Origin of the sequence: Xanthomonas arboricola pv. juglandis, assembly GCF_905367715.1 — a bacterium.
In the GTDB taxonomy this organism is placed as follows: domain Bacteria; phylum Pseudomonadota; class Gammaproteobacteria; order Xanthomonadales; family Xanthomonadaceae; genus Xanthomonas; species Xanthomonas arboricola.
The window spans coordinates 2,346,087-2,403,757 of sequence record NZ_HG999362.1 but is presented as its reverse complement, the minus strand read 5'-3'; the positions used below and the strand labels follow the sequence as shown (position 1 = coordinate 2,403,757).

Here is a 57,671-nt window from a genome sequence, read left to right as displayed (position 1 = left end):
CGCTATTTCGCGCAGGCGCTGGATAGCGTTTTGGCGCAAACCTAAGCAGCGTTGCAGCTGGTGATCTGTGACGCCGATGCCCCTGCCGCCATTGAGGCGGTGGTAGCGTCCAAGTTGCTGGTAGCGCCCTCCCCCCGTTCGCTACCAGCAACCAGATAAGCATTAAAGAGTAAGGTCATACCGATTTCCGGCAGCGCGTAGACAAGCTGGGCTAGCAGCGCACCAGCTTGGAAAATCGCCCCTCTGAATGAGGAATGCTGGTCTTCACAAACTAACAGCCTTTACAAATTCTGACGTCAGTAATAAGTACCACCGGCAGTAACGAATCCCGCTGCATTTCCCGGAAAGACATTTGGACCTTTTCCGTTAATCCAAATCACTCCATTTGTGTATATTTGATATCGCTGACCCGTGGCCGCCCCGGAGAATGTAAATACGTTGTCACCGCCATTTATGCTGCCAACGCGACCAACGTTAGTAAAGGCAGTAAAAGCCGGCGTACCTGTCAGTGCAACGGTAATGCTACCAATAATTAGCTGACCACCATCATACACCCCATAGTGGTAAATACCACCTCCAGTGATACTGTAGTTACCGTTGACGTAGCAGACGCCATTGGAAATTGCGACGATTTGGAAACCGGTCATTGCTGCAAACACGTGACCACCTAGGAAACTGCACAACGCTCTATTACTAATCAATATGCCATTTACTGTACCTCCGCCGCCAAAAGTGAAACCGGACACCGAAACCCTGCTACCCTCACTAACCGTGAGGAGGTATCCTGCTGTGTTACGCCAAATAGCAGATGTGCTACCTACAAGTCTTACGATGCCACCTGCCACACTGCCCATCACAACATTTTCCACGTAATTTCCGTCTGCAACATTGATAATTGCTGCATATCCACACAATGAGTAGCGCGTTCGAACCACATTCACAGCACGCTGGATGGTCTGAAACGCAGTCGCAGCGCTTAATCCATCGTTTGAATCACTACCGGTGGTGGAGACATACAAAGACAAATCCTGAGTCAAGGCAATGGCGTAAGTGGCATAGCTGTTTGCACTAGTACCCATCGCGAACCGACCTTCATCAATGATGAAATACGGCTCGCTGGCAGCGAGTTCACCAGCTGTGGCAGCAGCATCAAATTGCGCACGCGTTCCGCGTTTCACATAAATATTGGCACCTGATATTGAATCAGACATGGTGTTAAATTCCGTGGATTTATAGTTCAAAATAAATGATATTAAAAATTTTTGGCACTATCGCTCTAATTGAAGTGTGAGATTTTTTCATGCCAATACCCCGTTAGTGGACATTATATATAAATGGAAAAATTCAACGGAAAATTGTTCCTTCTTCAATTTATCATTGACCTAATTCTATTATTGGGAACCAGTCCTCAGTTGAAGATTCGCCTCGACACAGCATCCGTGCATATGCGCATTACAGGCTTTGCTGAACTCAGCACCTCGCGCAGGCGATCAAAGCACGAGTACTTCAAGCAACGGACCGCTCTGGCTCCGCTGCCTGTATACGCTTAGTTGCCGAATCCTCGACAATGCGATGAGTCCCAAACCTCCAATCCTCCAATCCTCGAACACGGTCCGCTCTGCATGACTTCTACCACTCTGGTCAGCATCGTCATGCCGACCTACAAGCCACGCTATTTCGCGCAGGCGCTGGACAGCGTGCTGGCGCAGACTTATACGGCGCTGGAGCTGGTGATCTGCGACGACAACGGCGATGGCGCCATCGAGGCCGTGCTGGCGTCGAGGCTGGCTGACGCCCCATTTCCGATCCGCTACCACCGCAATACCCCCCGCCTCGGCGAACTCGGCAGCACGGTCAAGGGGATCGGCCTGGCGCAGGGCGAGTACGTCAAGTTCCTGCACGACGACGACGTGCTGCAGCCGGACTGCGTCGCGCAGCTGGTCGGCGCAATGGAGCGCAACCCCGGCACCGCGCTGGCGTCCTCGCGCCGGCTGCGGATCGACGACGACGGCGCCCCATTGCCGGACATCCTGGCCACCAGCCTCCCGTTTGCCGAGGATGTGCTGATCGATGGGCCGGAGCTGGTGTCGTTCCTGGCCGACCATGCCATCAACTTCATCGGCGAGCCGAGTTGCGTGCTTGCACGGCGCGACGACCTGGTGGCGCTGGGTGGCGAGCTGATGATGTTGAACGGCAAAGCCATCCATTGGGTTGGCGACCTGGCGATCTATGTCAAGCTGCTGCGTCACGGCAACCTGGCCCTGCTGTCCAGCCCGCTCACGCAGTTTCGTGTCTCCAGCGCGCAGTTCAGTCAGGCCGGCCGCGATCAGCCCGGCATCGGCGACCAGGGGCATGAGGACTTTCGCGAGGGCATCCGCCAACTCGGCTGGCGACGCGAGAGCGGCGACAATCGCCAGGTGCGTGTCGCCCCGCTCAGCCCGCACAAGGCGCGGGTGTTCAAGTCGGTGGATCTGGTCAACGCCTTGATGCAGAGCGCAGGAATGGCCGAGCGCGTGTCGCCGGCCACCTGGTTGGGGGTGCGTCATCCCAGCACCGTGCAGCGCGCCTTGATCGATGCGCGCCTGCAGGCGCATGCGGGCGGCCCGCGGATCGCAGTAACCGTGGTCGACAGCGACGGCGATGCGGCGGCGGTAGCCGCAACCCAGGCCAGCCTGGCGGCGGTGGCGTGTTATCGGAACCAGCAGACCTGGGTGATCAGCAGCTCGCCGGAGCAAGCTGCCAACCACGGCGAGCGCGGCGTGTTGATCGGCCCGCAAGGCCTGGCAGCGACACTCAACCAAGCCATCGCCGCACAGCAGTCCATCGACTGGGTGCTGCTGGTCCAGGCCGGCAGCCTGTTCACCGCCAGCGGCCTGCTGATGCTGGCGCTGGAGATGCTCGCGCTGCCGGACACGTGTCAGGCCATCTACGCCGATGAAGTGGTCGCGCTGGACGGCGGTCAGCTGGGGCTGGCGATGCGGCCGGCGCTGTATCTGGACATGTTGCTGAGTTCACCGTCGACGATGTCGCGGCATTGGCTGTTCCGGCACCAGACGCTGGTGGCCGATGGCGGCTTTGCAACAGAAACGAGCGACGCCTTCGAACTGGATTACCAGCTTGGGCTGGTCGAGCGTTATGGCCTGGCCTGCATCCAGCACATCGCCGAACCCTTGCTGGTGGCATCGGCCACCACGCGGCATGGCGACCAAGACGAGCAGCGCGCCATCAGCCGCCATCTTGCCGCGCGCGGGTACGTGGACGCGGTGGTGAGTAGCAACGGGCCCGGCCGGCACGCGGTGGATTACCGGCACGCACAGCAACCATTGGTCAGCATCCTGGTGCTGGTGGATGGACGCCTGGCGCAGGTGCAGCGCTGCCTGGAAAGCGTGCTCGCCAACACCGGTTATCCGCACTACGAGCTGCTGTTGCTGGATCGCGGCGACAGCGCCGAGCCGGGGTTGCGCGACTGGCTGGCGGGCATCGACAACCTCGGCCTGCAGCAGATCCGCGTGCTGCGCTTCGACGGTGCGCCCTCGCGCGAGGCGGCCTGCAATGCGGCGGCCGAGCAGGCACGTGGGGAGGTGTTGCTGTGGTTGGCGGCCGGCGCCGCAGCGATCAAGGCCGATTGGCTGGCGCAGCTGCTCAACCACGCGCTGCGCCCGGAGGTCGGCGCGGTGGCCGGCAAGCTGCTGCGCGGCGACGGCACCGTGCATCACGCCGGCCTGCTGCTGGGCCTGGGGGCACCAGCGGCGCGCGCCTTTGCAGGTGCGGCGTTCGACGAATCGGGCTATCTGCAGCGCCTGCAACTGGATCAGAACTACAGCGCGCTCAGTGGCGAATGCCTGATGCTGCCGCGCCAGCTGTTTCTGGACGCCGGCGGCTTTGCGCAGGAACCGGCATTGGCGCAATGGAGCGATGTCGATCTATGTCTGCGCCTGCAGCAGGCCGGCTATCTCAACGTCTACGCCGCGCGCGCGCAGTTGCTGATCGACCCGCCCGACGCGACGCCCGCCACTGCACTCGACGAAGAAGCGATGTATGCGCGTTGGCTGCCGTTGATGGCCAACGACCCGGCCTACAACCCGGGCTTCTCGCTGGATCCCGGCGCCGGCTTCCAGCTGGCCGACCCGCGCGCCAGTTGGCGGCCGCTGCAGTCGTGGCGACCGCTGCCGACGATGATCGCCCTGCCCGCCGATATCGAAGGCTGCGGCCACTACCGGGTAATCCAGCCGCTGCGCGCCCTGCGCGAAGCCGGCATGGTCGAAGGCGTGCTGTTCAACGGCTATCTGGAGATCAGCGAGCTGGCACGCCAGGATCCCGACGTGGTGATCCTGCAACGCCAGGTCGGCGAGCCGCGACTGGAAGCGATGCGGCGCATGCAGGCGCTGTCGCGCGCGTTCAAGGTCTACGAGCTGGACGACTACCTGCCCAACCTGCCGCTGAAGAACGCGCATCGCGAGCACATGCCCAAGGACATCCTCAAGACCGTGCGGCGCGGGCTGGGCATGGTGGATCGCTTCGTGGTGTCCACCCCTGCCCTGGCCGAGACGTTCGCCGGGTTGCATGGCGATATCCGCGTGGCCGAAAACCGCCTGCCACCGCATTGGTGGGAGCACCTGCCCGCACGCAGCGAACGCAGGCAACGCCAGGGTGGCAAGCCACGCATCGGCTGGGCCGGCGGCGTCAGTCACACCGGCGACCTGGAACTGATCGCCGATGTGGTGCGCGAGCTGGCCGACGAGGTCGAATGGGTATTCATGGGGATGTACCCGTTCGCGTTGCGCCAGCACATCCATCAGTTCCAGCCTGGCGTGCCGATCGATCATTACCCGGCCGCACTGGCGGCGCTGGATCTGGATCTGGCGCTGGCGCCGGTGGAACAGAACCTGTTCAACGAGTGCAAGAGCAATCTGCGCCTGCTCGAATACGGCGCCTGCGGCTATCCGGTGATCGCCAGCGATGTGCGCTGCTACCAGGGCAACCTGCCGGTGACCCTGGTGAAAAACCGCTACCGTGACTGGATCGGCGCGATCCGCGAGCATCTGGCCGACCCGGCCGCTTCGGCGGCAAAGGGCGCGGCCTTGCGTGACGTGGTGCGCCGCGACTGGATGCTGACCGGAAGCAATCTTGATCGCTGGCGCGAGGCGTGGTTGCCGGATTAGTGGATCGAGGCCGCGGCGCGGGCTCCGGCTCCGGGCATGGTGTCATCAGGCCAAGCAAAGCCGGCCCGATTCAATCGGCTTGCAGCGACACTGATGTGGAGTCGTAGCGTCGTTTGGCCCCTTCAAACGCTGAGTCGGTCGAGGGCGCGGTGCCCTCACCCTTCGCGGGAGACGCCGTGAATCCGTCCGTGGAGGCTCGGTGGCGGCATCCATGCCGCCACACGGTCCCGCAATTGGCGAGGACACCGCACCGGGAAGTTGGTCGGTGGCCAGGTAGAAAAACACGCTTATTGCGAGGCATTGAGACGCCGAGAGGTCAATCGATTGCTTGTTGGACGTCCGGCCGTTGCTCAGCTTGTGACGGGAAAATTGTCGGACACAAGGTGATCCGGACGATGCACGTCATGGCCTGCTTGCAACCACACACCGACCCTCTCGATGGGCCCTTGCCCGCCCAGCGCCGGACCCATCCGCAGCTGACTTAAAGCCCCTCCCCGTCCCCAGCGCCGGAATCCCGGCGCAGTTTCGGCACGCCGCTTGCATTGGTGTGGATGCCTCCCTGGCTGACCGCACCCATGAGCGACTCCGTTACCTCCATCCTCTCGCAGATCCGCAGCTACCAAACGCAGATGGGCCAAGGCCCGATGGGCGCGGTGGGCGATGCGGCGCGCGGCAATCAGATCCAGGGGCTGGCCGGCACACAGGGAACACCGGCCACCCAGGCACCGAGCTTCAGCGAGACCTTGCGCGGCGCCATCGGCGGCGTCAACGAGGCCCAGCAGAAGTCCGGCGCGCTGGCCAAGGCCTTCGAAATGGGCGACCCCAGTGCCGATCTGGCACGGGTCATGGTCGCCTCCCAGCAGTCCCAGGTGGCCTTCCGCGCCACCGTGGAAGTCCGCAACCGTCTCGTCCAGGCTTATCAGGACGTCATGAACATGCCGCTGTAAGGGTTGACGACACATGGCTCTCGCGATCACCAAAGAAAACATGAACCAGAACGCCGAAAAGGCGGGGCAATGGTTCGACCGTGTCCGCAGCCTGCAGATCACCCGCAAGCTGACCATGATGGCGATGATCGCCGTGGCGGTGGCGGCCGGTCTGGCAGTGTTCTTCTGGTCGCAGAAGCCCGGTTACCAGTCGCTGTACACCGGCCTGGACGACAAGGGCAATGCCGAAGCGGCCGACCTGCTGCGCACCGCGCAGATTCCGTTCAAGATCGATCAGGACACCGGCGCCATCTCGGTGCCGCAGGACCGTCTGTACGACGCCCGCCTGAAGCTGGCCGGCTCCGGCCTGACCGGCAAGGAAACCGGCGGCGGCTTCGAGCTGATGGAAAAGGATCCCGGCTTCGGCGTCAGCCAGTTCGTCGAAAACGCCCGCTACCAGCACGCCCTGGAAACCGAGCTGTCGCGCACCATCGGCACCCTGCGCCCGGTGCGCGAGGCCCGTGTGCATCTGGCCATTCCCAAGCCCAGCGCCTTCACCCGCCAGCGTGACGTGGCCAGCGCCTCGGTGGTGCTGGAGCTGCGCGGCGGCCAGGGCCTGGAGCGCAACCAGGTCGATGCCATCGTCAACCTGGTCGCCTCCAGCATCCCGGACATGACCCCCGAGCGCGTCACCGTGGTCGACCAGAGCGGCCGCATGCTCTCCATCGCCGATCCCAACAGCGACGCCGCCCAGCATGCCGCCCAGTTCGAACAGGTGCGTCGCCAGGAAAGCTCCTACAACCAGCGTATCCGCGAGCTGCTCGAGCCGATGACCGGCCCGGGCCGGGTCAACCCGGAAGTCAGCGTGGACATGGACTTTTCGGTGGTCGAGGAAGCCCGCGAACTCTACAACGGCGAACCGGCCAAGCTGCGCAGCGAACAGGTCAGCGACACCAGCACCAGCGCCACCGGCCCGCAGGGCCCCCCGGGCGCCACCAGCAACAGCCCCGGCCAACCGCCGGCGCCGGCCGCAAACGCCACTGCCGGCGCACCGGGCACCCCGGCCGCTGCCAATGGCCAGGCCGCCGCACCGGCCGCGCCGACCGAAAGTTCCAAGAGCGCCACCCGCAATTACGAATTGGACCGGACCTTGCAACACACCCGCCAGCCGGCCGGCCGCATCAAGCGGGTGTCGGTGGCGGTGCTGCTGGACAACGTCCCGCGCCCCGGTGCCAAGGGCAAGATGGTCGAGCAGCCGCTGACGGCCGCCGAGCTGACCCGCATCGAGGGCCTGGTCAAGCAGGCGGTAGGCTTCGACGCGGCCCGTGGCGACACGGTGTCGGTGATGAACGCCCCGTTCGTGCGCGAAGCGGTGGCTGGCGAGGAAGGCCCGAAGTGGTGGGAAGACCCGCGCGTGCAGAACGGTCTGCGCCTGCTGGTCGGTGCGGTGGTGGTGCTGGCGCTGCTGTTCGGCGTGGTGCGCCCCACCCTGCGCCAGCTCACCGGCGTGACCGCAATCAAGGAAAAGCAGGCCAAGGGCGGCAACGATGGCACTCCGCAGAGCGCCGACGTGCGGATGGTCGATGATGACGACCTGATGCCGCGCCTGGAAGAGGACACCGCCCAGCTCGGTCAGGACCGCAAGAACCCGATCGCGCTGCCGGACGCCTACGAAGAACGCATGCGTCTTGCACGCGAAGCAGTCAAAGCCGATTCAAAACGTGTCGCACAAGTCGTGAAGGGATGGGTCGCCAGTGAAGCCTGATACACCACCGATGACCGGCGTACAGCGCGCCGCCGTGCTGCTGCTGTCGCTTGGGGAAAGCGACGCCGCCGAAGTGCTCAAGCACATGGACCCCAAGGAGGTGCAGAAGATCGGCATCGCCATGGCCACCATGACCGGCATCTCGCGCGATCAGGTCGAGAAGGTGATGGACGAGTTCAACGGCGAACTGGCCGGCAAGACCTCGCTGGGCGTGGGCGCCGACGACTACATCCGCAACGTGCTGATCCAGGCGCTGGGCGCCGACAAGGCCGGTGGCCTGATCGACCGCATCCTGCTCGGCCGCAACACCACCGGCCTGGACACCCTGAAGTGGATGGACCCGCGCGCGGTGGCCGACCTGGTGCGCAACGAGCACCCGCAGATCATCGCCATCGTCATGGCGCATCTGGACAGCGACCAGGCCGCCGAGGCCCTGAAGCTGCTGCCCGAGCGCACCCGCGCCGACGTGCTGCTGCGCATCGCCACCCTGGACGGCATCCCGCCCAATGCGCTGAGCGAGCTCAACGACATCATGGAGCGCCAGTTTTCCGGCAACCAGAACCTCAAGTCGTCCAATGTGGGCGGCATCAAGGTGGCCGCCAACATCCTCAACTTCCTGGACACCGGCGCTGACCAGGGCGTGCTGGGCGAGATCGGCAAGATCGACGCCGACCTGGCCGGCAAGATCCAGGACCTGATGTTCGTGTTCGACAACCTGGTGGACCTGGACGACCGCGGCCTGCAGACGCTGCTGCGCGAGGTCTCCGGCGAGCGCCTGGGCCTGGCCCTGCGCGGTGCCGACGTCAAGGTGCGCGAGAAGATCACCCGCAACATGTCCCAGCGTGCCGCCGAGATCCTGCTCGAGGACATGGAAGCGCGCGGCCCGGTGCGCCTGGCCGACGTGGAAGCGGCGCAGAAGGAAATCCTCACCATCGTCCGCCGCCTGGCTGACGAAGGCGCCATCAGCCTCGGCGGCGCCGGTGCGGAGGCGATGGTATGAACGACATCGTCACCCGCTGGCTGGCCCCCGACCTGCACCTGGAGCCGGCCCCGCCGGCGCCGGAGTACGACGAGCCGGCCGTGCTCGAGCCGGTGCTGCGTCCGCCGACCCTGGAAGAGATCCAGGCGATCGAGGACGCCGCCCAGCAGGAAGGCTACGCCCGCGGCCATGCCGAAGGCTTTGCCCAGGGCCAGTCCGAAGTGCGCCGCCTGACCGCGCAGATCGACGGCATCCTGGACAACTTCACCCGCCCGCTGGCGCGGCTGGAGAACGAAGTGGTCGGCGCGCTCGGCGAGCTGGCCGTGCGCATCGCCGGCTCGCTGGTCGGGCGTGCCTATCAGGCCGACCCGCAGCTGCTGGCCGAGCTGGTGCAGGAGGCCGTCGATGCGGTCGGCGGTGCCGGCCGCGAGGTCGAAGTGCGCCTGCATCCCGATGACATCACCGCGCTGCTGCCGCATCTGGCGCCCAGCAGCACCACCCGCGTGGCCCCGGACCTGAGCCTGAGCCGCGGCGACCTGCGCGTGCACGCCGAGAGCGTGCGCGTGGACGGCACCTTGGACGCGCGCCTGCGGGCCGCGCTGGAGACAGTCATGCGCAAATCCGGAGCGGGCCTGTGAGCGCCCTGCTGGGTGCCACCCCGGCCGACTGGCTGGATGCACGCAACCTGCGCCTGGCCACCCGCCTGAGCGGACTCGGGCTGGAACCGAGCGCCGGGCGCACCCTGATCCGCGAAGGCATCCTGCGCCGCGCGGTCGGCCTGACCCTGGAAGCCACCGGTTGCGAGGCGCCGATGGGCGCCACCTGCAAGGTCGAAGTCGATGGCGGCTGGGTCGATGCAGAAGTAGTCGGCTTTGCCGGCGAACGCACCTATCTGATGCCCAGCGCCGAGCTGCATGGCCTGCTGCCCAACGCCCGCGTGGTGCCCTCGCGGCGCCGCGGCGGCGTGGAAGTGGGCGAAGGCCTGCTCGGCCGCGTCATCGACAGCGACGGCACCCCGCTCGACGGCAAGGGCCCGATCCGCGGCGAAGGCAGCGTCAGCATGGCCGGCGTGTCGATCAACCCGCTGGCGCGCGAGCCCATCACCACCTCGCTGGATGTCGGCGTGCGCGCGATCAACGCGCTGCTGCCGATCGGCCGCGGCCAGCGCGTCGGCCTGTTCGCCGGCTCCGGCGTCGGTAAATCGACACTGCTCGGCATGATGACCCGCTTCACCTCGGCCGACGTGATCGTGGTCGGGCTGATCGGCGAACGTGGCCGCGAAGTGCGCGACTTCGTCGAAACCACGCTGGGCGAGGAAGGCCTGCGCCGCGCCGTGGTGGTGGCCGCCCCGGCCGACCGACCGCCGTTGGCGCGCCTGCATGGCGCCTACCGCGCCACCGCCATCGCCGAATGGTTCCGCGACCAGGGCCTGAACGTGCTGCTGCTGATGGATTCGCTGACCCGCTTCGCCCAGGCGCAGCGCGAGATCGGCCTGTCGGTCGGCGAGCCGCCGACCACCCGCGGCTATCCGCCGTCGGTGTTCGCCAAATTGCCGGCGCTGGTCGAACGCGCCGGCAACGGCGCCAAGGGGCGCGGCTCGATCACCGCCTTCTACACCGTGCTGACCGAAGGCGACGACCCGCAGGATCCGATCGCCGACGCCGCGCGCGCCATTCTCGACGGCCACATCCTGCTGTCGCGCCGGGTTGCCGACAGCGGCCTGTACCCGGCCATCGACGTCGAATCCTCGGTCAGCCGCGTGGTGCAGGACATCGCCGACGACACCTGGCGCCTGCGCATCCGCAAGCTCAAGCGCCTGCTGTCGGCCTACACCGCCAACCGCGACCTGATCGCCATCGGCGCCTACCAGCGCGGCAGCGACCCGGCCACCGACGAAGCATTGGCGCGCTGGCCGGAGATCGTCGAATTCCTCGGCCAGGACGTCCACCGGGCCGCCGACCTGCCCGACAGCCTGTCCGCGTTGCAGCGGCTGGTCGAACCCGAGAACTAATCCATGATGCAGTCCAAACGGATCGACCCCCTGCTGCGCCGCGCCCAGGAACAGGAAGACAAGGTCGCGCGCGACCTGGCCGAGCGTCAGCGCGCCCTGGATACCCACCAGTCGCGCCTGGAAGAGCTGCGCCGCTACGCCGAGGAATACGCCAACAGCCACATGGCCGGCACCAGCGCCGCTGCACTGACCAACCGCCGCGCCTTCCTGGACCGGCTCGACAGCGCCGTGCTGCAACAGGCGCAGACCGTGGAAAACAACCGCAACAAGGTGGAAGCCGAGCGCACCCGGCTGCTGCTGGCCAGCCGCGAGAAGCAGGTGCTGGAGCAACTGGCGGCCAGCTACCGCGCGCAGGAGAACAAGGTGATCGAACGCCGCGACCAGCGTGAGATGGACGACCTCGGCGCGCGTCGTTCGCGCCTGGCCCGCAGCGAAGACACCCACGGAGAATCCGCATGAACCCCTTGTCCGCTTTTGCCGCCGGCCTCGGCGCACTCGCCGGCACCGGCAAGAAATCCAGCTACAGCGATCCCTCGTCCGAGCCGGACGCCGGCCAGGACCAGTTCGCGCGCATGCTCAACCCGGCCAACACGCCGAATCAGGCCCCGCCGCAGGCGCCCGAGCGCGTGCCGGCCAAGCAGGCTGCGCCCAAGCCCAGCCAGTCCGACAAGCAGCGCAGCGACGACGACCACGGCGACGACGCGCCGGGCGACGCCACCGCACGCCCGCGCGCGCAGGACGGCGATGCCAAGGCTGCCAAGTCTGGCACCGCCAAGGAGTCGTCTGCCGCCGACGGTAGTAGTGCTGCCACCACCGCAAAGGCCGGCAAGGGCAGCAAGACCGCGAGCAACGGCGAAGACGCACCGGCCGACGCAGCCACCGCCACCGACACCGGCTGGCCACCGCCGGGCCTGGGCGGCTTCGGCATGGGCCTGCTGGCGCAGGCACTGCCGGGCGGCGATGTGCTGGCGGCCGCGGCTGCGGCACTGGCGGCCGGGGTGACCGCTGCCGCCGGCGCCACGCCGGCGGCAACCGCGCTGCCGACCGACGCGGCCGCACCCACCGCACCCGCGACCGCCGGCACCGCCCTGCCCTCGTTGGGCGCGTTGGCACCGGCTGCCGCCGCAGGCGCCAAGCCCACCTCCGTCACCGCCCTGAGCGGCGACGCCCAGGCGGCCGCGCTGATGAGCATGGCGACCAAGGCGCTGGACCCGGGCACCGACGACAGCGCCGGCCCGGCCGCGCCGGACGCCCCGGCGTTCGTGCTGCCGACCACCACGGCGGCCGCGCTTGGCCGCCTGCAGGACCCGGCGCCGGTGTTCAGCGCCTCGCCCACCCCGACCCCGGAAATGGGCAGCGACACCTTTGACGACGCCATCGGCGCGCGCATGAGCTGGCTGGCCGACCAGAAGATCGGCCATGCCCATATCAAGGTGACCCCGAACGAGATGGGCCCGGTCGAGGTGCGGCTGCATCTGGAGGGCGACAAGGTCAATGCCAGCTTCAGCTCCGCCAATGCCGACGTGCGCCAGGCGCTGGAGCAGAGCCTGCCGCGCCTGCGCGAAATGCTCGGCCAGAATGGCTTCCAGCTCGGCCAGGCCGATGTCGGCCAGCAACAGCAGAGCCAGTCCGGCAACCGCAACGGCGGCGGCAGCGATGGCACTGGCCTCAGCCTGGACGACAGCCCGCCCGTCGGAATTCCGTCGGTGGTGTTACGCCAGCGTGGATTGTTGGACGCCTACGCCTGAGCGCGCGCGCCGGGCACGCCCCGGCGCGGCTGAAACCTGGATGCCGGCAAGCTCCGGCACCGCCCCACGCCCCTCGCAGCGCAAGGCCTGCGGGGGTTTTGCCGTTGAACCTGCACGCGCGCCAGGAAACCGTCGCCGGATTGGCACGCCAATTGCATCCACTGGGTGAGCATTCCCCCTGGAGCAGACTGTGGCAGCCGCGGAAAAACCCAAGAAGACCGAAGACAAAGACGACAAGGGCGACAAGAAGAAGGGCGGCAAGAAACTTCTGCTGATCGCCGTCGGGGTCGTGGTGCTGGCCGCTGCCGGTGGCGGCGCCTGGTTCTTCTTCGGCCACAAGGGCGAGGAGAAAGACGGCAAGCACGCCGCGCCCAAGGTGGCCGAGGTGCCCAAGCCGGCGCAGTACTTCCCGATGGACCCGGCGATCGTGGTCAACCTGGCCGATCCCGGCGACGGCCCGCAGTACCTGCAGGTCGAAGTGCAGCTGGTCACCCGCGACCCGGAAGACCTCAAGCTGATCACCGAAAACGCCCCGGCCATCCGCGCGCATCTGCTGATGCTGCTGTCGCAGGTCAAGGCCACCGATGTGGCCGACCTGGTCGGCAAGCAGAAGCTGCAGAAGGCCGCCCTGGCCGAAGCGCAGAAGGTCATGACCAGCGAGACCGGTAAGAAGTGCGTCGAAGAACTGCTGTTCACCAGTTTCGTCACCCAGTAAGGCCTGCCCCATGAGCGTCAGCGATCTGCTTTCCCAGGACGAAATCGATGCCCTGCTGCATGGCGTGGATTCGGGTGCGGTCAACACCGAGCCGGAGCCGCTGCCCGGCGAGGCGCGCCAGTACGACCTGTCCAGCCAGGACCGCATCATCCGTGGCCGCATGCCGACCCTGGAGATGGTCAATGAGCGCTTCGCGCGGCTGTGGCGCATCGGCCTGTTCAACCTGATCCGGCGCTCGGCCGACCTGTCGGTGCGCGGCATCGACCTGGTCAAGTTCAACGAGTACATGCACTCGCTGTATGTGCCCACCAACCTCAACCTGATCCGTTTCAAGCCGCTGCGCGGCACCGGCCTGATCGTGTTCGAACCCACGCTGGTGTTCACCGTGGTGGACAACTTCTTCGGTGGCGACGGCCGTTACCACACCCGTATCGAAGGGCGCGAATTCACCGCCACCGAGATGCGCGTGGTGCAGCTGATGCTCAAGCAGACCTTCGCCGACCTCAAGGAAGCCTGGGCGCCGGTGATGGAAGTGGATTTCGAGTACATCAACTCGGAGATCAACCCGCACTTCGCCAACATCGTCACCCCGCGCGAGTACGTGGTGGTGTGCCGCTTCCATGTGGAGCTGGAAGGCGGCGGCGGCGAGATCCACATCACCCTGCCGTATTCGATGCTGGAGCCGATCCGCGAACTGCTCGATGCCGGCATCCAGAGCGACCGCAACGACCGCGACGACTCCTGGAACGTGATGCTGCGCGAGCAGCTGGACACCGCCGAGGTGACCCTGTCCAGCGTGCTGGCCAGCAAGCGCATGAGCCTGCGCCAGCTCACCGGCCTGAAGATCGGCGACATCCTGCCGATCGACCTGCCCGCACAGGTGCCGCTGTGCGTGGAAGACATTCCGTTGTTCACCGGCGAATTCGGCGTTTCCAATGGCAACAACGCCGTCAAGATTACCGCCGTACGCCCGCCCGGCGTGCAAGCCCCACGCGCCGTTCCCTCCCAGGACTCCAGCAAATGATCAACTCCGACATCCTCGACGCCGCGCCTGCCACCTTCGACAGCCTGCAGGCCGAGCACGACCAGAATGCCACCGACCTCAACCTGGACGTCATCCTGGACGTGCCGGTGACGCTGTCGCTGGAAGTGGGCCGCGCGCGCATCCCGATCCGCAACCTGCTGCAGCTCAACCAGGGCTCGGTGGTGGAACTGGAGCGCGGCGCCGGCGAGCCGCTGGACGTGTACGTCAACGGCACCTTGATCGCGCATGGCGAAGTGGTCGTCATCAACGACCGCTTCGGCATCCGCCTGACCGACGTGGTCAGCCCCAGCGAACGGATCCGGAGGCTGCGGTGATCGGCCTGCTGGCCGCTGCCGCGCCGGTCGCGGCCAAGGCCACCCAGGTCGGCGCGCAGGCGCCGTCCTCGCCCAGCCTGTTTGGCGCGGTGTTTGCATTGCTGCTGGTGCTGGCGCTGATCGTCGGCCTGGGCTGGTTGCTCAAGCGCATGCCCGGCAGCGGTTTCCGTAGTACCGAGGGCCTGCGGGTGGTGACCAGCCTGGCGGTGGGTGCCAAGGAACGCGTGGTGGTGGTGGAGGTCAACGGCCAGCAGTTGTTGCTCGGCGTCACCGCCGGCGGCATCAACACCTTGCACACCCTGTCCGAACCGCTGCCGTCCGCGCCCGCCCCCACCCTGCCCAACTTCAAGCAACTTCCCAATTTCGCCCAGCTGCTGGCACAGAAGCTGCGCAAGGACCCGTGACATGTTGAGTCGTTGGAATCGCTGGGGGCGCAGCCTCCGCCTGGTGCTGATCCTGCTGGTGATGAGCTGCCCGCTGCTGGCCGCTGCCACGCCCGCCGCATTGCCGGCCATGGCCCAGGCCGCCGCTCCTGCCGCCGCTCCTGCCGCCGCTCCTGCCGCCGCGCCTGCGGCCGCTCCGGCCGGCGCCAATCAGCTGCCGTCGTTGCCCAATGTCAGCGTCGGCCGCATCGGCGACCAGCCAGTGAGCCTGCCGCTGCAGACCTTGCTGCTGATGACGGCGATCACCCTGCTGCCGTCGATGCTGCTGGTGCTGACCGCCTTCACCCGCATCACCATCGTGCTGGGCCTGCTGCGCCAGGCGCTGGGTACCGGCCAGACCCCGTCCAACCAGGTGCTGCTGGGGCTGTCGATGTTCCTGACCGCGCTGGTGATGATGCCGGTATGGCAGAAGATGTGGGGCGCGGGCCTGTCGCCGTACCTCAACAACCAGATCGATTTCCAGACCGCCTGGACGCTGACCACCCAGCCGCTGCGCGCCTTCATGCTGGCGCAGATCCGCGAGACCGACCTGATGACCTTCGCTGGCATGGCCGGCGACGGCAAGTACGCCGGCCCGGACGCGGTGCCGTTCCCGGTGCTGGTGGCCTCGTTCGTGACCAGCGAGCTGAAGACGGCGTTCGAGATCGGCTTTCTGATCTTCATCCCGTTCGTGATCATCGATCTGGTGGTCGCCAGCGTGCTGATGTCGATGGGCATGATGATGCTGTCGCCGATGTTGATCTCGGCGCCGTTCAAGATCCTGCTGTTCATCCTGGTGGATGGCTGGGTGCTGGTGGTGGGCACATTGGCGGCGAGCTTCAACGCGTCGTAGCCGCAAGGTCTGCATGCGCGCCGCCCTGCCGGCGTGTCGACCCAGCCTGCCGCTTCGGCATGGGGTCCCGAAGTCGCGCAGCAAACGCAGGGCAGACAGCAAGCGCGCCAGCCAGTGCAGCCGATAGCGGCCGAAGCGCCCAGCTGAGCGACGCCCCAGCGGAACCACCCAACACGCGTGGTTTCGCCTCGCACCCTCACCCCAACCCCTCTCCCGCTGGAGAGGGGCGAGCCTCTGCAGACCGCACCTCGGTCAGCCCACACACTGTCGCACCAGCTTCAGCCCCCCCTATTCAGCCTCCCGATTCCCGATTCCCGATTCCCGATTCCCGATTCCCGATTCCCGATTCCCGATTCCCGATTCCCGATTCCCCAATCCCGTCCTTTGGCACCCCACTTGCATAACCACACCCATGAGCCCTGAAATCGCCCTGACCGAATTGCGTGGTGGCCTGGTCACCGTCCTGTGGATTGCCGGACCGATGTTGCTGGCGGTGCTGGTCGTCGGTGTCGTGATCGGTGTGGTGCAGGCTGCCACCCAGTTGAACGAGCCGACCATCGCCTTCGTGGCCAAGGCGGTGGCGTTGACGGCCACCCTGTTTGCCACTGGCAGCATGCTGCTGGGGCATCTGGTGGAGTTCACCATTGCGCTGTTCCAGCGCATACCTCACCTGATCGGCTAGCGGACCCGCCCGGATGGATGCTGCCACCCAGATGGTGATCGACGGCCAGCGCGCGTTTGCGATGGTCGGGGCGATCATGTGGACCATGCTGCGCACCGGTGCGCTGCTGACCGCGATGCCGTTGATCGGCACGCGCGCGGTGCCGGGACGGGTGCGGGTGATGCTGGCCGGGACCTTGTCGATGGTGCTGGCGCCGCTGCTGCCGCCGGTGCCGGACTGGGACGGTTTCACCGCGCAGGCGGTGCTCAGCGTCGCCCGCGAGCTGGCGGTGGGCGCCAGCATGGGCTTCATGCTCAAGCTGATCTTCGAGGCCGGCGCGATGGCCGGCGAGCTGGTGTCGCAGTCCACCGGCCTGTCGTTCGCGCAGATGTCCGACCCGCTGCGCGGAGTCACCTCCGGGGTGATCGCGCAGTGGTTCTATCTCGGGTTCGGCTTGCTGTTCTTCGCGGCCAACGGACACCTGGCGGTGATCGCATTGCTGGTGGACAGCTACAAGGCCCTGCCGATCGGCACCGCGCTTCCCGATGCCGCCGCCTTCGCCGAGGTGGCGCCGACCCTGTTTCTGCAGATCCTGCGCGGCGGGCTCACCCTCGCATTGCCGATGATGGTGGCGATGCTGGCGGTCAACCTGGCCTTCGGCGCGCTGGCCAAGGCCGCGCCGGCGCTGAATCCGATGCAGCTGGGCCTGCCGCTGACGGTGTTGCTGGGGCTGTTCCTGCTGTCCAGCTTCGCCAGCGAATTCGCGCCGCCCGTGCAACGCATGTTCGATACCGCCTTCGACGCCGCCAGGGAATTGACTGCCTAGCGGGCACATCCATAAGTGTGAACTGCCTCAAGTTTTTCGCCGGTCAGCCGTCAACGCCACAGGACGATTGATACCGCCAATCGCCATCACTCACCCACGCCAAAGCCCGCGGGAACCGATGCCCAACCTGTCTGCGCTGTTCGCTCCGATTGCGTCACGAGGCGGCCACTGGTGGGCCTGGGCCTGCCTGTGGATTGCCGGGCTGCTGGTGTGCGGCCCCCTGCAGGCGCAGACCTACAGCTTCCGCGACTACGCCCAGGCCGATGGCCTGCAGGGCATGACCGTCAACAGCCTGCTCGAAGACCGCCAGGGCGTGGTCTGGGTGGGCACCGAGCTGGCCCTGCACCGCTTCGAGCGCGAGAGTTTCATACCGGTCGGCCAGGAAAGCGGCCTGGATGCGCGCTATATCCGCGCCCTGGCGCTGGATGCGGCAGGACGGCTATGGGTGGCCAGTGCCAACGGCGTGTTCGTGCGCGACGGCGGTACGTTCGTGCAGCTGCTGCGCGACGGCAAACCGATCCGTGCCGACAGCGGCAATGTGCTAGCCGCCTACGCCGACGGCATGGTGGTGGTCAGCGAGAACGCCTTGCTGCGCCTGTCGCCGGATCACACGGGCGGCTGGTCGGTGCACCCGCTGCCGTTGCAGCTGGCCGATGGCACCAGCCTGCCGGCCGGCAAGGCGTTACTTGCCGATGGCACGGCACTCTGGAGCAGCTGCGGGCCGCACATCTGCCGGATCGACGAGAACGGACGCACCGAGTTGCTTGGCGAAGCCGAGGGAGTGCCGGAGCGGCAGTGGCGGGCGATCTTTCGCGACCACCAGAACACCCTGTGGCTGCGCGGCGGTGGCCTGGTGCTGTCGCGCGCGACTGGCGAGCGTGTATTCCGCAACCATGCGGCGCCGGCAGGCACCAGCTTCGACACGCTCTCGGCCGCCACCACCCTGTCCGAAGATGCACAGGGCCGCCTGCTGACACGCTCCGATCGCGGCCTGGTGCGCTGGGAAGGCGATCACTGGCGCTATTTCGGCCACGACCAAGGGCTGCCGATCAGCCCGATGGTCGGCCCGTTGCTGATGCAGCGCACCGGCCAGCTGTGGATCGGTACCCGTGGCCTGGGCGTGCAGCGCTGGTTGGGCTACGGCAACATCGAACACTGGGACGAAAGCCAGGGCCTGGCGGAAGCGCCGACCTGGATGATCCAGCGCCTGCCCAGCGGGGAACTGCTGGTCGGCAGCGATGCCGGCTCCAATGTGCTGGATCCGCGCAGCGGGCGCATGCAGCCGTGGACGCTGGACGACGGCCAGCCGCTGCTGCAGTCGATCTCCCTGGCGCTCTCGCCGACAGACGGCGCCGCCTGGGTGGCACGCTCGTCCGGCGCGCTGGCGCGGCGCGATCCGCGCAGCGGCCGGACCGTCGACGTGCTGCAGCTGGGCCTGCCGATCAACAAGCTGCTGTTCGACGCCGCCGGCACCTTGTGGATCACCACCCCGCGCGGCCTGTATCGCATGCCGCCGGGCGCGCCATACCAGGCCATCCGCGATCCGGGCGTGCCGGCCGCGTTCGTGGGCGATGTCGATCTCGACCCCCAGGGCCGGCTCTGGGCCAGCACCCGCGAGGGGCTGTACAAGCGGCAGGCAGACGGTGCCTGGCAGCGCGTGCAGGTGCGTGGCGCGCTGCCCAGCCAGGATTTCTTCCTGATCGATTTTGCTCCCGATGGCGAGCTGTGGATCTCGCTGCGCGATACCGGGCTGTGGCATGGCCGCCTGCAGGCCGATGGCGTGCTGGCGCTGCGCGCGGTGGACGATCCGCTGGTGGCGCGGGTAATGCCGTTCATCCTGCGCCACGACCGCGAGGGCCGGCTGTGGCTGGGCAGCAGCCAGGGCCTGGACATGCTGGAAAACGGCCATTGGTCGCGGGCCACGCGCACCGAGGGCCTGTTGTGGGACGACATGTCGGCCAATGCGTTCTTCGAGGATGTGGACGGCAGCATCTGGCTCGGCAGCAGCCGCGGCGCCACCCATCTGATCGACCCGTTGCGCGTGTTCGCCGCGCCGCCATTGCGCGTGGACATCCTGCGCGTGCGGCGCGGCAACCAGGCGATCACGCCGGGAGCGCAGGTCGATTGGTCGCAGGTGCCGCTGGATGTGGACATCAGCGCACCCGGTGCCGAAGGCGGCCCGGACCGCATCAGCTTCCGTTACCGGGTGGAGGGCCACCAGGCACGCTGGACCCAGACCTCGCTCAGTCACCTCACCTACCCGCTGTTGCCGCCCGGCACCTATACGCTGGAAGTCCAGGCGCTGGATGCCTACCAGCGCAGCGCCAGCCCGGTCGCGCGGCTGCATTTCGTGCTGCGCCCGCCGTGGTGGCGCGGCGCGCCGGCAGTGGCCGGCTACGTGCTGCTGGGCATTGCCGCGGTGATCGCGCTGCTACGCTGGCGCACGCGCAAACTGCTGCGGCGCAAACGCGAGCTGGAGCAACTGGTGGCCGAGCGCACTGCCGAGCTGGAACAGGACAAGCGCGAGCTGGAGGCGGCACGCGCTGAACTGGCGCTCAAGGCCACCCACGACGAGCTGACCGGGCTGCTCAACCGCGCCGGCATCCTGCACGCGCTGCGCGGCATGCTGGCGCGTGCCGATACCAGCGCGCGGTCGCTGGCGGTGGTGTTGATCGATCTGGACCACTTCAAGCTGGTCAACGATCAGCACGGCCACCTGGCCGGGGACGCGGTGCTGGCCGAGGTCGGCCGGCGCCTGGATACGTTGGTACGCGGCGACGACCGCATCGGTCGCTACGGCGGCGAGGAATTGCTGGCGCTGCTGCCGGGGCTCAGTGCCGAAGCCGCCCATCGCCTGCAGGCACTGCATCGCGGGATCTGCGGCAACTACCCGATCGATGGCGGCGTGCTGCCGGTGACCTGTTCGGTCGGGGTGGCCTGGTTCCAGCCGGGCGAAACCCTGGAACAGCTGCTGGCGCGCGCCGATGCCGCGCTCTATCGCGCCAAGCGCAATGGACGCAACCGCATCGACTACGACCATGTGCGCTACGACGCCGCGGCCAGCGGCTGAACCTGCACTCGTGCGCGAGCAGCACGCAGCCGTTTTGAACCGGCATCAAGCCATCTGCGTGATCGCGCCTGCAGCAACAGCGTGCAGCTCGGGAACAACATGCACTGGCAACGGCCGTGCGCGCTGCACAATCACGCCGCCATGCCTGCTTAAGCATTAAAGAAACACGCGTGAACAGCCGCTAGTCGGTTTACTGCGGCCTGCTATGGGGGCCGCCCATGGCAAGCGTGAGACACCCGCGCGAGGGGCGCGGACCACACGCGCCGATGCGTGGGAGAGTGCAACGCTCGTGGGGGTTGAGTACCGCCAATGCAGGTCGTCAGGCCGGCGTGCACCGTTCTTGGCGGTGCTGCTGCTGGCCTTGCTGTCGCTGGCCGATCTGGCCGGCGCGCAGAGCGCGAGCATTCGTCGCTACGCCCACGACCAGGGCTTGCTCGGGCTGGCCGGCACCTGCCTGCTGCAGACCCGCGCCACGCTGCTGTGGGTGTGTACCGAAAGCGGCCTGTATCGCTACAACGGGCGTAGCTTCCAGCAGGTGATGCTGGATGGCCTGCGCAACGAACCGATCACCTCGATGGCCGAAGCCGCCGACGGGCGGCTGTGGGTGGCCGGCTTCCAGGCCCTGTTCGTCGGCGACGAGCACGGCTTCCGCAAACTGGCCCCCGACGAGGCCGAACACCTGCAGGAAGACATGCTGCTGGCCAGTCCCTCCTGGGGCACGGTGCTGGCCAATGGCGGCACGCTGGAACGATTGAGCGCACGCGGCAACGGCCACTGGCATAGCGAGCCGCTGCTGGACACCGCCACCCGGGTGCGCGTGCCCGAGCTGTCCAAGGTGCTGAGCCTGTCGGTGGACGGCGACACCTTGTGGGCCGGTTGCGCCAAGCGGCTGTGCGCCATCGATGCGCAACGCAAGGTGCAGGTGTACGGGCCGGACCAAGGCGTGCCGGACGATCGCTGGTACAGCGTGTTGCGCGATCACGACGGCGCACTGTGGGTCCGCGGCACCGGCAACCTGCTCTATCGCGCGCCGGGCGCCAGCAAATTCAGCGTGCGGCCGCTGCCCTTGCTCGATGGCAGAACCATCGGGCGACAGGCGCCGTTGGTGCTGGACCGCGAAGGACGCGTGCTGGTGCGTCGCAACGACGGGCTGGCGCGCTGGGAGAACGGCCGCTGGCGCAGTTTCGGCGCCGACAACGGGCTGCCGCCCGGCAGCAGCGATGCGATCCTGGTGGACCGCGATGGCGATGTCTGGATGACCGTCGATGGCGAAGGCCTAGTGCGCTGGGCCGGCTACGAATGGATCGAGAACTGGGACGCCTCGCAGGGCATGCCGGCCGCGCCCACCTGGTCGATCGCCCGCGACGCGCAGGGCGCGCTGCTGGTCGGCAACGAACATGGCACCGGCCGCCAGGTCGATCCAGGCGGGCGGTTCGTTCCGGCCCTGCAGGCCTCCGGGATCCAGATCGTGGGCATGCAACGCAGCGCCGACGGCAGCCTGTGGACGCTCAATTCGGCCGGTTTCCTGCGCCGCACCTGGCCAGATGGCCGCAGTGCGCAGATCGCCAAACTGCCGCGCACCGCGCGCCGCCTGCTGATCGATCGCCAGGGGCGGATGTGGATGCTCAGCGCGGGCGGGCTGTTCGTGATCCGGCGTCCGCTGGAAGGCGGCACGATGGAAGCGGTCACCGAGATGCCCACGATCGCCTATACCGATGTCCAGCAGACCGCCAACGGCACGTTGTGGGTGTCCACCGCCAACGGCTTGTTCCGGCTGCAGGGCGCACGCTGGTCCAGGGTCGAGGTGCTGGTCAATGGCGGCGCCTCGGACCCGTGGATCAGCAAGTTCCACATCAGCGACAGCGGCGAGGTGTGGCTGGCGTTCTATCGGCCCGGTCTCTGGCACGGCATGTTGCTGGGCGAGCGGCTGGATCTGCAGGCGATCAGCGATGAGGCGCTGCGCGATGTCGGCGTCTACCTGATGCGCGGCGACAGCCTCGGCCGGGTCTGGGTGGGCCATGCGCGCGGCGTGGAGGTCTACGACGGCGAGCGTTGGGCGCATCTGTCGCAATCGCAGGGCCTGCTGTGGGACGACATCTCCGAAGCCGCCTTCGCCGAGGATCCGGATGGGTCGGTCTGGATCGGCACCTCGCGCGGGGTGAGCCATCTGCTGGACCCGGCGCGGCTGTTCGATGCGCGCCAGCCCAGCGTGCGCATCGACAGCGTCAGCCGTGGCGGCGTGCCGGTGCAGCGCGGCCAATTGCTGGGCTGGAGCGACAAGCCGCTGCATATCGAGCTGTCCACGATGGAGGTGTACGACGACCCGAGTCGCCTGACCGTGCGTTACCGCCTGCTCGGCCTGCACAACGAATGGATCCAGAGCGACAACCTGTCGATCGACCAGGCGCCGCTGCCCTCCGGGCATTTCCGCCTGCAGGTGCAGGTGCTGGACCGCTACCGCCGCACCGCCTCGCCGATCGCCGACCTGCCGTTTGCGGTGGCCCCGCTGTGGTGGCGCAGCCCGACGGCGATCGTGTTGTATGTGCTGATCGGCAGCGCGCTGCTGGCCGGCCTGTGGCGCTGGCGGCACCGCCATCTGGTCGCGCGCGAGCGCATGCTGGCCGAACTGGTGGCCGAGCGCACCTATCAGCTGGAACACGAAAAACGCGATCTGGAAAGCGCGCGCGCAGCGCTGGCCCTGAAGGCCAGCCACGATGCCCTCACCGGCCTGCTCAACCGCTCCGGCGTGCTCGAAGCCATGGCCGAGGAACTGCAGGCCTGTGCGCACGGCGGGCATCCGCTGGCGGTGGTGCTGATCGACCTGGACCACTTCAAGCTGGTCAACGACGAACACGGGCATCTGGTCGGCGATGCGGTGCTGGCCAAGGTCGGCGCACGCCTGACCGCCTGCCTGCGCGACTCGGACAAGGTGGGCCGTTACGGCGGCGAAGAACTGCTGTTGCTGTTGCCGGGCATGTCGCAGCATAGCCAGCACCGGCTGCGCGCCATCCACGAAAAGCTCAGCCTGGCACCGTACGAGGTGGGTGCCGCCCGGCCGCTGCAGGTGACCTGTTCGGTCGGCGTGGCCTGGTTCCGGAACGGCGACAACGCCGCCACGCTGCTGGCACGTGCCGACGAGGCGCTGTACCGCGCCAAGCGGCATGGCCGCAATCGCATCGAACCGGAAGAGCCCGAATCGTCGGTGGCGTGAGCCCAAGAGCCACCGGTCGGGCGCAGCTCGCTGCGTATGGATTTCAGCTCGACGCACAGCATCAACGCATGCACTGGCAGCCACCCGCATGCCAGTCACGGCACCGCAGCATCGCCCGCACCGTCACCTCGCGCGCAGCCCCCTCGCCGCCAACGCATCACAGCCATCGCCGGCTGCCCCTGCCCGGCCGACCAGCGCAGTTGCGCGTGACCTGCGGTGCATGCGCGTCGATCGCCGCCGGCTGCCTGCAGGCGCTCAAGAAGTGGCGCCCGGGGTCGCTAGGTCCTTGAGCAAGTGCGTCCCTCGGCGCCGGAAGTGGATGGGTGGTCGGAACCTATAACCCTGGCATGGTGATGCTGTCGCTGGTGGTGGCCGTGCTGGCCTCGTATACCGCACTGCATCTGGCCGCACGTGTGACTGCCAGCCGTGGCGGCGATGCCGTGGCCTGGCTGATGGGCGGCGCGGTGGCGATGGGGATCGGCATCTGGTCGATGCACTTCGTCGGCATGCTGGCGTTTCACCTGCCGATTCCGCTGGGCTACGACCTGGCGCTGACGACCTATTCGATGCTGGCGGCGATTCTGGCATCGGCATTCGCGCTGTGGCTGACCTCGCGTGCCGATCTGCCATGGCCGCGGCTATGCATGGGCGCGGTGCTGATGGGGCTGGGCATTGCGCTGATGCACTACATGGGCATGGGCGCGCTGCGCATGTCCCCGGCCATCAGCTACGACCCGCTGCTGTTCGGGCTGTCCCTTGCCATTGCCATCGGCGCCTCGGCGGCGGCGTTGTGGATCGCCTTCCGGCTACGCCACGACGGGCGCCGCTACAGCCTGCGCCTGATCGCGGCGATGATCATGGGCGTGGCGGTCGTGGGCATGCATTACACCGGCATGGCGGCCGCGCAGTTCGCGCCCGGCAGCATCTGCGGCGCGGCCGCCGGTGCGCACCTGCCGCTGCCCTGGCTGGCCGCGGTGGTGGTGCTGGTCACGCTGGCGCTGCTGGCGCTGGCGCTGGTGATCTCGGTGCTGTCGCGGCGCTTCCAGCAACGCACCGACGTGCTCGCGCGGTCGTTGGCGCAGGCCAATGCCGAACTGGTGCTGGCCGCCCTGCACGACCCGCTCACCCGCCTGCCCAACCGCGTGCTGCTGCACGAGCACGTGCTGCAAAGCATCGACCGCGCCCAGCGCGACGGGCAACGCTTTGCGGTGATGCTGATCAACCTGGATGGGTTCAAGGCCATCAACGACGGCTACGGCCACCAGTTCGGCGACCAGTTGCTGGTGGCGGTGGCCGGGCGCATGAGTGCGCACCGGCGCGCCCACGGCAGCCTGGCGCGGCTGGGAGCCGACGAGTTCGTGCTGGTGTCGGCCATCGCCGACCCCGAGGATGCCGCCGCCATCGCCGCGCATCTGCTGCAGGCGCTGGCGGTGCCGTTCCTGGTCGCCGACCAGGAATTGCGCCTCAGCAGCAGCGTCGGCATTGCGCTGTATCCGGAGGATGCCGGCAGCGAACATCAGTTGATGATCCATGCCGATGCGGCGATGAGTCACGCCAAACAGGCCGGCCGCAACCGTTACAGCTTTTTCGAGCGCTCGATGACCGGCACCACCCGCGAGCGCCTGCAGCTGCTGCAGGATCTGCCGCGTGCGCTGGAACTGGGCCAGTTCGTCCTGCACTACCAGCCCAAGTACTGCGCCGACGATGGCCGCCCGGTCGGCGCCGAGGCGCTGCTCCGCTGGCAGCACCCCGAGCGCGGCCTGGTGCCGCCGGACAGCTTCATCCCGCTGGCCGAACGCAGCGGCATGATCGGCCCGCTCGGCAGCTGGGTGCTGCAGCAGGCCTGCCGGCAGATGCGCGACTGGCGCGAGGCCGGACATGGGCACTGGCGGGTGGCGGTCAACCTGTCGGCCACGCAACTGGCCTCGCCCAGCCTGCTGGACGAGGTGGCCACCACCCTGGCCGACTACGCGATCCCACCGGCCCAGCTCACCCTGGAAATCACCGAGAGCATGGCCATGCGCGATGCCGAGGCCTGCCTGCGCACGCTCGGCCAGCTCAATACGCTGGGCGTGCGCATCGCCATCGACGACTTCGGCACCGGTTATTCCAACCTGATGTACCTGCGCAAGCTGCCTGCGCACGAACTCAAGATCGACCGCAGCTTCGTGCAGGCCCTGGACAACGGCCCGGAAGACATCGCCATCGTGGCCGCGGTGGTGGCACTGGCGCACACCATGCGCCTGCAGGTGGTGGCCGAGGGCGTGGAGACCACCGCCCAGCGCAACACACTGGAACGGCTGGGCTGCGACCAGCTGCAAGGCTACCTGCTGGGCCGGCCAATGGACGCCGAGCACTTCATCGCGGTGGTGGTCGCCCAACGCGACGGCCCAACTCGCCCGACCGGCTGAGCGAAGGCGGCAAAGCGACCGCCGCCCCGGCATCCACGCGCAACGACCCGCCAGCAGCCCCACGCACAGCCGCGGCGTCCCGACTACCCAATCCCCAATCCCGCTTCCCGATTCCCGATTCCCGGCCTCCCAAACTGGAACGCCACTTGCATGACGCAGGGCTGACCAGTCACCGGCACCTCCATGTCCGAGTCCGAAGACGGCGGCGAACGCACAGAGCTTCCCACCGAAAAACGCCTGCGCGAAGCCCGCGAGCAGGGCAACATCCCGCAATCGCGCGAGTTGTCCACCGCCGCGGTGTTCGGTGCCGGCGTGTTCGCGCTGATGGCCCTGGCCCGCGGCATCGGCGATGGCGCCAGCGTCTGGATGAAGACCGCGCTCAGCCCGGACCCGAAGATGCGTGAAAACCCGATGGCGCTGTTCGGCCATTTCGGCGACCTGCTGCTGCAGCTGCTGTGGGTGATGCTGCCGCTGATCGGCATCTGCCTGGCCGCCGGCCTGGCCGGCCCGCTGTTGATGAGCGGGCTGCGCTTTTCCGGCAAGGCGATCATGCCCGACCTCAACAAGCTCAACCCGATGAACGGGATCAAGCGCATGTGGGGCAGCAACAGCCTGGCCGAACTGGTCAAGTCGGTGCTGCGGCTGCTGTTCGTCGGCCTGGCCGCCAGCCTGTGCATCTCCAAGGGCCTGCACGGCCTGCGCTCGCTGGTGAACCAGCCGCTGGAACAGGCGGTGGGCAACGGCCTGGACTTCACCAAGAGCCTGCTGTTCTACACCGCCGGCGCGCTGGTGCTGCTGGCCGCCATCGACGCGCCGTACCAGAAGTGGAACTGGCTGCGGAAGCTCAAGATGACCCGCGAAGAGATCAAGCGCGAGATGAAGGAAAGCGAGGGCAGCCCGGAGGTCAAGGGCCGCATCCGCCAGATGCAGATGCAGATGTCGCAGCGCCAGATGATGGAAGCGGTGCCCAAGGCCGACGTGGTGCTGATGAATCCGACCCACTACGCGGTGGCGCTCAAGTACGAGGGCGGCAAGATGCGCGCCCCGATCGTGGTGGCCAAGGGCGTGGACGAAATGGCCTTCCGCATCCGCGAAGCCTGCGAACAGCACCGCGTGGCGATCGTCACCGCCCCGCCTTTGGCACGCGCCTTGTATAGAGAAGCGCAAATCGGCAAGGAAATTCCCGTGAGACTCTATTCGGTCGTGGCCCAGGTGCTGTCCTACGTCTACCAGCTGCGTGGCTGGAACGGCGGCCCGATGCCGGAATTGCCGTCGCTGGACGTGGATGAGTTCGGCAAGGGAGCCAGCGCATGAGCGCCCAACCCGCCCCGATGAATGCCCGGCGCATCATGGAGTTGCTGCGCAACGGCCTGGGCGCGCCGCTGGCGCTGATGGCCATGCTGGCCATGCTGATGGTGCCGCTGGCCGCGCCGGTGCTGGATGCGCTGTTCACCTTCAACATCGCCATCTCGCTGATGGTGCTGCTGGCGGTCGTCTACGTGCAGCGCCCGCTGGAATTCACCATTTTCCCGATCGTGCTGCTGATGACCACGATGCTGCGGCTGGCGCTGAACGTCGCCTCCAGCCGCGTGATCCTGATCAACGGCCAGGACGGCCATGCCGCAGCCGGCAAGGTGATCGAGGCGTTCGGCCAGTTCGTGATCGGCGGCAACTACGCCGTGGGTATCGTGGTGTTCGCGATCCTGACCATCATCAACTTCGTGGTCATCACCAAGGGTGCCGGACGCGTGTCGGAAGTGACCGCGCGCTTCATCCTGGACGCCATGCCCGGCAAGCAGATGGCCATTGATGCCGACCTCAACGCCGGTTTGCTGACGCGCGAGGAAGCCAAGGCCCGCCGCGAAGAGGTCCGCGAGGAAGCCGACTTCTACGGTGCGATGGACGGTGCCAACAAGTTCATCCGCGGCGACGCCATCGCCGCCATCCTGATCCTGTTCATCAACCTGGTCGGCGGCATGGCGGTGGGCATGTTCCAGCACGGCATGAGCTTTGTGGATGCCGCCTCCACCTATACCCTGCTGTCGATCGGCGACGGTTTGGTGGCGCAGCTGCCAGCCCTGCTGGTGTCGTCCTCGGTCGCCTTGCTGGTGACCCGCGCCTCGCGCGCGCAGGACATGCGCGGCGCCATGATCAGCCAGGTGTTTGGCCAGCACCGCGCCCTCGCGGTGGCTGCGGCCATCCTGGGCCTGGTCGGCCTGGTGCCGGGCATGCCCAACGTCGCGTTTTTGACGCTGGGCCTGATCCTGGGCGTGATCGCCTGGAAAATGTACAAGCGCAGCCTGGTCATCCCGCCGACCGGCGACCCGGCCACCGATCCCAAGGCCGCCGCTGCGGCCACTGCCGCCCAGGCCAGCTCGGAGCTGAGCTGGGACGAACTGCGCCCGATCGACCCGCTGGGCCTGGAAGTGGGCTACCGGCTGATTCCGCTGGTGGACAAGAACCAGGGCGGCGAACTGATGGCGCGCATCAAGGGCGTGCGCCGCAAGCTCACCCAGGACATCGGCTTCCTGGTGCCGCCGGTGCATATCCGCGACAACCTGGAGCTGTCGGCCAACGCCTACCGGTTGCTGGTACACGGGGTGCCGGTGGCCACTGCGGAAATCTATCCCGATCGCGAACTGGCGCTGGACCCGGGCGGTGCGCTCGGCCAGCTCGACGGCATTCCCGGCAAGGACCCGGCGTTCGGCCTGGACGCCACCTGGATCCAGCCACACCAACGCGCCTATGCCGAATCGATGGGCTACACCGTGGTCGACCCGGCCACCGTGGTCGCCACCCATCTGTCGCACCTGATCCGCGAACACGCCCCGGAACTGCTCGGCCACGAGGAAGTGCAGCAGCTGCTGGCGACCCTGGCCAAGACCGCGCCGAAGATGGTGGAAGACCTCACCCCGAAGGCGCTGCCGCTGTCGGTGGTGGTGCGCGTGCTGCAGAACCTGCTGATCGAGCGCATCCCGGTGCGCCAGCTGCGCAAGATCGTCGAAGCGCTGGTCGAACACGCCCCGCACAGCCAGGACCCGACCACCCTCACCGCCGCGGTACGCACCTCGCTGGGCCGCTTCATCGTGCAGGAAATCGCCGGCATGTCAGCCGAGCTGCCGGTCTACACGCTGGCCCCGCAGCTGGAGCGCGTGCTGCAGGAATCCACCCACGGCAACGGCGTGGCGCTGGAGCCGGGCCTGGCCGAGCGCCTGCACCAGAGCTTGGCCGACTGCGTCGGCAAGCAGGAAGCCCGCAACGAACCGGCAGTGGTGCTGGTGCCCGGCCAGGTCCGCGCCGCCCTGGCCCGCCTGGTCCGCCACAGCGTCCCGTCCCTGTCGGTACTGGCCTACAGCGAAGTGCCCGAAGACAAGCGCCTGAAGCTGGTCGGCACGATCAGCTGAAACCGGCCGCCGACCAACGCCCCCCGTGGGGTCGCACCCGGGCGCGACAGGTTTTACCGGCACAGCCCGTCGCGCCCGGGTGCGCTCCTACGACAGGCCGGGCAATCCGGGAACACACCGCGGACGCCGACACCACCGTAGGAGCGCACCCGGGCGCGACAGGCGTTACCGGCACGGCCCGTCGCGCCCAGGTGCGCTCCTACGACAGGCCGGGCAATCCGACAACACATCGCGGACGCCGACACCAAGGTAGGAGCGCACCCGGGCGCGACAGGTTTTACCGGCACGGCCCGTCGCGCCCAGGCGCGCTCCTACGAACCTACCCACTACGCTGGCCAGCGATGGCTGCAGGCCGGTGACCGACCAGCACCCGGCGTCGGAAAGCCGCCACTGGTCCGGATCTCCAATCGATTGCACGGCGCTGGCCGTTTCCAGGCATCCCGAGCGCCCCAGACTTGGCCTTCCGGCCGCCAGCGCTTCCGCCTGCACGACGACGCCACTGCATCGCCGCCCCGGAAAAAAGTCAATCAATCCATTGACTTGAAACCGTCGGACCCGACCGTACACGCCGCTCCCGCCCCGTCCCGACGCACCAGCTCCCCGCGCCGGAACCCCGGCACCCCGTTTTGGCACGCCGCGTGCATTAGCTCTGCCGAGACCGCAGCCAGCGCCACCGCTGCGGGGCGAGAGCAGCACTTGGAACAACCGAACGGGACAGGCAACTCATGACGCTGGCAACACACCCACATTCATCGCGCACCCGTCCGGCGTCCGGCGGGTCCCGTTCCTGGAGGCACTTCGCATGAAAATCAAACGCTTCGTTGCCCCGGACATGCGCACCGCATTCCGCATGGTGCGTGAAGAACACGGCCCGGACGCAGTGATCCTGTCCAATCGCCGCACCGCCGAAGGCATCGAGATCGTCGCTGCCAGCAACTACGACGAAGAACTCGTGCAGCGTGCGCTGGAAACCGCGCGCTCCGAGACGCCGGCCGTTGCCGCCGCGCCGATCCCGTCGGCAGCTGCCCCGCAGGCACCGGCCCCGCAAGCAGCCGCAGCACCGGTCCACGCACCGCTGAAGCCGGCCGCCGATGCCGGCACGAGCCAGCGCCAGCGCGTTGCCAGTGCCGCCGAAGACATGATCGCCGCGATGGCGCTGCGCCAGCCGGTCAATGTGCCGCGCCAGCCGCAGGTGCCGGCACCGGTGCGTAGCGCCGCCGTCCCCTCGCCCGCCGCCCAGGCCCTGGCCCACGCCGTCGCGGTGACCGCCGCGCCGCGCCAGGAACACGCGCTGTCGGCCGTGCCGGAACAGCTGTTCGCCGATTTCCTGACCACCGCGCCGGTGCAGCGTGCCGCCGTGCAGGCCGCACCGGTGCAGGCCCCGACCCCGATCATGGCCGCCGCCGCTGCCCCCGTGCAGGCCGGCTACGACCAGGACGAAGACGCGCTGGACGACGACGCCGACTTCGACCTGGACGCGCTGCCGCAGATCCTGCCGCCGACCGCGTTGCCGCCGCTGGTGGTTGCCCGGCCGGCGCTGGCCGCGGTGCCGGTCGCCGCCGCCCCGGCGCCGCAGAACGATGAAGAACTCAAGCAGTTGCGTGGCGAGCTGGCGCTGATGCGGCAGATGATCGAGCGCGAAATGAACCGCCTCACCGACGAGCGCCTGCGTGGCTCGCCGGTGCGCGCCCAGGCCCTGGAGTTGATGGACGACTACGGCTTCGACGCCGGCCTGATCCGCGACGTGGCACTGCAGATCCCGGCCGATACCGAATTGCACCGCGGCCGCGGGCTGATGCTGGGGCTGCTGTCCAAGCGCCTGCCGGTGGCCCCGGTCGACCCGCTGGAACGCGGCGGCGTGATCGCCCTGGTCGGCCCGACCGGCGCCGGCAAGACCACCACCATCGCCAAGCTCGCCCAGCGCTTCGCCGCCCAGCACGCCCCGCGCGACGTGGCCCTGGTCACCACCGACACCCAGCGCGTCGGCGGCCGCGAGCAGCTGCACAGCTACGGCCGTCAGCTCGGCATCGCCGTGCACGAGGCCGACAGCGCCGAGAGCCTGCTGGAACTGCTCGAGCGCCTGCGCGACTACAAGCTGGTGCTGATCGACACCGCCGGCATGGGCCAGCGCGACCGCGCCCTGGCCGCCCAGCTCAACTGGTTGCGCGCCGCGCACCAGGTCACCTCGTTGCTGGTGCTGCCTGCCAACGCGCACTTTTCCGACCTCGACGAGGTCGTGCGCCGCTTCGCCCACGCCAAGCCCCAGGGCGTGGTGCTGACCAAACTTGACGAGACCGGCCGCTTCGGTAGTGCGCTGTCGGTCGTCGTCGATCACCAAATGCCCATCACCTGGGTGACTGACGGACAGCGGGTCCCCGACGACCTGCACCGCGCCAATGCCGCCAGTCTCGTTCTTCGCCTTGAAGATTTGCGGCGCGCTGCCGATAAGCCCTGTACTCCGGAGCACAACCATGCAGTCGCGTGAATACGCCAAGCTGACCAACGCCTTCCCCCTGTCGGCGACCCGTCCCGAGCCCCTGGGCCCGGTGCGCACCATTGCCGTGACCGGTGGCAAGGGCGGCGTGGGTAAAACCAACATCTCCGCCAACCTGGCCGTGGCGCTGGCCGACATGGGCAAGCGCACCCTGCTGCTGGACGCCGACCTGGGCCTGGCCAACCTGGACGTGGTGCTGGGACTGTCGCCCAAGTACACCCTGGCCGACCTGATCGCCGGCCGCTGCACGCTGGATGAAGTGATCATCGAAGGCCCCGGCGGCGTGCTGGTGGTCCCGGCCGCCTCCGGCCGCCGCCACATGGCCGAACTGGCCCCGGCCCAGCACATCGGCCTGGTCAACGTGTTCTCCGAGCTGGAGCGCGACCTGGACGTGATGGTCATCGACACCGCCGCCGGCATCACCGACAGCGTGCTGACCTTCTGCCAGGCCGCCCAGGACACCGTGGTGGTGGTCTGCGACGAGCCGGCCTCGATCACCGACGCCTATGCGCTGATCAAGGTGCTCTCGCGCGAACGCGGCGTGGACCGCCTGCAGATCATCGCCAACATGGTGCGCGACCCCAACGAGGGCCGCCTGCTGTACGACAAGCTGTCGCGGGTCTGCGAAAAATTCCTCGGCGACGTGTCGCTGAACTACCTCGGCCACGTGCCGCAGGACGACTGGTTGCGCCTGTCGGTGCAGCGCCAGCAGCCGGTCATCAAGGCCTACCCCGCCAGTCCGTCGGCGCAGGCCATTGCAGAAATCGCTCGCCGTACCTCGCGCTGGCAGGCCCCCACCGTGCCGCGCGGCAACGTCGAGTTCTTCGTCGAACGCATCATCCAACGGGGAGTGGCCGCATGAGCACCGCTACCGCAACCACGGCCAGCGCGCAGTACCGCGCCGTGCAGCGCAACAACGCCAACGACATCGTCACCCAGCACGCCGACCTGGTGCGCCGCATCGCCCACCATCTGGCCGCGCGCCTGCCGGCGAGCGTGGAAGTGGACGATCTGATCCAGGCCGGCATGATCGGCTTGATCGAAGCCTCGCGCAGTTACGACTCCGAACAGGGCGCCTCGTTCGAGACCTATGCCTCGATCCGCATCCGCGGCTCGATGATCGACGAAATCCGGCGTGGCGACTGGGTGCCGCGCTCGGTGCACCGCCGCGCACGCGACGCCGCCGCCGCCGTGCGCAAGATCGAACAGCACACCGGCCGCGCCGCCGCCGCCACCGAAGTGGCCGCCGCGATGGAGATGCCGCTGCCCGACTACCTGCGTCTGATGGAAGATGCCGCCCGCGGCCAGGTGCTGAGCCTGGAGTCACGGATCGAGGATCACGGCGAGCTGGACACCACCGCCAAGGGCGGCCCCAATCCGCAGCAGATGATGGAGCGTGGCGAATTCGGCCGCGAGCTGGGCAAGGCCATCGGCCAGTTGCCCGAGCGCGAGCAGCTGGTGCTGTCGCTGTACTACGAACAGGAATTGAACCTGAAAGAAATCGGCGCCGTGCTCGGTGTCAGCGAATCGCGCGTCTGCCAGATCCATGGCCAGGCGGTGGTGCGTCTGCGCGGCCGCCTCAAGGTCTTCGAACTGGCCGATGCCGGTGTCGAAATTGACGAATGATTTTTTCGCGCATTTTTTAGTGTTAGGAGCTTGATGTGAACAAGAACATGCGGATTTTGATCGTGGACGACTTCTCGACGATGCGACGTATCGTCAAGAATCTGTTGGGCGATCTGGGCTTCACCAATACCGCAGAGGCCGAAGACGGCAACAGCGCATTGGCGGCGTTGCGGGCCGGCCCGTTCGATTTCGTGGTCACCGACTGGAACATGCCCGGCATGACCGGCATCGACCTGCTGCGCAACATCCGCGCCGACGCCAAGCTCAAGCACCTGCCGGTGATGATGGTGACCGCCGAAGCCAAGCGCGAGCAGATCATCGAAGCGGCCCAGTGCGGCGTAAACGGCTACATCATCAAGCCGTTCACCGCACAGACGCTGGAAGAGAAGCTGGGCAAGGTGTTCGAACGTCTGGCGGCGACCGCCTGATGAACGCCACCGTGGAAGCCGATGCCGAACGTGCCGCCCTGATCGAGCGCCTGCAACACGCGCTCGATGCACTGGAAAGCGGTGACCAGGTCGCCTGGCGGCGCGAGGTGGACCACCTCGCCGCGCTGCGCACGCGCCCGATGATGCAGAGCCTGAGCCGGCTCGCGCGCGAACTCGGGCAGGCGCTGGGCGAGCTGCCCACCGTGCCCGAGGAAGCCGGCGAACTGGACGATGCCTGCTCGCGCCTGGACCACGTGGTGGAAATGACCGAGAAGGCCAGCCATCGCACGCTGGACCTGGTCGAGGAATGCCGCGAGCTGGCCAACCAGCTGCGCGACGGTGGCCTGAACCAGGACCAGGGCGCGCTAATGGACAAGATGCGCCATAACCTGACCGAGCTGTCGCTGGCGCAGAGCTACCAGGACCTGAGCGGCCAGATCATCCGTCGCGTGGCCGGCATCGTGCGGCGCGTGCACGAGGGCTTCGGTGCACTCGGCCTGCCGCCGAAGAATCCCGAGCCGAAGAAAGACGACGGCGGTCTTGCCGGTCCTGCAGTCAAGGGCCTGGACCGTCACGCGGTGTCGCAGGACGACGCCGACGACCTGCTGTCCGGATTGGGGCTGTAACCATGAGTGCTGTTCCAGACGATATTGCTGCCGATTTCATTGTCGAGGCCCAGGAAATCCTGGATCGCCTCGGCGAACAGCTGGTGTCGCTGGAACAGGCACCGGACGAAGCCGACCAGCTCAACGCGGTGTTCCGCGGCTTCCACACGCTCAAGGGCGGCGCCGGCTTCCTGGCGATCAAGCCGATGGTGGAGCTCTGCCACGCCGCCGAGGAAACCCTGGGCATGGCGCGCTCCGGTCAGGCGGTGTTGCAGGCGCATCACTTCGATGCCGCGCAGCAGTCGCTGGATTATCTGCAGGCCATGCTGGATGCGATGGGCTCGGGCGAAACCGTGCCGCATGCACCGGCCTCGCTGATTGCGCAGTTCGATGCCAAGAGCGGCCCGCCGGCGGTCAAGGCCGCGCCCAAGGCCGCTGCCGCAGCACCCGCACACGATGACGCACACGGCGCTGCTGCGCCGGGCGCCAAGGCCGCGCCCAAGGCGGCGGCCAAGGCGGCTGACGCCGAGCAGACCGTGCGCGTGGACACCAAGCGCCTGGACGCCATCGTCAACCTGATCGGCGAACTGGTGCTGTCGCGCAACCGCCTCAAGACCCTGCGTACCCGCCTGCGCGACGAAGAACTCGACCGCGCGGTCAGCACCCTGGACATCGCCACCGCGCGCCTGCAGACCGCGGTGATGCGTACCCGCATGCAGCCGGTGAGCAAGGTGTTCGCACGCTTCCCCAAGGTGGCCCGCGATGTCGCGCGCACGCTGTCCAAGGAAGTGGAACTGGAACTGATCGGCGCCGAGACGGAACTGGACCGCAACCTGGTCGAGGCCCTGGCCGACCCGCTGGTGCACCTGGTGCGCAACGCGATCGACCACGGCATCGAATCGCCGGCCCTGCGCGAAGCCACCGGCAAGCCGCGCAGCGGCCATGTGCGCCTGTCCGCGCAGCAGGAAGGCGACTACGTCAGCATCGAGATCCAGGACGACGGCGCCGGCATCGACCCCGAACGCCTGCGCGAGATCGCCCGCAACAAGGGCCTGATCGACGCCGAAGCCGCCGCCCGCCTGAGCACCGACGAGTGTCTGCATCTGATCTTCATGCCGGGCTTTTCGACCAAGGCCGAGGTCACCGACATCTCCGGCCGCGGCGTGGGCATGGACGTGGTGCAATCGCGCATCCGCGAACTCAGCGGGCAGATCCAGATCCAGTCCGAACTGGGCCGCGGCAGCCGCTTCATGATCCGCGTGCCGCTGACCCTGGCCATCCTGCCCACCCTATTGGTGCAGGCCGGCGAAGCGGTGTATGCCTTGCCGCTGGCGCGCGTGGTCGAGGTGCTGCACGCCCCGCAGACCTCGCTGGGCTGGTTCGACGGCCGCGCCGTGCTGGATCGCCGCTCGCACACCCTGCCGCTGATCGACCTGCGCCGCTGGCTGGGCGTGCCCGCCGAACAACCGCCGCTATTGACGGTAGTGCTGCTGCAGGCCGGCGAAACCCGCTTCGGCCTGGTGGTGGACCAGGTGCGCGGCCGCGAGGAAGTGGTGATCAAGCCCCTGCCCCGTGCCCTGCGCGGCCTGCCCGGCTACGCCGGCGCCACCCTGATCGGCGACGGCCGCATGGCGCTGATCCTGGATGTGGATGGGCTGCGTTCCAGCGATCATTGAGGTTGGGGATTGGGGATTCGGGATTGGGGATTCGGGATTGGGAGAATCGGGAATCGGGAATCGGGAATCGGCAAGACGATCTTGTCTGCCTGATTTGACGGCAACGGCCGCGTACTGCGGCCGTTGTCGTTTCACTACCAGCATCGCTGCCGATCTATGCTGCTACGCGCGCAGGCATGGGCGCGATGGTTTGGCGACGGTCAGGCTACCGTGGAACTGAATCTGGAACCGTTATTTCCCATCCAGCTAATATTTAAGCATCTTAAACCAGCCCGGATTTTAGAAAAACGGGGGAACATGCGAGCCAGCTGGCGCAAGCAACTCAAGCGCGATATCGTCAACTCCAAAACCCGATGTTTTGTTGATAAACGCGATTGCGGCGACGCGCGTGTCGGCGTTGAAGCCCATGAAGCTACGAACGCCGCCGCCATTTCCATTGCTCCAAGCTATGCTCTGGCCATCCGGGTGGACCTTCCGCCAGCCGATACCCATTCTGGTATCGGTATTATCGCCGGGCCTATCTACGGTCAGCATCATTGAAGCCGCCCGCGAGAGGGGACCACTTTCTTTGTTTGTCCAAAGTGTCATGAATTTCGACAGGTCCTTCACCGTCGAAAAAAGGCCGCCTGCCGGCGCAAGCGCACCAAATTCCCAGGGTTGAGCCGAGTGGAAGTCCGCATCGTAACCCCAAATTTCCCGGTGCTGCATCTCCGTTGATAGAGTAAGCGTAGTCTCGTCCATACGAAGCGGTTCAAGAATGCGAGCTCGCAAGAGGTTAGCATACGTTTTGCCAAGGCGCTGTGACAACGCGTAACCCAATAATGCGTAGTCAAAATTCGAGTATTCAAAACTCGACCCCGGTAAGCGCGTGAGACGAACACGACCTAAATCAGCACAAAGATCGCTCTCGGTGTAGCCGGCGTAGGGGTTGTCTTGACTGAGGCCGGTGCGACTGGATGGCCGAAGTGGTAGCCCACTCGTATGAGTGGCTAAATCGAGAAGCGTGATCTCATTCCCGTCGAAGGTGGCGGGAGGAACTGCAATGTACTTTGATAGCGGATCGACGAGATTCACTTCACCCCGCTGAACGCAATCAGCAAGTAATAGTGCCGTGAATATCTTGGTTAGCGAGGCGATCTGAAATACTGACCGATCATTCGGCTGTTGGAGTTTACCTAGGCCAACCGTTCCGTAGTGGAAGGTCTTCAATTCGCCTGCGCGTACCACCCCCAATACGGCCCCTGTGCCCTGCTTTTCCTCGGCTACGCGACGGCGAAGGGCCGAGGACACGCTATCAGCTTCAATTCCGGGTTGGGCAAAGCTACGCATCGGCAGGGCCATGGTTAATGCCGCAGCCAAAACAGTGCGGCGTTTAATTGAGGCGACCATTTTTACTCCTCACTCCAACATCAGCGTTTGATCCATGCAGAGGGTATCACCCTATTCGGACGGATACTTCCTGTCCGCATACGCGACGTTGTATGGTGTCGCCACCTCGCAAGACAGAAATCTCTCGCCGGTTTGGTGATACGGCTAAGCGGCGGGAATCGCTTTAGCTGCTTCGAAACCGGCCTTTCCACATCTCACCAATTCCGGCCATTCAACAATGGCAGCTATTTGTCGAATAACGGGTCCAAACCTCAGGGTCAGGTTGACTTCCTTAAGTGAATCTGACCCCGTTCTTTTGAAGTGACCCTAGAACCGTTATTTCAGGTCAATCGCAAGGCGTCTGGCAGCCGCCGCATCATCGCCGCATGCTGCGCGCCTTGGCCGGCACCTCCACCGGCGGCAACACCTCCATTAGCAGCTGCCCTTCGCTGGCGGTGATGCGCAGCTTGGTGCCGATGGCAAAGCCCAGTTGTTCCAGCCATAGGCCGCTGAGGCGGACGTGGGGCACGTGCTGGTCGCCGGCGTGGTCGTGGGCGCCGGGGTAATGGGTGTAGCTGACGGTGCATTGGCGCGGGCGGCGGGCGCGGCGGGGTGCGCGTAGCGTGCCGGGGCCTTGCGGGGAGGCGTCCGGGTCGGGCGGCAGCATCGGTGGCAGCTTGGTGCGGTCGGGTTCCACAACGACCCACTGCACCCGCTTGGGGGCGCGGGGCGCGTACGCTTGCGGGTGGGCCGTGCGCTGGCAGATGCCGTGGGTGGGCGGCGGCGTGTCATGGCGCCTCCGGGTGATGGCGGGTAGTGCTGGGTGCAGCGACGCACTGCTGCAACGCCACGTCGATGCGTGCAGAAAGGCTGTGCAAGGCCTGCGACAACACGCCGGGCTGGTTGAGCAACTGCTGCGCACGATCGTCGTCGGCCTGCTCAACGGCCGCGCATGCGGCCCGCCGGCGCAGCACTTCGCCTACCTCGCTCAGCAAGCTGTGGGCGGAAGCTGGCAACAGATAACCCGGCACCGAAGCCGGCATGGATGGTGCGGTAGACATGGCAACGCCCTCCTGGAACAACCCAAGAACCGCCGCCAACGGCGACGGGATGTCGGGAGGTTCGAAACCGCTCATAGCCGGCGGGCGTATTCCCCTTGCGGGTGTTGTATTAGCCGCCCTCCCGACACAGGCATTGCGTCGGCTTGCACCTGCAGGACGCAGGCACAAAAAACCCACCGGTTTGACGGAGGTGGGTACCGCTATGAGAGGAGTTTCGACGCTCCTTGGGCCTAGATTGCAAGTACGCGGTCTGGCGTGTCAATACACGTAGCGGGTCTCGCGCGGCCGTGTGCGCCGCTGGCGCAGTTCCATAAGGGCCACGCAAGCCGAGCGCCGTCGCCTGATAAGTGCACCTGACCCCATCACGTTTGCCGCATGGCGCTGATCCTGGATGTGGATGGATTGCGCTCCAGCGATCATTGATCTTCGGGAATCGGGAATCGGGAATCGGGAAGACGATCCTGTTTGCCTGATCTAACGACAACGGCCGCGTACTGCGGCCGTTGTCGTTTCACTACCAGCATCGCTGCCGATCTACGCCGCTACGCGCGGCGGTAAGTTGGTGTGCTGATCTAATGCTCGTAGACACCTCGATGGCGATGATCCTCCCCCACGAACCCCGCGCTATGCAAAACCCCAGAGCCGTCAATAACACCTTCAACTTGCAGGTAATGCAGATGATCCGAGAGCCAAACCATCGCGCCCATACCGCCGCGTGGCAGGTATGGGCACGATGGTTTGGCCAAGGCCATGCGGCGTGGAAGTGAACCTGGAACCGTTATTTCTTAGCTATGGTCCGAAGTTCCATGAGTCAGGCTCTTCAAATTGCCATTCAATTGACGCGGGCACTTTGAAGGTGACAAGCTCGAAGAAGGAAGAAGCCTGGGTTTGCATCGGCTAACAATTCATGGGGGGAGCTATGACGAACAATCCTGCCGGGTCGACATGGAAAAAGTGGGACTTGCACGTCCACACGCCTTCGTCGCTGGTGCACCACTACCCCGGCGCCAGCCAAGACGAAGCCTGGGAAGCATTCCTGACCGACCTTGAAGCCCTGCCGCCTGAGTTCAAGGTCATCGGCATCAACGACTACATCTTCATTGAAGGCTATGAGCGCGCGCGTAAGGCAAAGCTCGAACAAGGTCGCCTCAAAAACATTGATCTGCTGCTACCTGTCATCGAGCTGCGGCTAGACAAGTTTGGCGGTGTCGTTAAGAGGGCTAAAGACGGCAGCTACTCCCAGTCCGACTGGACCCGCATCAATTTGCACGTCATCTTCGACGCTCTGGAGCCTGAAATCATCCGCCAGCAGTTCTTAGGTTCACTATTTGCCAGCTATGACTTGATCCCCGACTCCGCAGATCTAAAAGGTAAATGGAGAGGCGCCATCACCAGAGATAGCCTCGGGGAGCTTGGACAGATGATCATCGATGCGGCGCCTACCGATAAAAAGGCCGACTTCGCTTCGCCTCTCGAGGAAGGATTTAACAACTTGTGCGTGAGCTTGGAGAAAGTAACCGAGGCTCTCAACAAGCACCATTTGATCGGGAAGCATTTGCTTGCCATTGGGAAGACCGAATGGGCCAACCTGAAATGGGATGGGCAGTCGATCGCAGAAAAGCGAAACATCATTAACAGGGCAGACTTGGTTTTCACTGCTGCAGCAAATCCCGCAGAGTATGCAACGGCGAGAAAATCGCTCACTGAGTCCAACGTATTGGATAAGTTGCTCGACTGCTCCGACGCCCATGCCCTTAGCAACTCACCCAACAAAGACAGGATTGGCAACTGCTTCACTTGGATTAAGGCCGACGCAACCTTCAAGGGTCTTGTGCAAGCGACCACCGAATTTGAGGATCGAGTATTCATCGGCGACACGCCGCCCAAGCGGCTTTTGGTCGAGGCCAACCGCACCAAATACGCCTCAAAAATACGCATCAGCCGCAAGGCCGGTTCCACGCTAACCGATCCTTGGTTTAGCGTGGACATGCCGCTGAGCCATGACTTGGTCGCCATCATCGGCAACAAGGGGAGCGGCAAGAGCGCCATGGCCGACATCGCCGCGCTAGCCGGCGACACCAAGAACTTCAAGAGCTTTTCGTTTCTCAAGGACACGCGGTTTCGCAACCCGAGGAACAAGCTCGCGCAGCACTTCCTCGGCGCGCTCGGCTGGCACGACGGCACCGAGTCCGAGCGCCAGCTAGACCAAGATCCGTCGGAGACAAGCGTCGAGCGGGTGAAGTATCTGCCGCAGAGCTACCTCGAGACGCTGTGCAACGAGCTCGGCGACGGCGGCTCGGCAACGTTCGACACCGAGCTGCGCAAGATCATCTACACGCACGTTCCGGAAGACGCCCGGCTGGGCTACACGTCTATGGACGAGCTGCTCGACTTCAAGGTCGCGGAGATCGACAGCGCGAGCGAACAGGTCGTCAAGGAAATCTCCAAGGCCAACGCGGAGATTCTGCAAACCGAGCGTAGGCTGACGCCGGAGTTCAGGCAGTCGCTGCAAGAGCAGCTTGATGCCAAGATCGCTGAGTTCAACGCCCTGGTGGCATCTAAGCCCGCTCAGGTGGAAGACCCCACGGCATCGGAAGCGGCCCAGGGGGAGTCCAACGCGGCCACCGAGAAGATTCAAAACCTCGAAGACGAGCTCAATAGGCTGGGCGATGAAGAGAAGCGTCTCCGCGACAAGAAGGTCGCCGAGGCGAAGCGTCAAGCCGTCCTTAGCCGCATCGTCCAAGCCATCGCGAACCACAAGAAGGCTCACGATCAGTTCGTCGCGGAGTTGGCCCCCATGCTCGTAGAAGCTGGCGCGGACGTGAAGGCGTCCGACGTGGTCGAGTTGAGGATCGACACGTCGCGGATCGACGCGCTCGTCAAGACAACCAAGGAATCCATCGCGTCCATCGACGCGGCCCTCGCCAATCAAGAACCCACAGGCCTGTCCAAGCGGCGCGAGGCGGCCGAGGTGGCGATGGCTGACATCAAGAGCAAGCTCGGCGAGAAGCAGCGCCTGTTCATCCTCTTCAAGGATCAGGTCGCCAAGTGGGAGCGCGCCCAAGCGGAGCTCACCGGCAGCAAGGACAAGCCGCAGTCCATTGAATGGTTCAAAGCCGAGATTGACTCGCTGGCCGCCCTGCCCGCCAAGCTGGAGGAGCTGCGGGCGCAACGCGTGGAACTGGCCAAGACGGTCCACGAGCAACTGGGCAAGACGGTCGAGGAATACCGCCGCCTGTATGGGCCGGTGCAGGAATTCGTCAAATCGGCTGCGCAGATGGACATGCACCTGCCACTAGATTTTGCGGTGCGGATCGAAGAGTCGGACTTCCAAGACCAATTCTTTCCTCGAATCAATCGGCAGGCGCGCGGAAGTTTTGCCGGCGTTGACGAAAGCGGTCAGCTCATGCGTGGTCTGCTCAAAGAGGTCAACTTCGAAGACGTGGAGTCGACGCTTCATTTTCTCGAGACTATCGACGACATGCTGCGCTTTGACCGGCGTGAGTCCGGCGGCGGCCGCGAGACCAGGATCGCCGACCAACTCCGAAAAGGCGGAGATCCCCAGGACATCCTCGACTATCTCTACGGCATGAGCTATCTCGAACCTCGTTATTCGCTCACGTTCGACGGCCAAGAGATCAGCCAGCTTTCGCCGGGCGAGCGCGGCCTGCTCTTGCTGGTCTTCTACCTGTTGGTGGACAAGGACGACATTCCGATCATCATCGACCAGCCCGAGGAGAACCTGGACAACCAGACCATCTATAAGGTACTGGTCAAGTGCATCAAGGCGGCCAAGCAGCGGCGCCAGGTCATCATGGTGACGCACAACCCCAACTTGGCGGTGGTGTGCGATGCAGAGCAGATCATCTGCGCGACCTGCGACAAGGCGACCAACACGTTCAACTACGTCTCGGGCGGGATTGAGTCGCCGGAAATCAAGGCCATTGTCGTTGAAATTCTCGAGGGCACCGAGCCTGCCTTCAAGAATCGGAAGCACAAGTACGGTCTTTGATAGCGGGTTCCCCCGCTTTCACGGGCACTGATGAGAAGCCTGAACAAGGCTCGGGCAGTTGCCTGTGGCTCTGCACGACTGGCAGCTCTGGGTCGGGAGCTGCCCTACCCCCGATAAACATCCCTAGTTCTAGTACTGGATAGCAGTTCCCCTACCCTACCGAGAAGCCCCGTAGCGGAGCGGCGATCGGCCCACCGAGCGCTAGCAGACGCTCCATTGCGTGGTCGTCGCCGGTACGGCGCGAACCAGCATCCGATCGGCAAGGGCCCGGACGGGGCGATGCCGCCCGGGCAGTGGCGTTACCTGCTGGCCGGCGAGAAGTTCTGAGCTCCGCGCGTCTTTCGCCACTGGATCCACGCGATCGCGGCGACGAAGAAGACGCTGCACAGGTAACTGCCTTCCGGCCCTTCCGCGCCACCGGTCAGAGCGTCGAGGCCTTGCGGGCGTAGCGCCACCAGCAGCGCCGGCAAGTGCGCATCGATGCCGGTGACGGGCAGTTCGAAGCCGGTCGCGAGCAACCAGTTCCACCCCGCGTGCCAGCCCATCACGCCCCAGATATTGCCGGTCCGCAGCGCCCAGGCGCAGGCGAACAGCGAGAACAGGAACGTGCCGAGCATGACTAGGGGCGGCTGGTGCGGACTGAAATGCAGGAAGCAGAAAACGAGCGACACCAGCAGCACTGCTACCGCGACATTGGTTTTGCGCGCCACCACCGACAGCATCCAGCCGCGGAAGATGACTTCCTCCACGCTCGCCTGGAACATGAAACTCAATAGCAGCAGACTGATGTGCAGCAGACTGACGGGCGACCGCCAGGCCTGCCCCAAGCCCGCCACCTGCATGCCGCCAGCCATCCAGATCGCGACTACGACCAGCGCGATCGTGCCGAATCCAACGGCCAGTCCGCGAAGGAAGGTTTTCAGCGGCGCCGGACCGGTCAGCCCGCTACTCGCCAGCGAGCGCCCTTCGACGAAGCGTACCCAGACGAGCACGGCCGCCAGCGTCGGCGCGAAGCCGATCCACAACAGCGCATACAAGCCAGCGAGGCCGATCGGATCGCCGTGCGGCGTCGACCAATGCTGCGACTGCATCCACCCGTCCAGCGCGATCGCTGGTGCCGCGTTGAACAGGATCATCAGGATCGGCGTCACCCAGGCCCAGGGCAGCCAGCCGCGGGCTGGATCGGGCGAATACAGGGCAACGGGGGTCATGCGGGGGGCTCCAGGTCGACGTGATCGCCGCTGCAAGTTGCCATCCGCGCGGGGGCGTGGCAATCCGTTTGCGACCAAGCCACAGAAGCCGCCGATGAATCACCCGGATCGCCGACGAAAATGGCGCTGCGTCGTCGCCCGTGGTGTCGAAATAACGGGTCGAAATAACGGGCCCAGGTCCACTTCTTTTCAGCAAGGCCCGACTAGATCGCCGCATCGCTCGACGGTTTGACCGCGGTGCGGCAGCCAGCGTCGGCGTGGCCAGCGACGGCACCGGGGACAGGGAGAGCATTCGCACCAGCAAAGACCTCATGCGATGAGATCCTGCGGTGAACGACCGCGCACACGCGACGATGTCGTCGCGGACAGCGAACACTGCAGTCCGGCCGTCACCGAACCATCGCGCCCATACCGCCGCGTGGCAGGCATGGGCACGACATGCTGGGGCCTAGAACTTATAGGTCAGCCCCAGGTATGCCAGCCGGCCTGCGTATCCGCCGGTATAGAAGCGGGCGCGGGTGTCCTCGCCCAGGTGCGAGCGTGACTCCTGCTTGGTCAGGTTCAGCACCGAGGCGGTGAGGCTGAGCGCCGGGGTGATGTTGTACGCGGCGTTCAGATCGATCTGGTAGTACGGCTCCTCAAAGACGTTCAGCCCGTTGACCAAACCTTGCACCAGTTCGCCGCGACGGTTATACGAGGCGCGCAGCAGCAGGCTGTCGGTCTCGTAGAACATGGTGAGGTTGGTCTGGTTTCTGGCGCTGCCCGGCATGGAGGTCTTGCCGACCTCGGTGCCATCCTCCAGCCGCACCGCCGCCTTGCTGGCATCGTTGTAGGTGTAGTTGAACTGCACACCAAGACCGAATGGCAGCGTGTGCTGCGCGTAGAGCTCCACACCCTGCGAGACCGCGTCCTGGCCGCCGGCCTGGGTGCTGTAGTTCTGCACGGTGACCGGTTGCCCGTCGACCATCATGTTCACGTCGCTGATGACGTCGACCGCAAAGTTCTCCACGTTCTTGCGGAACAGTCCCACACCTGCCACCGAGCCCGGCTGGAAATACCATTCCAGCCCCAGGTCAAACTGGTTGGCCTTGTACGGCTCCAGGTTCTTGTTGCTGCCCGAGCCGTACCAGCCCTGCTCGCTGGCACCGCCGGTCAGGCGCCGGTCGGCCACGTACTCGGGACTGTAAAACTCCAGGCTGCCAGGCGCGGCGATGTCGTTGTAGCTGGGACGTGCGATCACCTTGGCGGCTGCCGCGCGCAGCAGCAGGTTCTCGGTCAGGTCGTAGGCCAGGTTGAAACTCGGCAGCACGTCGGTGTAGTTGCGGTCCAGCCCGCTGACCACGAACGACTCGGTGCGTTGCACGCTGTCGGACAAACGCCAGTAGCCTTCGGTCCCGCAGTAGGTGTCGGCCGGGGCGCCGCTGGGCATGGCGGCGCCCTGCTGGCAGGCCAGCGGATTGCCGTCGGCGCCATCGAAGAAGTAGTCGTTGTAGGCGGTCACCTTGTCGGTGGACTCGGCACGCTGGCCGGTGCGCGCCACCCGCACGCCGACGTTGCCACGCAGCCGCTCGGTGTGGAAGTTGAGTTGCAGGTAGGTGGAATAGATCTCCTCGTCGACGTTGTAGACAAAGTTGTCTTCGCTGCGCGTCTGCATCGCGCCGTAGGTCTGGTTCAAGTAGCCGATGTAGCCCGGGAAGTTGATCGCCGGGAACGCACTGGCGTTGACGCCACCGGCCAGGTTGTCCTGCGCGAACAGCAGGCCCGGCGAGAACTGGGTGGCGATGGCATTGCAGCGCCCGTTCCAGTAGCGGTTTTCGTAGTCACTTGGATCGGTACCCGGGCACACCCAGTAGTTGTTGCCGGTACTGCGGTGGATGCCGCCGTCGCGACGCTTGAGGCCAAACTGCAGCGAGTCGACGACCTCGCCATCGAAATGCCAGGTGGTATCGATCTGCGCGTACTGCTGCTGATTGGTGTTGCGGGTCCAGGACGAGCCGGTCGAGCCCAGGTCGACCTGCAGGATGCCGTCGCGCAGGTTCTGCATCAGCTGCGGCGAGAATGTCATGGACGGCGTGCCGGTCAGGTCCCAGGCGCTGGCGAAGTTGCCGTTGCTCCAGCTGCCGTCGGCGTTCTGCAGGCGCGGCTTGATTGGCAGGGAGAACTGCAGCTCCGGCCCGCCCTTGGCCCAGGTGCGGCCGACCTTGAACGCCACGTCCACCTGCTCGCCACGCCATTCGCCGCCCAGGTCCACCGTCTGCGACTGCGATTTCTCGATGTTGTAGCTGCCGGTGATCTGCGGGGTCGGCACGGTGCAATCGTCCGAGCCCCAGCCGCCCGGCGGCAGGCCGGCCGCGGCGGCCTGCGCCTCGCTGCAATAATAGGTCTTGCCCGGGCGCAGGCTGTAGGCGGCGCCAGTGACGACGGTGCCGCTGGGATCGAACTGCAGCCCGTCGAGCAGACGGCCGCCGCGCCAGTTGCCGTCGCCGTTATAGCGGGCAATGTTCCACTCGGGAATCTTGATGGTATTGGTCTGCGAGTCCTGCGACAGGTCGAAGCGGAAGTAGTTCGCGGTCAGGGTCAGGTCGTCGGTCGGCTTGAACTGCAAGGTCAGTTGCCCGCCCTTGCGCTCGCGCTCCTCGCGTTTGGCCTCCAGACTGACCGCCGTCGGCATCATGAAACCGGTGGAGTAATTGCCGTCCTGGTTCCAGAAACCGGTACCGCCCCACCAGTTGGCGTTGAAGTCCGACGGGTTTCCATTCACGTCGACCGCCGGGCCGACTTCGTCGCGGCCGTACCACTGCCAGCTCTCGGTACTGGCATTGAGCGTGCGAGCGGTGCGCTTCTGCTGCGTGTAGCCCACGAAGACACCGAAGCGGTTGTCCTTGTCGTGCCACGAGTACGAACCGGAGAACTGGCCGTCGGTCTTCTTGCTGGTATCCGACCAGGTGCCCTCGGCCGAGACGAAGCCGGAATGTGGCTCCAGTTCCAGCGGGCGCCGTGTCTGCAGGATCACCGTGCCGCCGATGCCGCCTTCGTCGATGCGTGCTTCCGGGGTCTTGTACAGCTCCGCGCTGCCCAGCAGGTTCGACGGCAGCAGCGTGTAGTTGAACGAGCGCGTCGGGTCGCCGTTGGATTCGGCGGTGGCGATGTAGTTGCCGTTCAATTCGGTCAGCACCAGCTCCGAGGACAGGCCGCGCACACTGACGTTCTTGCCTTCGCCGCCGTCGCGGCTGATGACCACGCCGGGCACGCGCTGCAGCGCATCGGCCACGTTCTTGTCGGGGAACTTGCCCACGTCCTCGGCGGTGATCACATCGACCACGGCGTTGGCGTTGCGCTTCTGCTCCAGGCTTTTTTCGATCGCGTAGCGGTAGCCGGTCACCGTCACCGCATCCAGATCCGTGGCCTGCACCTCGGCCTGGCCCGTGGGCGCCGGCGTGGCGTCGGCCTGCTGGGCGGCAGCGGTGGTAGAGGCGGCGCTCGCGAACAAGACGATGGCGATACCGGCGGACAGCGTGCTGCGGTTGCGTGCGAATGGCATGCAGTTCATTTCGATCATGCTCTCCCAATAGTGATCGGCTTCGGCGGATTCCTGTCGATCCAACGATCGGACAAAGACGCCGCGCGAAGTGACGCAGAAATATCCGGCGCCGTTGCGCCGCCCCCTCCTCTTGCGTCCGCTTCCACGCAGATGCAATTAGATCGTTCTAATGCCGTGGAAAGCTAAGTAGCACAGCCCATGCGGCAGCGCATTCTGCCCCGCAACAGGCCCGCGGCATTGCAAGGCATCCACGATGGCCGGCCGGCCCGCCACGCTTACGCGCGGCATGGCACGGCCTGCCGCGTCGCCGGCTGCAGCAGCGTGATCGTTGCAAGCAACACACCCTTGCCCGCAACCGGACGCAAGCGGGTTGCCGAAGCGCCAGCACACCTTATTTGAAACCGAGCTCAGCAACAGACTGGATTGACGTGAGGGCATTGCCTGCCACACGCCGCTTGGCGGCCATCGCCAACGCGGTTGCCACACCGAACATGCGCACGTTTGTTGCCTGCGTACACGCGCAAGCGCGGCGGGGCCTGCTGCGGCATTGATGACACGCCTTGGTCGGAAGCGCATGCGCCGATGACCTGTCAACCCTGCATCGACGCCAGCGTGTAAGCGGCCCATGCCGCAAAACGACAACTTTCTGGCGCATCGACCGAGTGCGCCTATCAAGTCCGCCGCGCTCGCGCCGATATCGCTTCCATGGACAGACTCAGCATCATCGGACTGGTGCTCGCGATCGTGGCGATCGTGGGCGGCAGCGTGTTGAAAGGCGCCGGCATTTCGTCGCTGTGGTCGCCGGCTGCCTTCGTGATCGTGATCGTCGGCACCGTGGCGGCGATCCTGCTGCACACCTCGCCGGCGGTTTTCCGGCGCGCCTTCAAGATCCTGCGCTGGGTGATCCAGCCGCCGGCCAGCGACCGCCCGCAGCTGGTGGCGCGCATCGTGGAATGGAGCAACATCGCCCGCCGCCAGGGCCTGCTGGGCCTGGAAGACCAGCTCCCGCGCCAGGACGATGCGTTCCTGCGCAAGGGCCTGCAGATGCTGGTCGATGGCGTGGAGCCCGAATCCATGCGGCACATGCTCGAGATCGAAATGGACAACCAGGAGCGTCAGGATCTTGCCGCGGCCAAGGTGTTCGAAGGCATGGGCATCTATGCGCCCACGCTGGGCATCATCGGCGCGGTGCTGGGGCTGATGGCGGTGATGAAGAACCTGGCCGACCCGGCCATGCTCGGCCATGGCATCGCCGCGGCGTTCACCGCCACCATCTACGGCATCGCCTCGGCCAATCTGCTGTTCCTGCCGGTCGCCGCCAAGCTCAAGAGCGTCATCCACTGCAGCACCAACGAGCGCGAAATGGCGATCGAAGGCCTGATCGCGATCGCCCAGGGCGAGAACCCGCGCAACATCGAGTCGAAATTGGCCGGATACTTGCATTAGTCCCGTCATGGCCCGCCGTCGCAAACATCACGAAGACCATGGCAACCACGAAGCGTGGGCGATCCCGTATGCCGATCTGATGACGCTGCTGCTGGCGTTCTTCGTGGTGATGTACGCAATCTCCTCGCTCAACGAGGGCAAGTACAAGGTCATGGCGCAGGCGCTGACCACCGCTTTCGGCGGCTCGTCCACTGCCGCCAGCCCGGTGCAGATCGGCAAGACCCAGACCCTGGGCGCCGATTACGACCGCCCCTCGGTGATCAAGGCCGGCGCGCCGATGGCCGCCTCCAGCGGGCCGACCGACCCCACCCTGCTGCCATCGATGGCCGCGCAGATGCGCATGCCGGTATCGCTGCGCAACCAGGCGCAGCTGGCGCGCGCGCAGCGGCAGATGGACGCGGTGGCCCAGCAGCTGAGCAAGACGCTGGCGCCGCTGATCGAGCAGAAACTCATCACCATCCGCCGCAACGACCTGTGGATCGAGGTGGAGATCAACAGCGACATCCTGTTCGGCACCGGCTCGGCCTCGCTGGCCGGCAGCGCCCGCGGCACCTTGTCGGCGCTGGCCGCGGTGCTGCGCGATGCGCCCAATGGCGTGCGCGTGGAGGGGTATACCGACAACCAGCCGATCGCCACCGCACAGTTCCCCTCCAACTGGGAGCTGTCGGCCGCGCGCGCCGCCAGCGTGGTGCACCTGTTTGCCGACGACGGCGTGGCCCCGCAACGATTGGCGATGGTGGGCTATGGAGAATTCCGCGCACGTGCCGATAACAGCACTGAGGCGGGACGGAATGCGAACCGGCGTGTGGTGTTGATCATCCTCGCTGACTCGGCTGGCTCACTCGCACCCGATCCGCCATCGCAGATGCATGCGACCGCCGCCGGGGCGCCCAAGCTTCCCAAGTCTGACGGCGGCCAAACGGCCGTCACCACCGAAAGCGGCACAAGTTCCGTCCCCGCCGTAATTCAAGGAGTGCAGTGAGATGCGTATCTGGGCAATCGCCAACCAAAAGGGCGGCGTCGGCAAGACCACCACGACGCTGGCATTGGGTCGCGGCCTGGCCGCGCTCGGCCATCGGGTATTGTTGATCGACCTCGATCCGCACTCCTCCCTCACCCGTGCGTTCGGTGTGGCGATCGACCCGCCGCCGCGCGGTGTGCTGGACCTGTTCGGCACCCCGCCGAGCGACCTGGCCAGCCTGGCCCATGAAAGCGCCATCCCCGGCCTGTCCTACGTGTGCGCACAAGCCGCACTGGCCACGCTGGAACGCCGCAGCGCCAACCAGCCCGGCCTGGGCCTGGCGCTGCAGAACGCGATGACCCGGCATGCCGGCCAGCACGACTACATCCTGCTCGACTGCCCGCCCACGCTCGGCCTGCTGATGATCAACGCCCTGGCCGCCTGCGACCGCGTGGTGGTGCCGACCCAGGCCGAGCCGCTGGCGCTGCATGGCCTGGCCAGCATGGTGCGGACTGCCGACATGGTGCAGCGCTCGCGTCGCCGCGCGCTGCCGGTGTCGATCCTGCCGACCCTGTTCGACCGTCGCACCCGCGCCGGCACCGAGACGCTCAAGGAGATGCAGGACACCTACGGCGCCGTCGTCTGGGAAGACGCGGTGCCGGTGGATACCCGAATCTGCAATGCCGCCGCACTGACTGTCCCCGCTACCGGCGGCGACTATCAGGGCCGCGGCCTGTCCGCCTATCGCCGCGCGCTGGAATGGGTGCTGGCCGATGACGCGATGCGTATGGAGCAAGCTGCATGAGCAACCACACCGCCAACGGTGAGCTGGACGATTATCTGGAAGGCCTGTTGCACGACGCCGGCGTCGAGATCCCCGCCCCGGCTGCTGCGGCCACTGCCGCCCCTGCTGCCAGCGAAACTCCGGCGCCTGCGGACGCAGACGTTGCGCTGGCCGAGCCGCCGGTGCAGGCTGCCGCGGCTCCCGAAGCCGCCGCCGTGTCGGAAGCGGCGACGTCCAACGCGATTGCCGCGGTGCTGAGCGCCGACGCGATCGCCGCCGATTTCCTCGCCGAAATGGATGCCGACCCGGCCTTCGGGCCGCCGGTGGTCGCCGCGCCCAGCGCCGCAGACATCGCTGCCGATTTCCTGGCCGAAATGGATGCCGACCCGGCCTTCGGGCCGCCGGTGGTTGCCGCACCCAGCGCCGCGGACATCGCCGCCGATTTCCTCGCCGAAATGGATGCCGACCCGGCCTTTGGGCCACCGGTGGTCGCCGCACCCAGCGCCGCGGACATCGCCGCCGATTTCCTCGCCGAAATGGATGCCGACCCGGCCTTTGGGCCGCCGGTGGTCGCCGCACCCAGCGCCGCGGACATTGCCGCCGATTTCCTCGCCGAAATGGATGCCGACCCGGCCTTTGCCACCGCTGCGCCCAGCCCGTTCATGAGCACCGCCGACCTGATGGCCGAAATGGACGCCGACCCGGCCTTCGCCACGGCGGCCTCCGGCGCGGACCTGCTGGCGGCCGATCTGCTGTCGGAGATGGATGCCGACCCGGCCTTTGCCGATGCCGCACCTGCCCCGCCGGCACCGGCGCGGCCTGCGCCGGCACCGATGCAGGCACCGCACCGCGCGCCGCCGCCGCCGATCTACCTGCAAGGCCTGCAGGCACTGCTGGCTCCCGGCCAGGCCGAGCACATCCAGGCCGAGCGGCGCGCCAGCGAACGCAGCACGCGCTGGCTACGCCTGCGCTGCGGCGAGCAGACCTATGCGCTGGAATTGCTCAAGGTGCAGGAAGTGGTGCTGCCGGTACCGCTGCTGCCACTGCGCGGCACTGCCAGCGCGATGCTCGGCATCATGAACCTGCGTGGCCAGGTGGTGCCGGTGATCGATCTGGGCATGCATCTGGGCTCGGCGCCGATCAACATGGATCTGCAGACGCGCGTGGTGGTGCTGGAAGAAAACGGCGAGACCATGGGCCTGCGCGTGTCGGCGGTGGAAGACGTCACCAGCCTGACCGATCAGCAGATCGAGCCGCCGGACAACGCCCGCCTGTGCCGCATTTCCAACAACCTGTTCCGCGGCGTCGCGCGGCTGGGCCATCAACCGATGATCCTGCTCGACGCCAGCCATCTGCTGCATTGATCCGGCGCGCAGCTGACGCGCACCTGCACGCGCAACGATTCAGCGTTAAAGCTTTCCCGCCCCCCGCCGTTAGTACGCATAGAACCATCCGTTCGGAGCAACAATGAGCACAGTGACATTGGGTGAGGATCTCGGCATCGAGACCAGCGCCGACCTCAAGCAGAAGCTTGCCGCGTTCCTGACCCAGGACGGCGACCTGGTGCTCAATGCCGGCGACGTCCGGCGCATCCATACCGCCAGCGTGCAGTTGCTCTGCGCCTTTGTGCAGAGTCGCCGCCAGGCGGGCTTGCATACCGAATTCGATGGCTGCAACGACACTTTTAGAGATGCGGCCCGTCTGCTCGGCGTCACCGACGCGCTCGGACTTTCCGCATCCAATGACAACCTGAAATCTGTGGAGAACGCCGCATGAGCGCACGTATCTTGGTGGTGGACGATTCGGCGTCAATGCGCCAGATGGTCTCTTTCGCCCTCACCTCTGCCGGCTTTGCCGTCGAAGAAGCCGAGGACGGCGCCGTTGCGCTGGGCCGCGCGAAGGGCCAACGCTTCAATGCGGTGGTGACCGACGTGAACATGCCCAACATGGACGGCATCTCGCTGATCCGCGAGCTGCGCCAGCTGCCGGACTACAAGTTCACCCCGATGCTGATGCTCACCACCGAGTCGGCGGCCGACAAGAAGTCCGAAGGCAAGGCCGCCGGTGCCACCGGCTGGCTGGTCAAGCCGTTCAATCCGGAACAGCTGATCGCCACCGTCCAGAAAGTTCTGGGTTAATCCTTACTCGCTTCACCATCGGATCTCACGCCCATGAGCATGGACCTGCAACGTTTCCACGCCACCTTTTTCGAGGAAAGCCGCGAAGGGCTGGACGCGATGGAGGCCGGGCTGTTGTCCCTTGAAGAGGGCAACCGCGACCCGGAAATCATCAACTCGGTGTTCCGCGCCGCGCACTCGATCAAGGGCGGCGCGGCCACCTTCGGTTTCGAAGCCGTCGCCGGCCTGACCCACGTGCTGGAGACGCTGCTGGACGAGCTGCGCTCCAACAAGCGCCAGCTCGAACCCAATGCGGTCGATGCCATGCTCGGCTCGGTCGACGTGCTGCGCGCCCTGCTGCGCGAAGCCGAACACGGCACCCCGGCCGACCCGGCCGCGGTCAAGGCCGTGCATACCCGTTTGAACGCCGTGCTGGCGGGCGAAGCGCCGACCGCCGCCGCAGTCGCCAAGCCGAAGGAAGAAGAACCCGAAGCCTGGCATATCGGTTTCACCCCGGCGCCGTCGCTGTTCATGAGCGGCAACGACCCGCTGCGCATCATCCGCGAGCTCGAGCACCTGGGCCCGCTGCAGATTGCTGCACGCCTGGAGCGCATGCCGGGCTTTGAGAACATCGACCCGCTGGAAGCCTACCTGGCCTGGGATCTGGGCCTGATCGGCAAGATTCCGCGCAGCAAGATCGAAGATACCTTCGCCTGGGTGGTGGACGATTGCGAGCTGGACATCCGCCCGATGGCGGTGCCCGGCCCGCCGCCGAGCCTGGCCGTTGAAGCCGCTGTTGCGGCGCCCGTCGCTGTCGCTGCGGCGCCCGCCGCCGCTGCCGAACCTGCCGCCGCTGCTGCTGCCACGCCGGCCAAGGCCGCCGCGGCCGAAGCAGAAACCTCGATCCGCGTCAGCGTCGACAAGGTCGATGCGTTGATCAATCTGGTCGGCGAGCTGGTCATCACCCAGGCCATGCTCAAGCAGGTCTCCACCGGCCTGGATCCGGCGCATGCCGAACAGCTGTTCGCCGGCCTGGATCTGCTCGAACGCAATACCCGCGATCTGCAGGAAGCGGTCATCGGCGTGCGCATGCTGCCGGTGGATGCGGTGTTCCGCCGCTTCCCGCGCCTGGTCCGCGACCTCTCCAGCCGCCTCGGCAAGCAGGTGCGCCTGCGCACCATCGGCGAAGGCACCGAACTGGACAAGGGCCTGATCGAAAAGATTGCCGATCCGTTGGTGCACCTGGTGCGCAACTCGATCGACCACGGTCTGGAAATGCCCGATGCGCGTCGCGCCTCCGGCAAGGACGAGACCGGCACGATTACCTTGGCGGCCTCGCATCAGGGCGGCCATATCGTGATCGAAGTCAGCGACGACGGCCGTGGCCTCAATCGCGCCAAGATCCTGGAAAAAGCCGCCGAACGCGGCATCGCCGTGCCGGATAACCCGACCGATGCGCAGGTGTGGGATCTGATCTTCGCACCGGGCTTCTCCACTGCCGATGCCGTCACCGACCTGTCCGGCCGTGGCGTGGGCATGGACGTGGTCCGCCGCAACATCCAGGGCCTGGGTGGCGAAGTGCAGCTGGAAAGCAACGCCGGCAGCGGTACCCGCGTGCTGATCCGTCTGCCGCTGACCCTGGCCATCCTCGACGGCATGACCGTCTCGGTGGCCGGCGAAACCCTGATCCTGCCGCTGGCCTACGTGCTCGAAGCCCTGCAGCCGGCACCGGAAGACATCCGCTCGATGGCCGGCGACGGCCGGGTGCTGCGGGTCCGCGGCGAGTACCTGCCGATCCTGTCGCTCACCGATTACTACGGCTTCGGCGGGCAGCAGTCCTCGCAGGAACCGCTGGTGGTGGTGGTCGAAGGCGATGGCCAGAAGATCGCGCTGGAAGTGGACGAACTGCTCGGCCAGCAACAGGTGGTGGTCAAGAACATCGAGAACAACTACCGCCGCATTCCGGGCGTGTCCGGTGCCACCATCCTGGGCGATGGACGGGTCTCGCTGATCGTGGACATCGGCGGGCTGGTGCGCTCGCTGCGCGTGCCGCAGGCCGCGTAAGACGCCAAGCCACGCAACAACTGCAATGTGATCCCTTCTCCCACCGGGAGAAGGCGCCCCGAAGGGGCGGATGAGGGTACGAGCACAGCCACGCGCAGTCGGAGTTACACGCAGCTGCGCCGTTACCCTCGCACTACCCCTCTCCCGCAGGAGAGGGGCTCGAAGCACCCAGGCCGCCGATTTTGTGCGGTAACGACAGAGCCCTGGCAGCGATGCCGGGGCTTTGTCGTTGCGGCGTCTGTACGCCCTGTGTTTGCTGCCTGTCTGCCTGTGGGTGAGCACGCCTGCATGCGCGCAGCGTACTCAGCGTTGGCCCTACGCGATCTGCAACGTGAGCTCAGGTCAGCTCGTTCCTCACCCCGCTCTCCCACACGCGCACTGCGCAACGCGTCACATCTAAAGAACGCAAGCGGGCCGGCAGACACCGGCAAGCTCAAGAAAGCCGGCTAGCGAACGCTACCGCTGTAGTTCTTCACCTCCCTCCCTCCCGAGAACACCATGAAATTTCTGCACTCCCTCAACGTCGGGCGACGCCTGGCGTTGGCATTCGCGTTGCTGATCGTCCTGCTGGCCGGTTCGACCAGCCTGGCGCTGTACGAATTCAAGACCGTCAAGAACCAGGTCTCGATCATCATCGAGATCAACAACCGCAAGGCGCAGCTGCTCAACCAGATGCGCGAGAGCAATATGCTGGGCGAGCGTTACATCCGCGACTTCATGCTGGCCTCGCCGCAGCAACAGCCCGCCATCGATGCACAGCTCAAGGCCAATCGTGCGCACTACGCCGAGTTGTGGGCTGCGCTGAAACGCCTGCCGACCACCGCCGATGGCATGCGGGCGCGCCAGATCATCGAAGACAGCCTCACCGCCGCCCGCGCCACCAACAACCGTCTGCTCGGCATGATCCGCAGCGGCGATCTGGACGGCGCCAAGCAGCTGTTGCGCGGCGAAGCACAGCCGTTGCTGGAGCGCCGCTCCAAGGCGATTGGCGCTGCGGTTGAATTGCAGAACGCGCAGAACGCCGCCGGTGCCGCCGCCATCCTGGGCAGCGTGGCGCTGGCCAACCGCGCGTTGATCGCCTTCGGTCTGTTGTCGGCCGGCCTGGCTGCCGCACTGGCCTGGCTGATCTCGCGCAGCCTGGTGCGTCCGTTGACCCAGGCCACCCAGGTCGCCGACGCCATCGCGCACGGCAAGCTGGACAACCCGATCGGCCCGCAGCCCGGCGATGAACCCGGCCAGCTGTTGACCAGCATGCGCGGCATGCAAGACCAGCTCAAGGCAGTTGCCGCCGCACAGCAGGACATGGCGCGCCGCCACGACGACGGGCAGATCAGCTTCCGCATGGACGAAGCGGTGTTTCCCGGCGAATACGGCAGCATGGTGCGCGACACCAATGCCCTGGTCGATTCGCATATCGCGGTGAAGATGAAGCTGGCGCAGATCATGTCGCGTTATGCCATCGGCGACCTGAGCCAGGACATGGACCGCCTGCCCGGCGAGAAGGCCGTGCTCTGCGACACCATGGATGCGGTCAAGCGCAATCTGTTTGCGATGAACAGCGAGATCAAGTTGCTGGCCCAGGCCGCGGCCAATGGCGATTTCAGCGTGCGTGGTGATACGCAGCGCTTCCAGTACGACTTCCTGGCCATGGTGGAGAGCCTCAACCAGCTGATGGCCACTGCCGATGGCAATCTGGGCGCCCTGTCCAAGGTGCTGCAGGCGATTGCCGCCGGCGACCTGACCGAGCGCATGCACGGCCAGTTCCACGGTGTGTTCGCGCAGATGCGCGATGACGCCAATGCCACCACCGAGCAGTTGTCCGGCATCGTCGGGCGCATCCAGCACGCCACCACCTCGATCAATGCGGCCGCCAGCGACATCGCCGCCGGCAACAACGACCTGTCGCAGCGCACCGAGCAGCAGGCGGCCAACCTGGAAGAAACCGCCGCCTCGATGGAGGAGCTGACTTCCACCGTTAAGCAGAATGCCGAAGGCGCCCGCCAGGCCAACCAGTTGGCGATCGGCGCAGCCGGCGTGGCCTCGCAAGGTGGCGAGGTGGTCAGCAAGGTCGTCGCGACGATGGCCGACATCCAGGCATCGTCCAGGAAGATCGCCGACATCATCAGCGTCATCGACGGCATCGCCTTCCAGACCAATATCCTTGCCTTGAATGCAGCGGTGGAGGCAGCGCGTGCCGGCGAACAGGGCCGTGGCTTTGCGGTTGTGGCCAGCGAAGTGCGCACGCTGGCGCAGCGCTCGGCCGGTGCGGCCAAGGAGATCAAGCAGCTGATCGACGACTCGGTGAGCAAGGTCGCCGAAGGCTCGGTGCTGGTGAATCAGGCTGGCACCACCATGACCGAGATCGTAGCCAGCGTGCAGCGCGTCACCGACATCATGAGCGAGATCTCCGCCGCCTCGCAGGAACAGTCGGCCGGCATCGAACAGGTCAACCTGACCGTGACGCAGATGGACCAGGCCACCCAGCAGAACGCGGCATTGGTGGAAGAAGCCACCGCCGCCGCCCGCGCGATGGAAGCACAGGCCGGGCAGCTGTCCGATGCGGTGGCGATCTTCAAGATCCAGCCGAACGCGGCACTGCCGTCGGCAAGCCGCACACCGGCCGCGCGGCATCTGACGGTGGTTTAAGCCGCAGGAACCTGCCTTCGTTCCCTCGTCCGGCGCTGCACGCCACCTTCTCCCGCGGGGAGAAGCAAACGCCCTGTCCGGTTTGACACGTCGGCATCGATACCCGAA

The 57,671-nt window shown here is 66.1% G+C and carries 39 protein-coding genes and 2 pseudogenes; 35 read left to right on the top strand and 6 right to left on the bottom strand.

The window, feature by feature from the left end; genetic code table 11:
- Window positions 1-296: 296 nt before the first annotated feature.
- Window positions 297-1,211: a hypothetical protein gene (locus KHN93_RS10455; RefSeq protein ID WP_146092500.1), complete on the bottom strand. Its 915-nt coding sequence runs from the start codon at window positions 1,209-1,211 to the stop codon at window positions 297-299.
- 441 nt (window positions 1,212-1,652) lie between these two features.
- Between KHN93_RS10455 and KHN93_RS10450 the strand changes: the two genes are divergently transcribed.
- The 26 genes from KHN93_RS10450 to KHN93_RS10325 all read left to right on the top strand — a co-directional run bounded on the left by KHN93_RS10450 (window position 1,653) and on the right by KHN93_RS10325 (window position 36,352).
- Window positions 1,653-5,162: a glycosyltransferase gene (locus KHN93_RS10450; protein WP_212579633.1), complete on the top strand. Its 3,510-nt coding sequence runs from the start codon at window positions 1,653-1,655 to the stop codon at window positions 5,160-5,162.
- A 575-nt stretch (window positions 5,163-5,737) separates the two neighbouring features.
- The gene (gene fliE, locus KHN93_RS10445; RefSeq protein WP_006449786.1) at window positions 5,738-6,109 is read left to right on the top strand and encodes a flagellar hook-basal body complex protein FliE; all 372 of its coding nucleotides are present in this window, start codon (window positions 5,738-5,740) and stop codon (window positions 6,107-6,109) included.
- 13 nt (window positions 6,110-6,122) lie between these two features.
- The gene (fliF, locus tag KHN93_RS10440; RefSeq protein ID WP_016904679.1) at window positions 6,123-7,853 is read left to right on the top strand and encodes a flagellar basal-body MS-ring/collar protein FliF; all 1,731 of its coding nucleotides are present in this window, start codon (window positions 6,123-6,125) and stop codon (window positions 7,851-7,853) included.
- Between the two features lie 10 nt (window positions 7,854-7,863).
- Complete coding sequence (gene fliG, locus KHN93_RS10435) at window positions 7,864-8,853, top strand: flagellar motor switch protein FliG (RefSeq protein WP_016904678.1); 990 nt, start codon at window positions 7,864-7,866, stop codon at window positions 8,851-8,853.
- Entirely contained in the window at window positions 8,850-9,470 is a 621-nt protein-coding gene (locus tag KHN93_RS10430; protein ID WP_039527420.1) for a FliH/SctL family protein, read from the top strand. Before fliG ends, KHN93_RS10430 begins: the two co-directional genes overlap by 4 nt.
- Window positions 9,467-10,843 (top strand): flagellar protein export ATPase FliI, encoded by a 1,377-nt coding sequence (gene fliI / locus KHN93_RS10425; RefSeq protein WP_016904676.1) that lies wholly within the window; start codon window positions 9,467-9,469, stop codon window positions 10,841-10,843. The genes KHN93_RS10430 and fliI overlap by 4 nt, the downstream gene beginning before the upstream one ends.
- 3 nt (window positions 10,844-10,846) lie before the next feature.
- On the top strand, window positions 10,847-11,302 hold the full coding sequence (gene fliJ / locus KHN93_RS10420; protein ID WP_016904675.1) for a flagellar export protein FliJ: 456 nt from the start codon (window positions 10,847-10,849) through the stop codon (window positions 11,300-11,302).
- Entirely contained in the window at window positions 11,299-12,591 is a 1,293-nt protein-coding gene (locus KHN93_RS10415; RefSeq protein WP_212579542.1) for a flagellar hook-length control protein FliK, read from the top strand. Before fliJ ends, KHN93_RS10415 begins: the two co-directional genes overlap by 4 nt.
- Before the next feature lie 190 nt (window positions 12,592-12,781).
- The gene (locus KHN93_RS10410; protein ID WP_016904990.1) at window positions 12,782-13,306 is read left to right on the top strand and encodes a flagellar basal body-associated FliL family protein; all 525 of its coding nucleotides are present in this window, start codon (window positions 12,782-12,784) and stop codon (window positions 13,304-13,306) included.
- A gap of 10 nt (window positions 13,307-13,316) precedes the next feature.
- Window positions 13,317-14,330, top strand: a complete 1,014-nt coding sequence (gene fliM / locus KHN93_RS10405; RefSeq protein ID WP_016904991.1) for a flagellar motor switch protein FliM — start codon at window positions 13,317-13,319, stop codon at window positions 14,328-14,330.
- Window positions 14,327-14,665: a flagellar motor switch protein FliN gene (fliN, locus tag KHN93_RS10400; RefSeq protein ID WP_016904992.1), complete on the top strand. Its 339-nt coding sequence runs from the start codon at window positions 14,327-14,329 to the stop codon at window positions 14,663-14,665. Before fliM ends, fliN begins: the two co-directional genes overlap by 4 nt.
- Window positions 14,662-15,069: a flagellar biosynthetic protein FliO gene (gene fliO, locus KHN93_RS10395; RefSeq protein WP_024937666.1), complete on the top strand. Its 408-nt coding sequence runs from the start codon at window positions 14,662-14,664 to the stop codon at window positions 15,067-15,069. The genes fliN and fliO overlap by 4 nt, the downstream gene beginning before the upstream one ends.
- A gap of 1 nt (window position 15,070) precedes the next feature.
- Window positions 15,071-15,940, top strand: a complete 870-nt coding sequence (gene fliP / locus KHN93_RS10390) for a flagellar type III secretion system pore protein FliP (protein ID WP_212579541.1) — start codon at window positions 15,071-15,073, stop codon at window positions 15,938-15,940.
- Window positions 15,941-16,352: 412 nt separating this feature from the next.
- Window positions 16,353-16,622, top strand: coding sequence for a flagellar biosynthetic protein FliQ (locus KHN93_RS10385; RefSeq protein WP_005917968.1), 270 nt, complete (start codon window positions 16,353-16,355; stop codon window positions 16,620-16,622).
- 13 nt (window positions 16,623-16,635) lie between these two features.
- Window positions 16,636-17,427, top strand: a complete 792-nt coding sequence (fliR, locus tag KHN93_RS10380) for a flagellar biosynthetic protein FliR (protein ID WP_016904238.1) — start codon at window positions 16,636-16,638, stop codon at window positions 17,425-17,427.
- A 118-nt stretch (window positions 17,428-17,545) separates the two neighbouring features.
- On the top strand, window positions 17,546-20,497 hold the full coding sequence (locus KHN93_RS10375) for a diguanylate cyclase (RefSeq protein ID WP_212579540.1): 2,952 nt from the start codon (window positions 17,546-17,548) through the stop codon (window positions 20,495-20,497).
- Between the two features lie 289 nt (window positions 20,498-20,786).
- Complete coding sequence (locus KHN93_RS10370; RefSeq protein ID WP_212579539.1) at window positions 20,787-23,708, top strand: ligand-binding sensor domain-containing diguanylate cyclase; 2,922 nt, start codon at window positions 20,787-20,789, stop codon at window positions 23,706-23,708.
- A 323-nt stretch (window positions 23,709-24,031) separates the two neighbouring features.
- Window positions 24,032-26,119 (top strand): putative bifunctional diguanylate cyclase/phosphodiesterase, encoded by a 2,088-nt coding sequence (locus KHN93_RS10365; protein ID WP_212579538.1) that lies wholly within the window; start codon window positions 24,032-24,034, stop codon window positions 26,117-26,119.
- A gap of 183 nt (window positions 26,120-26,302) precedes the next feature.
- The gene (gene flhB, locus KHN93_RS10360; protein ID WP_024937670.1) at window positions 26,303-27,433 is read left to right on the top strand and encodes a flagellar biosynthesis protein FlhB; all 1,131 of its coding nucleotides are present in this window, start codon (window positions 26,303-26,305) and stop codon (window positions 27,431-27,433) included.
- A 17-nt stretch (window positions 27,434-27,450) separates the two neighbouring features.
- The gene (gene flhA, locus KHN93_RS10355; RefSeq protein WP_024937671.1) at window positions 27,451-29,523 is read left to right on the top strand and encodes a flagellar biosynthesis protein FlhA; all 2,073 of its coding nucleotides are present in this window, start codon (window positions 27,451-27,453) and stop codon (window positions 29,521-29,523) included.
- A gap of 802 nt (window positions 29,524-30,325) precedes the next feature.
- The gene (gene flhF, locus KHN93_RS10350) at window positions 30,326-32,008 is read left to right on the top strand and encodes a flagellar biosynthesis GTPase FlhF (RefSeq protein ID WP_212579537.1); all 1,683 of its coding nucleotides are present in this window, start codon (window positions 30,326-30,328) and stop codon (window positions 32,006-32,008) included.
- Entirely contained in the window at window positions 31,995-32,879 is an 885-nt protein-coding gene (locus tag KHN93_RS10345) for a MinD/ParA family protein (protein ID WP_010374294.1), read from the top strand. Before flhF ends, KHN93_RS10345 begins: the two co-directional genes overlap by 14 nt.
- Complete coding sequence (locus tag KHN93_RS10340) at window positions 32,876-33,643, top strand: RNA polymerase sigma factor FliA (RefSeq protein WP_024937674.1); 768 nt, start codon at window positions 32,876-32,878, stop codon at window positions 33,641-33,643. Before KHN93_RS10345 ends, KHN93_RS10340 begins: the two co-directional genes overlap by 4 nt.
- 35 nt (window positions 33,644-33,678) lie before the next feature.
- Window positions 33,679-34,071 (top strand): chemotaxis response regulator CheY, encoded by a 393-nt coding sequence (cheY, locus tag KHN93_RS10335; protein ID WP_002813536.1) that lies wholly within the window; start codon window positions 33,679-33,681, stop codon window positions 34,069-34,071.
- A complete protein-coding gene (locus KHN93_RS10330; protein WP_016904946.1) occupies window positions 34,071-34,697 on the top strand; it encodes a protein phosphatase CheZ in 627 nt (208 codons plus the stop codon). Before cheY ends, KHN93_RS10330 begins: the two co-directional genes overlap by 1 nt.
- 2 nt (window positions 34,698-34,699) lie before the next feature.
- The gene (locus KHN93_RS10325) at window positions 34,700-36,352 is read left to right on the top strand and encodes a chemotaxis protein CheA (RefSeq protein ID WP_016904945.1); all 1,653 of its coding nucleotides are present in this window, start codon (window positions 34,700-34,702) and stop codon (window positions 36,350-36,352) included.
- Between the two features lie 279 nt (window positions 36,353-36,631).
- Here the strand turns inward: KHN93_RS10325 and KHN93_RS10320 are convergent, their stop codons facing one another.
- The 3 genes and pseudogenes from KHN93_RS10320 to KHN93_RS10310 all read right to left on the bottom strand — a co-directional run bounded on the left by KHN93_RS10320 (window position 36,632) and on the right by KHN93_RS10310 (window position 38,781).
- Entirely contained in the window at window positions 36,632-37,741 is a 1,110-nt protein-coding gene (locus KHN93_RS10320) for a serine hydrolase domain-containing protein (protein ID WP_212579536.1), read from the bottom strand.
- 355 nt (window positions 37,742-38,096) lie between these two features.
- Window positions 38,097-38,512: pseudogene (locus tag KHN93_RS10315) on the bottom strand (SymE family type I addiction module toxin).
- Window positions 38,509-38,781, bottom strand: coding sequence for an XAC0095 family protein (locus KHN93_RS10310; protein ID WP_127158856.1), 273 nt, complete (start codon window positions 38,779-38,781; stop codon window positions 38,509-38,511). Before KHN93_RS10310 ends, KHN93_RS10315 begins: the two are co-directional and overlap by 4 nt.
- A gap of 919 nt (window positions 38,782-39,700) precedes the next feature.
- Here KHN93_RS10310 and KHN93_RS10305 point away from each other — a divergent pair.
- Window positions 39,701-42,793: a TrlF family AAA-like ATPase gene (locus KHN93_RS10305; RefSeq protein ID WP_212579535.1), complete on the top strand. Its 3,093-nt coding sequence runs from the start codon at window positions 39,701-39,703 to the stop codon at window positions 42,791-42,793.
- Between the two features lie 299 nt (window positions 42,794-43,092).
- Here KHN93_RS10305 and KHN93_RS10300 read toward each other — a convergent pair whose 3' ends face one another.
- Window positions 43,093-44,004 (bottom strand): CPBP family intramembrane glutamic endopeptidase, encoded by a 912-nt coding sequence (locus tag KHN93_RS10300; RefSeq protein WP_127158858.1) that lies wholly within the window; start codon window positions 44,002-44,004, stop codon window positions 43,093-43,095.
- A 448-nt stretch (window positions 44,005-44,452) separates the two neighbouring features.
- Window positions 44,453-47,608 carry a TonB-dependent receptor gene (locus tag KHN93_RS10295; RefSeq protein ID WP_206515407.1) on the bottom strand — a complete coding sequence of 1,052 codons (3,156 nt, stop codon included), beginning with the start codon at window positions 47,606-47,608 and terminating at the stop codon, window positions 44,453-44,455.
- 642 nt (window positions 47,609-48,250) lie between these two features.
- Between KHN93_RS10295 and KHN93_RS10290 the strand changes: the two genes are divergently transcribed.
- The 8 genes and pseudogenes from KHN93_RS10290 to KHN93_RS21675 all read left to right on the top strand — a co-directional run.
- A complete protein-coding gene (locus tag KHN93_RS10290) occupies window positions 48,251-48,991 on the top strand; it encodes a flagellar motor protein (protein ID WP_024937680.1) in 741 nt (246 codons plus the stop codon).
- A 7-nt stretch (window positions 48,992-48,998) separates the two neighbouring features.
- A complete protein-coding gene (gene motD, locus KHN93_RS10285) occupies window positions 48,999-49,973 on the top strand; it encodes a flagellar motor protein MotD (RefSeq protein WP_039515497.1) in 975 nt (324 codons plus the stop codon).
- A 1-nt stretch (window position 49,974) separates the two neighbouring features.
- Window positions 49,975-50,757: a ParA family protein gene (locus KHN93_RS10280; RefSeq protein ID WP_024937682.1), complete on the top strand. Its 783-nt coding sequence runs from the start codon at window positions 49,975-49,977 to the stop codon at window positions 50,755-50,757.
- Window positions 50,754-52,100, top strand: a complete 1,347-nt coding sequence (locus tag KHN93_RS10275) for a chemotaxis protein CheW (protein ID WP_212579534.1) — start codon at window positions 50,754-50,756, stop codon at window positions 52,098-52,100. The genes KHN93_RS10280 and KHN93_RS10275 overlap by 4 nt, the downstream gene beginning before the upstream one ends.
- Window positions 52,101-52,203: 103 nt before the next feature.
- On the top strand, window positions 52,204-52,512 hold the full coding sequence (locus KHN93_RS10270) for an STAS domain-containing protein (RefSeq protein WP_024937684.1): 309 nt from the start codon (window positions 52,204-52,206) through the stop codon (window positions 52,510-52,512).
- Window positions 52,509-52,874: a response regulator gene (locus tag KHN93_RS10265; protein ID WP_002806565.1), complete on the top strand. Its 366-nt coding sequence runs from the start codon at window positions 52,509-52,511 to the stop codon at window positions 52,872-52,874. Before KHN93_RS10270 ends, KHN93_RS10265 begins: the two co-directional genes overlap by 4 nt.
- A gap of 33 nt (window positions 52,875-52,907) precedes the next feature.
- Window positions 52,908-54,917: a chemotaxis protein CheA gene (locus tag KHN93_RS10260; protein ID WP_039527454.1), complete on the top strand. Its 2,010-nt coding sequence runs from the start codon at window positions 52,908-52,910 to the stop codon at window positions 54,915-54,917.
- Window positions 54,918-55,415: 498 nt separating this feature from the next.
- Window positions 55,416-57,551 (top strand): annotated as a pseudogene (locus tag KHN93_RS21675) (methyl-accepting chemotaxis protein); the annotation flags it as partial.
- Window positions 57,552-57,671: the final 120 nt, after the last annotated feature.

Coding starts and splice junctions, on each gene's coding strand:
- KHN93_RS10455 (WP_146092500.1), bottom strand. CDS start 1,211: ATGTCTGATTCAATATCAGGTGCCAATATTTATGTGAAACGCGGAACG.
- KHN93_RS10450 (WP_212579633.1), top strand. CDS start 1,653: ATGCCGACCTACAAGCCACGCTATTTCGCGCAGGCGCTGGACAGCGTG.
- fliE (WP_006449786.1), top strand. CDS start 5,738: ATGAGCGACTCCGTTACCTCCATCCTCTCGCAGATCCGCAGCTACCAA.
- fliF (WP_016904679.1), top strand. CDS start 6,123: ATGGCTCTCGCGATCACCAAAGAAAACATGAACCAGAACGCCGAAAAG.
- fliG (WP_016904678.1), top strand. CDS start 7,864: ATGACCGGCGTACAGCGCGCCGCCGTGCTGCTGCTGTCGCTTGGGGAA.
- KHN93_RS10430 (WP_039527420.1), top strand. CDS start 8,850: ATGAACGACATCGTCACCCGCTGGCTGGCCCCCGACCTGCACCTGGAG.
- fliJ (WP_016904675.1), top strand. CDS start 10,847: ATGATGCAGTCCAAACGGATCGACCCCCTGCTGCGCCGCGCCCAGGAA.
- KHN93_RS10415 (WP_212579542.1), top strand. CDS start 11,299: ATGAACCCCTTGTCCGCTTTTGCCGCCGGCCTCGGCGCACTCGCCGGC.
- fliM (WP_016904991.1), top strand. CDS start 13,317: ATGAGCGTCAGCGATCTGCTTTCCCAGGACGAAATCGATGCCCTGCTG.
- fliN (WP_016904992.1), top strand. CDS start 14,327: ATGATCAACTCCGACATCCTCGACGCCGCGCCTGCCACCTTCGACAGC.
- fliP (WP_212579541.1), top strand. CDS start 15,071: ATGTTGAGTCGTTGGAATCGCTGGGGGCGCAGCCTCCGCCTGGTGCTG.
- KHN93_RS10385 (WP_005917968.1), top strand. CDS start 16,353: ATGAGCCCTGAAATCGCCCTGACCGAATTGCGTGGTGGCCTGGTCACC.
- fliR (WP_016904238.1), top strand. CDS start 16,636: ATGGATGCTGCCACCCAGATGGTGATCGACGGCCAGCGCGCGTTTGCG.
- KHN93_RS10375 (WP_212579540.1), top strand. CDS start 17,546: ATGCCCAACCTGTCTGCGCTGTTCGCTCCGATTGCGTCACGAGGCGGC.
- flhB (WP_024937670.1), top strand. CDS start 26,303: ATGTCCGAGTCCGAAGACGGCGGCGAACGCACAGAGCTTCCCACCGAA.
- flhA (WP_024937671.1), top strand. CDS start 27,451: ATGAATGCCCGGCGCATCATGGAGTTGCTGCGCAACGGCCTGGGCGCG.
- flhF (WP_212579537.1), top strand. CDS start 30,326: ATGAAAATCAAACGCTTCGTTGCCCCGGACATGCGCACCGCATTCCGC.
- KHN93_RS10345 (WP_010374294.1), top strand. CDS start 31,995: ATGCAGTCGCGTGAATACGCCAAGCTGACCAACGCCTTCCCCCTGTCG.
- KHN93_RS10340 (WP_024937674.1), top strand. CDS start 32,876: ATGAGCACCGCTACCGCAACCACGGCCAGCGCGCAGTACCGCGCCGTG.
- KHN93_RS10330 (WP_016904946.1), top strand. CDS start 34,071: ATGAACGCCACCGTGGAAGCCGATGCCGAACGTGCCGCCCTGATCGAG.
- KHN93_RS10325 (WP_016904945.1), top strand. CDS start 34,700: ATGAGTGCTGTTCCAGACGATATTGCTGCCGATTTCATTGTCGAGGCC.
- KHN93_RS10320 (WP_212579536.1), bottom strand. CDS start 37,741: ATGGTCGCCTCAATTAAACGCCGCACTGTTTTGGCTGCGGCATTAACC.
- KHN93_RS10310 (WP_127158856.1), bottom strand. CDS start 38,781: ATGTCTACCGCACCATCCATGCCGGCTTCGGTGCCGGGTTATCTGTTG.
- KHN93_RS10305 (WP_212579535.1), top strand. CDS start 39,701: ATGACGAACAATCCTGCCGGGTCGACATGGAAAAAGTGGGACTTGCAC.
- KHN93_RS10300 (WP_127158858.1), bottom strand. CDS start 44,004: ATGACCCCCGTTGCCCTGTATTCGCCCGATCCAGCCCGCGGCTGGCTG.
- KHN93_RS10290 (WP_024937680.1), top strand. CDS start 48,251: ATGGACAGACTCAGCATCATCGGACTGGTGCTCGCGATCGTGGCGATC.
- motD (WP_039515497.1), top strand. CDS start 48,999: ATGGCCCGCCGTCGCAAACATCACGAAGACCATGGCAACCACGAAGCG.
- KHN93_RS10280 (WP_024937682.1), top strand. CDS start 49,975: ATGCGTATCTGGGCAATCGCCAACCAAAAGGGCGGCGTCGGCAAGACC.
- KHN93_RS10275 (WP_212579534.1), top strand. CDS start 50,754: ATGAGCAACCACACCGCCAACGGTGAGCTGGACGATTATCTGGAAGGC.
- KHN93_RS10270 (WP_024937684.1), top strand. CDS start 52,204: ATGAGCACAGTGACATTGGGTGAGGATCTCGGCATCGAGACCAGCGCC.
- KHN93_RS10265 (WP_002806565.1), top strand. CDS start 52,509: ATGAGCGCACGTATCTTGGTGGTGGACGATTCGGCGTCAATGCGCCAG.
- KHN93_RS10260 (WP_039527454.1), top strand. CDS start 52,908: ATGAGCATGGACCTGCAACGTTTCCACGCCACCTTTTTCGAGGAAAGC.